Annotated in this window: 35 protein-coding genes (2 of these 35 cut by a window edge); 17 read left to right on the top strand and 18 right to left on the bottom strand. The window is 44.4% G+C overall.

Annotated elements, in window-relative coordinates; genetic code table 11:
• From J7I42_RS26105 to J7I42_RS26085, 5 genes are all read left to right on the top strand, one after another.
• Positions 1-99: the 3' portion of a glycosyl hydrolase gene (locus J7I42_RS26105; protein WP_209141829.1), read on the top strand. The gene continues 2,805 nt to the left of window position 1, outside the view; 99 of the gene's 2,904 nt are visible here — the last part of the coding sequence; its start codon lies beyond the left edge, outside the window; it ends in the stop codon at positions 97-99.
• An 18-nt stretch (positions 100-117) separates the two neighbouring features.
• The gene (locus tag J7I42_RS26100) at positions 118-552 is read left to right on the top strand and encodes a nuclear transport factor 2 family protein (RefSeq protein WP_209141828.1); all 435 of its coding nucleotides are present in this window, start codon (positions 118-120) and stop codon (positions 550-552) included.
• 207 nt (positions 553-759) lie between these two features.
• A complete protein-coding gene (locus tag J7I42_RS26095) occupies positions 760-2,883 on the top strand; it encodes a glycoside hydrolase family 65 (RefSeq protein ID WP_209141827.1) in 2,124 nt (707 codons plus the stop codon).
• Positions 2,884-3,159: 276 nt separating this feature from the next.
• Positions 3,160-6,864, top strand: coding sequence for a DUF4450 domain-containing protein (locus J7I42_RS26090; RefSeq protein WP_209141826.1), 3,705 nt, complete (start codon positions 3,160-3,162; stop codon positions 6,862-6,864).
• Positions 6,865-6,991: 127 nt separating this feature from the next.
• Positions 6,992-9,823: a TonB-dependent receptor domain-containing protein gene (locus tag J7I42_RS26085; protein WP_209141825.1), complete on the top strand. Its 2,832-nt coding sequence runs from the start codon at positions 6,992-6,994 to the stop codon at positions 9,821-9,823.
• Between the two features lie 59 nt (positions 9,824-9,882).
• On the opposite strand, the gene J7I42_RS26080 is transcribed toward J7I42_RS26085, so the two are convergent.
• From J7I42_RS26080 to J7I42_RS26050, 7 genes are all read right to left on the bottom strand, one after another.
• Positions 9,883-10,953 (bottom strand): T9SS type A sorting domain-containing protein, encoded by a 1,071-nt coding sequence (locus tag J7I42_RS26080; RefSeq protein ID WP_209141824.1) that lies wholly within the window; start codon positions 10,951-10,953, stop codon positions 9,883-9,885.
• Between the two features lie 466 nt (positions 10,954-11,419).
• On the bottom strand, positions 11,420-12,550 hold the full coding sequence (locus J7I42_RS26075; RefSeq protein WP_209141823.1) for a redoxin family protein: 1,131 nt from the start codon (positions 12,548-12,550) through the stop codon (positions 11,420-11,422).
• A gap of 116 nt (positions 12,551-12,666) precedes the next feature.
• Positions 12,667-13,731: an endo-1,4-beta-xylanase gene (locus J7I42_RS26070; RefSeq protein WP_209141822.1), complete on the bottom strand. Its 1,065-nt coding sequence runs from the start codon at positions 13,729-13,731 to the stop codon at positions 12,667-12,669.
• A 181-nt stretch (positions 13,732-13,912) separates the two neighbouring features.
• The gene (locus J7I42_RS26065) at positions 13,913-16,753 is read right to left on the bottom strand and encodes a glycosyl hydrolase 115 family protein (protein WP_209141821.1); all 2,841 of its coding nucleotides are present in this window, start codon (positions 16,751-16,753) and stop codon (positions 13,913-13,915) included.
• A 96-nt stretch (positions 16,754-16,849) separates the two neighbouring features.
• Complete coding sequence (locus J7I42_RS26060; protein ID WP_209141820.1) at positions 16,850-17,599, bottom strand: SDR family NAD(P)-dependent oxidoreductase; 750 nt, start codon at positions 17,597-17,599, stop codon at positions 16,850-16,852.
• 73 nt (positions 17,600-17,672) lie between these two features.
• On the bottom strand, positions 17,673-19,817 hold the full coding sequence (locus J7I42_RS26055) for an alpha-glucuronidase family glycosyl hydrolase (protein WP_209141819.1): 2,145 nt from the start codon (positions 19,815-19,817) through the stop codon (positions 17,673-17,675).
• Between the two features lie 18 nt (positions 19,818-19,835).
• Positions 19,836-20,876: a LacI family DNA-binding transcriptional regulator gene (locus J7I42_RS26050; protein ID WP_209141818.1), complete on the bottom strand. Its 1,041-nt coding sequence runs from the start codon at positions 20,874-20,876 to the stop codon at positions 19,836-19,838.
• Positions 20,877-21,259: 383 nt separating this feature from the next.
• Between J7I42_RS26050 and J7I42_RS26045 the strand changes: the two genes are divergently transcribed.
• On the top strand, positions 21,260-23,188 hold the full coding sequence (locus J7I42_RS26045) for a sialate O-acetylesterase (protein ID WP_209141817.1): 1,929 nt from the start codon (positions 21,260-21,262) through the stop codon (positions 23,186-23,188).
• A 72-nt stretch (positions 23,189-23,260) separates the two neighbouring features.
• Positions 23,261-24,421, top strand: a complete 1,161-nt coding sequence (gene uxuA / locus J7I42_RS26040; RefSeq protein WP_209141816.1) for a mannonate dehydratase — start codon at positions 23,261-23,263, stop codon at positions 24,419-24,421.
• A gap of 188 nt (positions 24,422-24,609) precedes the next feature.
• Here uxuA and J7I42_RS26035 read toward each other — a convergent pair whose 3' ends face one another.
• Positions 24,610-26,277 (bottom strand): LTA synthase family protein, encoded by a 1,668-nt coding sequence (locus J7I42_RS26035; protein ID WP_317196264.1) that lies wholly within the window; start codon positions 26,275-26,277, stop codon positions 24,610-24,612.
• 391 nt (positions 26,278-26,668) lie between these two features.
• Between J7I42_RS26035 and J7I42_RS26030 the strand changes: the two genes are divergently transcribed.
• The 4 genes from J7I42_RS26030 to J7I42_RS26015 all read left to right on the top strand — a co-directional run bounded on the left by J7I42_RS26030 (position 26,669) and on the right by J7I42_RS26015 (position 31,987).
• Complete coding sequence (locus tag J7I42_RS26030) at positions 26,669-27,346, top strand: response regulator transcription factor (protein WP_209141814.1); 678 nt, start codon at positions 26,669-26,671, stop codon at positions 27,344-27,346.
• Positions 27,343-28,599: a sensor histidine kinase gene (locus J7I42_RS26025; RefSeq protein WP_209141813.1), complete on the top strand. Its 1,257-nt coding sequence runs from the start codon at positions 27,343-27,345 to the stop codon at positions 28,597-28,599. The genes J7I42_RS26030 and J7I42_RS26025 overlap by 4 nt, the downstream gene beginning before the upstream one ends.
• A gap of 71 nt (positions 28,600-28,670) precedes the next feature.
• Complete coding sequence (locus J7I42_RS26020; RefSeq protein WP_209141812.1) at positions 28,671-30,845, top strand: TonB-dependent receptor; 2,175 nt, start codon at positions 28,671-28,673, stop codon at positions 30,843-30,845.
• 146 nt (positions 30,846-30,991) lie between these two features.
• Positions 30,992-31,987 (top strand): phosphatase PAP2 family protein, encoded by a 996-nt coding sequence (locus J7I42_RS26015; RefSeq protein ID WP_209141811.1) that lies wholly within the window; start codon positions 30,992-30,994, stop codon positions 31,985-31,987.
• A 256-nt stretch (positions 31,988-32,243) separates the two neighbouring features.
• Here the strand turns inward: J7I42_RS26015 and J7I42_RS26010 are convergent, their stop codons facing one another.
• Complete coding sequence (locus J7I42_RS26010) at positions 32,244-34,457, bottom strand: alpha-N-acetylglucosaminidase (protein ID WP_209141810.1); 2,214 nt, start codon at positions 34,455-34,457, stop codon at positions 32,244-32,246.
• Between the two features lie 208 nt (positions 34,458-34,665).
• On the opposite strand from J7I42_RS26010, the gene J7I42_RS26005 reads away from it, so the two are divergent.
• Positions 34,666-35,367, top strand: coding sequence for a hypothetical protein (locus J7I42_RS26005; protein ID WP_209141809.1), 702 nt, complete (start codon positions 34,666-34,668; stop codon positions 35,365-35,367).
• Positions 35,368-35,517: 150 nt separating this feature from the next.
• Here J7I42_RS26005 and J7I42_RS26000 read toward each other — a convergent pair whose 3' ends face one another.
• Positions 35,518-35,799 carry a hypothetical protein gene (locus tag J7I42_RS26000; protein WP_209141808.1) on the bottom strand — a complete coding sequence of 94 codons (282 nt, stop codon included), beginning with the start codon at positions 35,797-35,799 and terminating at the stop codon, positions 35,518-35,520.
• Between the two features lie 369 nt (positions 35,800-36,168).
• Between J7I42_RS26000 and J7I42_RS25995 the strand changes: the two genes are divergently transcribed.
• Positions 36,169-36,900 (top strand): DUF6250 domain-containing protein, encoded by a 732-nt coding sequence (locus tag J7I42_RS25995; protein ID WP_209141807.1) that lies wholly within the window; start codon positions 36,169-36,171, stop codon positions 36,898-36,900.
• Positions 36,901-37,071: 171 nt separating this feature from the next.
• Here J7I42_RS25995 and J7I42_RS25990 read toward each other — a convergent pair whose 3' ends face one another.
• The 4 genes from J7I42_RS25990 to J7I42_RS25975 all read right to left on the bottom strand — a co-directional run bounded on the left by J7I42_RS25990 (position 37,072) and on the right by J7I42_RS25975 (position 44,958).
• Positions 37,072-38,142, bottom strand: a complete 1,071-nt coding sequence (locus J7I42_RS25990; RefSeq protein WP_209141806.1) for a sterol desaturase family protein — start codon at positions 38,140-38,142, stop codon at positions 37,072-37,074.
• A gap of 457 nt (positions 38,143-38,599) precedes the next feature.
• Positions 38,600-39,901 (bottom strand): NCS2 family permease, encoded by a 1,302-nt coding sequence (locus J7I42_RS25985; RefSeq protein ID WP_209141805.1) that lies wholly within the window; start codon positions 39,899-39,901, stop codon positions 38,600-38,602.
• Between the two features lie 362 nt (positions 39,902-40,263).
• Entirely contained in the window at positions 40,264-41,901 is a 1,638-nt protein-coding gene (locus J7I42_RS25980) for a RagB/SusD family nutrient uptake outer membrane protein (protein WP_209141804.1), read from the bottom strand.
• 66 nt (positions 41,902-41,967) lie between these two features.
• A complete protein-coding gene (locus J7I42_RS25975; RefSeq protein WP_209141803.1) occupies positions 41,968-44,958 on the bottom strand; it encodes a SusC/RagA family TonB-linked outer membrane protein in 2,991 nt (996 codons plus the stop codon).
• A 268-nt stretch (positions 44,959-45,226) separates the two neighbouring features.
• Between J7I42_RS25975 and J7I42_RS25970 the strand changes: the two genes are divergently transcribed.
• Complete coding sequence (locus tag J7I42_RS25970) at positions 45,227-45,829, top strand: CDP-alcohol phosphatidyltransferase family protein (RefSeq protein WP_209141802.1); 603 nt, start codon at positions 45,227-45,229, stop codon at positions 45,827-45,829.
• 272 nt (positions 45,830-46,101) lie between these two features.
• Positions 46,102-46,650, top strand: coding sequence for a Crp/Fnr family transcriptional regulator (locus tag J7I42_RS25965; RefSeq protein WP_209141801.1), 549 nt, complete (start codon positions 46,102-46,104; stop codon positions 46,648-46,650).
• A 93-nt stretch (positions 46,651-46,743) separates the two neighbouring features.
• Here J7I42_RS25965 and J7I42_RS25960 read toward each other — a convergent pair whose 3' ends face one another.
• The 4 genes from J7I42_RS25960 to J7I42_RS25945 form a co-directional block, all read right to left on the bottom strand.
• Complete coding sequence (locus tag J7I42_RS25960) at positions 46,744-47,319, bottom strand: SHOCT domain-containing protein (protein WP_209141800.1); 576 nt, start codon at positions 47,317-47,319, stop codon at positions 46,744-46,746.
• A gap of 577 nt (positions 47,320-47,896) precedes the next feature.
• On the bottom strand, positions 47,897-50,509 hold the full coding sequence (locus J7I42_RS25955; protein WP_209141799.1) for an Ig-like domain-containing protein: 2,613 nt from the start codon (positions 50,507-50,509) through the stop codon (positions 47,897-47,899).
• Between the two features lie 141 nt (positions 50,510-50,650).
• Positions 50,651-52,663 (bottom strand): glycosyl hydrolase family 18 protein, encoded by a 2,013-nt coding sequence (locus tag J7I42_RS25950; RefSeq protein ID WP_209141798.1) that lies wholly within the window; start codon positions 52,661-52,663, stop codon positions 50,651-50,653.
• 36 nt (positions 52,664-52,699) lie between these two features.
• Positions 52,700-54,154 carry a carbohydrate-binding protein gene (locus J7I42_RS25945; protein WP_209141797.1) on the bottom strand — a complete coding sequence of 485 codons (1,455 nt, stop codon included), beginning with the start codon at positions 54,152-54,154 and terminating at the stop codon, positions 52,700-52,702.
• Between the two features lie 282 nt (positions 54,155-54,436).
• Here J7I42_RS25945 and J7I42_RS25940 point away from each other — a divergent pair, with 282 nt between their 5' ends.
• Positions 54,437-54,676, top strand: coding sequence for a hypothetical protein (locus J7I42_RS25940; RefSeq protein WP_209141796.1), 240 nt, complete (start codon positions 54,437-54,439; stop codon positions 54,674-54,676).
• A 687-nt stretch (positions 54,677-55,363) separates the two neighbouring features.
• Positions 55,364-57,671, top strand: the 5' portion of a protein-coding gene (locus J7I42_RS25935; protein ID WP_209141795.1) for an Ig-like domain-containing protein. It continues 2,063 nt past the right edge of the window; only the first 2,308 of its 4,371 coding nucleotides appear in the window; its start codon is at positions 55,364-55,366; its stop codon lies off the right edge, out of view.

Genomic DNA, 57,671 nt, shown 5'->3' with positions numbered 1-57,671 from the left:
AAAGAGAACCGAGGCGCCAATGGTTTGTTCTCTGCTGCGAAATGGCAACCGGAAACATCAGGATTGTTAGGTCCGGTAACTATTGCACCTTTAAAATAACCTTCAAATACTATTTATATGATTAAACGATTCATTTACCTTCTTGTATTGACCGGCATTATGAATGTTGCCATGGCGCAAAGTAAAGAAGAAGTTGCCGTGACCGCAGCTGTAGAGAATCTACGTAAAGCCATGGTCGATGGCGATAAGACAGGCTTGCAAAATATTACCGCCGAGCAGTTGAGTTATGGGCACAGCAGTGGTAAAGTTGAAGACAAAGCCACTTTCGTTGATAACATTGTTTCAGGAAAATCAGATTTTGTAACTATTGAGCTTACCAATCAAACTATAGCAATATCCGGCGATGCAGCTATTGTACGCCACACTTTATCAGCCACCACAAATGACAGTGGTAATCCTGGTAGTGTTAAACTGAATATTTTACTGATCTGGCAAAAACAAAAAGGCAAATGGAAACTGTTGGCCAGACAAGCTGTTAAAGTTGCTTCTTAGTAATAAGTTCAACTTTCCGGTTGAAGATGCTTAGTTCTTAAGTTAGTAGGTTATTAAGTTGTTGAGTTTACAGGTTTCGGGATAAAGAAACTTCAGAACTTACGGACTTAATAACCTACAACTTTTTACCGCTTTGTTAACTGAAGATTCATCATAGTAGTATTCATCCTTGTTCATTCACTTTTCACGTTCTACGATTTCCCGATTATGAAAAAATGGATTTTAATAGTAGCCGGTAGTATAGTTGTAAATAGCTGTATAGCCCAACAAGCCATCGACCGCCATGCCGTGGTGGCCAGGAATGATCCGCATAATGAAAAGGCCGATCCTCTGTCGTCGCTGTCATTAGGAAATGGACATTTTGCCTTTACGGTAGATGTAACCGGATTACAAAGTTTTCCCGCTTATTATGAAAAAGGTGTTCCCCTGGGCACGCAATCGGAATGGGGCTGGCACAGCTTTCCCAATACAGAAAATTACAAGCGCGAAGAAACGTTGAAAGAGTATGAGCTGAACGGAAAAAAGATCACCTATTGTGTTCAGGTAAAAGAACCCGAGCGCAGCCGCAAAGCAGTAGATTACTTCCGTGTAAATCCACATCGTTTACAGTTAGGTAATATAGGGTTCGAGATCACCAAAAAGGATGGTACGCTGGCTACTATTGATGATATCAAAGACATAGATCAGCATTTATACCTGGATATCGGCCAAATGGTAAGCAAATTTACCGTAGAAGGTATGGGTGTTAGAATAGTAACGTATGCGCATCAACAACAGGATGGCATAAGCATACATGTTACTTCACCTTTGCTGAAAGAAAAACGCCTTTCCATCAAATTGAATTTTCCTTATCCTACGGGTGATTTTAAAGATGTGGGAACTTTTGAAGGGGATAGCAACAGGCATCAAACAGCATTGATCAAATCAACTGAAATGACCGGCGCTGTTCGCCATACGCTGGATACTACTAATTATTTTGTTCAATACAGATTTAACAGGACTGTTTCAATAACCGAACGGCGGAAACATGATTACATCATTCAACCCGATGATAATTTTGAAGCATCCTTCTTTTTTACTCCGGTATTAAAAAAGGAACCCATTCCTTCAATGGATCAAACGTTTTCCAGTAGCAAGCATATGTGGCAGGAATTCTGGAGAAGCGGTGGCGCTATTGATTTCTCAGGCAGCACTGATATACGAGCTAAAGAACTGGAAAGAAGGATTGTATTATCACAATATCTTACCAGAATACAATGTGCTTCTGATTTTCCACCACAGGAAACCGGATTAACCTACAACAGCTGGTATGGCAAACCACACCTGGAAATGCATTGGTGGCATGCCGTGCATTATGCATTATGGGGAAGACCTGAGTTAATGGAGAAAAGCCTGGACTGGTATTTCAACGTGGCCAATGGCGCCCGTGACATTGCCAAACGTCAGGGTTTTGAAGGCTTGCGCTGGCAAAAAATGACTGATCATGACGGTAAGGAAGCGCCTTCTTCAGTGGGAGCATTCCTCATTTGGCAGGAACCGCATTTGATCTATATGGCGGAACTCGCGTACCGGGCTAAGAAAGATAAAAAGATCCTACAGAAATATAAGGACCTTGTATTCGGCACCGCTACTTTTATGGCTTCCTTTCCCACCTGGGATTCAGTAAATAAACGATACAACCTGGGCAAGGGCCTGATACCTGCACAGGAATGTTTTGACGCGGTTAAAACTTTCAACCCAACGTATGAGCTGGCCTATTGGCAATGGGCCTTAACGGTGGCGCAGCAATGGCGTGAACGCCTGGGGATGCCGCGTGAAAAGAAATGGGATAACATTATAAAGAACCTGGCGAAATGGCCCCAGGCCAATGGCGTATACCTCGCTACCGAAAGTACGCCTGATTGTTATACGAATGAACGATACATTACTGATCACCCCGCCGTATTGGGCGCCTATAGCACGCTGCCTGCGTGTAATCGCCTCGATACAACTGTAATGAAAAATACTTATAACACGATCCTGAAAGTATGGAAATGGGAAACTACCTGGGGCTGGGATTTCCCATTGATGGCGATGACGGCTACCCGCCTGCATATGCCCGACAAAGCCCTTGATGCTTTGTTTATGCCCGTGAAAACCAATACTTATCTGCCTAATGGCCATAACTACCAGGATGACCGGTTGACTATTTATCTGCCGGGTAATGGTGGTTTGTTAAGCGCCATTGCCATGATGTGTGCGGGATATGATAATAATAAAACGGATAATCCAGGCTTCCCTAAAGATGGGACCTGGAAGGTGAAGTGGGAGGGGCTTAAGCCGATGTTCTAGTCGGACAGTTGATAGAGTTGATAATGTTGATAGGGTTGATGGGGAAGTAGGTTGACGAGTTGATCAGTTAACAAGTTAACAGGTTGACAAGTTAACATGTTGATAGAGTTGATAATGTTGATAGGATTGATAATGACTTAAGTTGAGCCTCAGGCGACGGGTGATTTATGTATTCACTACTGCCCATTGCCTATTGCCCATTGCCCTTTCACGATTGCAGCTTTCTTATGACCAGGACTGTCTTTTAATAGCATTGATACACCAGTATACCCAAGCATGTTCTACAAGTCTTTATACTTTATTGCATTTCTATCTATTGTTACACAGGTTAAGGCACAATTGGCAAAACCAACCGGCGCCATGCCTGCTGTTGTTAAGGGAATACAAACCAACCGGGAGCGGAGTTTACACTACCAGGCTGAAGGAACAGACTTTGTAACAGTAAATGGGAAAATGCGGTTTAACCGCGCATTGTATGGGACCAATACCGGCTTTAGAATTGAAGCCGGTGATCTGCCGGAGTTTGCTTTATACATGCCGGGTATGGGCGGCAATTTTAAACTGGGATTGATCTCAGGCAATAAAAGCATCTGGTTAACAGCCGCGAAATCAATAAAAGCCATCTATCGTCCAGGCTCCATGCTGTATGAGGTAAAAGACCCTTTACTGGGCAATGGTACTATGCAGATTGCTGTACTGGCATTGGCCGATGGGGAAGGCATGATCATTAAAACACAATTTGTAAATGTAAATACCAAAGCCGCCTTGTGTTGGGTATTTGGTGGTGCTTCCGGTAAAAAGTTCTCCCGTGATGGTGATATTGGCGCTGATCCGGAGTCGTCGTTCTACCTGCAACCAGACTATTGTAAAGACAATACCTATTCAATTTCAAAAAACAGTTTTCATTTATTATATGGGACCGGCCGCGTATTGACAGAAGATGAACGGTATGAAATTCAATACAAGCCAAAGACGGAGTTATCCGGGACTATTAATAAAAATCTTAAACAGTTATCAGCGATTGCTCCAACTGCTTCTATTATAAAGCTAACGGATGCTACCCAACAGCAAACGCCATTGGCATTGTATCAAAGCAATGTTTCGACTACCCCGGCCATTGCTGGTAAACTGCGGGTTGTTAATGGCGCGCATTATTTTTTGATACAGGCTGTTGATACTATGCCACTCGGCTATAATCAACTGGCGCAAACTTTTATAACTGCAGAAGCTGCGCGTAAAAAGCTGGCTGGTCGGGTTAAGGTGGTAACACCTGATCCCTGGATCAATACCCTGGGCGGTGCTTTAAGCGTTGCTGCCGATGGTATTTGGGAATCACCCACTTATCTGCATGGCGCTGTTGCCTGGCGGATGCGATTGCCAGCCTGGCGGGGAGCATATGTAGCTGATGCACTTGGCTGGCACGATCGTGCACGAACCCATTTCAGCAGTTATGCTTTATCACAGGTTACCACCCCTGCAACCGGACCAGTAGTATTTGATACTGCTTTACACCTGGCGCGTCAACTGGAAAAAATGGGCACTTCCATGTTCAGCAGCGGGTACATCTGCCGAAATCCAAATGGCGATTTTCGCCCACATCACTACGATATGAACCTGGTGTTTATCGATCAGCTGTTAACTCATTTTTATTACACCGGCGATTCCTCGTATATAAAACAACAATGGCCTTTGCTGCAACGCCACCTGGCCTGGGAAAAAAGAAACTTCGACGCTGATAACGATGGACTGTATGATGCCTATTGCTGCATTTGGGCAAGTGATGCCTTGCAATACAGTGGCGGCGGTGTTACCCATTCATCGGCATATAATTACCGCTCCAATGCTGTAGCGGCTCAACTGGCGGCTATAGTGGGTGAAGACCCTGCTCCTTATCAAAATGAAGCCAACAGAATATTTGATGCTGTAAATAATCAACTGTGGATGCCTGAACTGGGTTGGTATGCGGAATATAAAGACGGGTTAGGTGATAGATTGTTACATCCTGCTGCTGGCCTATGGACCATTTATCATGCCATCGATGAAAAGCTGCCAGACGGGTTTAAAGCTTACCAGGCCCTACGATATGTAGATAAATCCATTCCACACATCCCTGTGCGGGCAAAAGGATTACGGGATACAACAAATTACGTGCTGACCACTACCAACTGGCAACCCTATGACTGGTCGCTGAACAATGTGGTACTGGCCGAAAACCTGCATACTGCATTGGCGTACTGGCAGGGCAACCGTTCTGAAGATGCCTATCGTTTATGGAAAAGCGCCCTGGTTGAAAGTATGTATCTCTCTTCCAGCCCGGGCGGATTTGAACAGCTTTCTTTTTATGATGCTATACGCGGGGAGTTATACCGTGATTTTGCTGATCCTATCGGTATGGCCGGCCGTTCCCTGGTGGAGGGCTTGTTTGGTATAACGCCCGATGCATTAAAGGATACATTGGCCATAAAACCAGGCTGGCCCGCTGGTTGGAATACAGCGGCTTTACAAACCCCGGATATTGCTCTCGATTTTAAAAGAACAGGTAACTCAGATCAATATATTCTAAAACCTGCTTACCCACATGCTATGAACCTGCAATTACGGGTAAGGGCCTTTAAAGACGCTATTGAATCAATTACCGTGAACAATCAACCGGTAAGCTGGCGTGGCGTTACAGATGCGGTAGGTGAGCCTGTGATAGAGATTGGAACAGGTAAAGCCAAACAATATACGATAGTCATTAAATGGGCCGGTACACCGGTTCAACCTATGCGGTACGACAGCGTGTTGGCGGTGGGTACGCAACTAATGGCCGTGACCACTTCGGGCTTTATTCAATCAATTTTCGATCCGCAGCAGGTATTACAGAACATCATGTTAACCAGCAACCAGGTACAGGCAACTATACAGGGTGCACCAGGAAATAAAACTGCCTTTATTCAATTGCGGCAGGGAGAAATGGTCTGGTGGTTCCCGCTTTGTTTTGAAGTAAAAAAGCCCATTGAAATAATTGCAAACTATACAGAGAACGATCAGAACAGTCATTTCTATATAAAAAATAATGGCGAGGCTGTTGTTGCTAAGGTTATCGTAAATTCCTTTGTACAAACAAAACAGTTACCGGCTAATACCACAACAGATGCCATCGAGGTAGTAACTACAGCATTGGTGCCAGGCAGTAACCGTGTTCGGGTTGAATGGGGTGATGGCCAGCATCTTGATACCACTATCCTGAACTGGCAAGTGACTGCTACTGTTGCCAGCCGTTTTGAAAAAGTAGATCTAACCAGGTTCTATAACGATAAGGTGACCAATATATTCAATCAGGCGTATTTGTCGCCACGACCTCAATCAACTACTTTACAATTGCCGGTACAGGGAATAGGTAACTGGTGTTATCCGTTGGTACAACCTGTAATTGATGATGCTGGATTGCGTAAAGCAGCTATGAACGATGAGTTTGTGTTACCGCAACGTATTCCGCTGGCAACACCGGCTGGTGAGGTGTCAAAGAATATTGTATTCACGTCAAAATGGGATAATTATCCAGATTCTATAGTGGTGCCATTATCAGGCAGTGCCAGTCATGCGTATTATTTACTGGCCGGTTCAACCAACCCTATGCAAACGCGGCTGGTAAATGGTGAATTGCGTATACATTACAAAGATGGAACAACCGATACGCTGGCATTGGTGAACCCACAGAACTGGTGGCCCATTGAGCAGGACTATTACATTGATGGCGTTGGGTTTACAACTGATGCCCCGCGTCCGCTCAGGATACAATTAAAAACTGGTAAGCTCTACACTACCGCACAGGAATACACAACGCTTAAAGGCTTTTCCAATATGGCTATCGATGGCGGCGCTGCCACCATACTCGATATGCCGCTTGACCCCAATAAAGAACTCCAATCTGTAAGTCTTCATACATGCGCCAATGATGTGGTTATTGGCCTGATGAGTGTGACCCTTACACGCTGATTCTAATATTTTTTTAATGTCATGCCACTTTTTTAAATAAACTTCCGTCTTGAACCCACGGCACGCCCCGGTTTTGGGGAGTGCTGCGTTAAAGAGTCACGAGAGTTAACTAAAAAAGCTGCTTTGCATGCGGATTGTTACCCTATTTATTCTACTCATTTTCACTGCTCAATTTGTTACTGCTCAAAATAAAATAAGCGGTAAGGTAGTTGATGGTATGAACCGGCTGCCACTGCCCGACGCAACGGTTACAATTATTAATCCTGTTGATTCTGCTGCTATTGGTTTTGCCGTAGCCGATAAAACCGGTTTGTTTGAAATAAAGAACCTGGTCAAAGGGAACTTTGTATTGGGAATTACTTTCACCGGGTATGCGCCATATACAAAACATTTGAATATTACCCAGTCGCAATTTGTAATGGACCTGGACACCATATTCATGAAATTGGATACCTCATTGATGATGGGGGCCGTTATAGTGCAGGCGCCGCCCATACAGATTAAGAAGGATACCATTGAATTCAAAGCCAGTGCCTTTAAGACAAAACCAAACGCTACCGTAGAAGACCTGCTGAAAAAACTACCAGGTGTGGAAGTGGATAAAGAAGGTAACATTACTTCACAGGGAGAAGAGATCACCAAAGTATATGTAGATGGAAAAGAGTTTTTCCTGAATGATCCCAAACTGGCCACGAAGAACCTGTCATCGGATATGGTGGAAGCGGTGCAGGTGTTTGATGATATGAGTGAGCAGGCCAAGTTCACCAAGATCGATGATGGCAGCCGCAAACGTACTATCAATATCAAACTAAAGAAAGATAAAAAGAAAGGTATTTTTGGCCGTACCAGCGCTTCTGCTGGCACTGAGGGCCGGTACGAAGCCAGTGGATCGTTCAATACATTTAATAATGCCCGACAGATATCCATACTGGGTGGTGCCAATAATATCAATAAATTAGGTTTCACCGATAATGACCTGGTGAGTTCGATGGGAGGCATGGGCAGCGTTCGCCGGAATAATGGGGGCCGCGGTGGCGGTGGAGGAAACGGCGGTGCAAATGCTGCTGGTAATGGTAATACCAAATCCTGGAGTACAGGTATTAATTTCCGTGATGAATGGGGACCTAAGGTAAATTTCAGCGGCAGTTATTTTGTTGCCAGGTCCAACAACAGCAACTACAGCGAGAGTTACCGGCAAAATATGTTTGGTGGCGACTCTGCTTCTTTTGTAAACTCCACCAGCAACAGCGGCAATAACAACATCAATCACAAGTTGGGGTTCAGGTTGGAGTATACAATTGACAGTATGAACTCTGTATTGTTAACGCCTTCTCTCAATTATCAACAGGGTACCTCAAACAGCGATGGCACCTCTACTACCAGGGCCACTAATGCCAGGCTGGATTATAAAGCCATTGACGGCGAAAGCCACAACTCCAATGACCGAGACGGAGGAAGCTTTACCAACGACCTGTTGTTTCGTCACCGTTTTCATAAGCCAGGCCGCACGTTTACAATGGGGTGGACTTCAGCCCTGAACAAAACCAATGGCAATGGGTTCAATTTCTCGCCTTACCATTTTTTTGATTCTACTACTAAGGAATACCGTTTCGATAACCGCCAGCAAATTAACAATCAGGCTACCCGTTCTTTTAATAACACCCTGAGTACGTCGGTTACCGAGATGATAGATTCAAACATGGTGTGGGAATTGAACTATGCGTATACGATGAATCGTAGTAACAGTGATCGTGATACCTACGATTATGATTCTACCACGCAACAGTTCGACAGCGTTGATCTGCCACAAACCAATTATTTTGAGAACCTGTTTACTGCTAGCAGGCTGGGTTCCAATTTAAGGGTAAAAAAGCAAAAGTTCGATTACCAGTTTGGCGGTGCAGTGAACTTTGCTTCATTACAAAACCTGAGCAACCGGGCCGCTACCGGTAAGGATAGTACCATGCGGCAGAACTATACCAACTTTTTCCCGAATGCTTCATTTAATTTTAATCCGGCACCCCGCAAGAACCTCCGGTTTAATTACCGCGGTAATACCCGCGCCCCAAGCATCAGCCAGTTACAGGATGTAAGGGATGAAAGCAACCGGTTGAATATTCGTACCGGTAACCCTGATCTGAAACAGGAGTTTACTCATACGTTCAATCTTACTTACAGCACATTCAATCTTACCAATTTTTTGTATTTGAATATGAATGCCGGGGCCAGTATCATAAACAATAAGATCGTTAACAGTACAAGCAAAATTGCAGATGGGGTATTGTTAACGCGGCCCGATAACCTGAATGGAGCCCAGAGCTTTAATTTTTCAGGAACGGTTGGCATTCCACTTAAAAAAGTAACAACCGGCCGTCGCAGCCCGGTAAACCTGAACCTGACCACCTCGGCCCGGTATGGCCGGGATGTGAGCAAGATCATGGACACCATGCGTTTCAATTATACAAGCGGGTTGGGGCAGCGTGTATCCTTTAATTATTTTATCCAGGATAAGTTAGACCTGCAGGCAAATGCCAACTTTAATTATAACAATGCGAATTACACAGCACAAGGCGCCCAGGACTATAAATATTTCGATCAGCATTATTCCATAGATGTTACCTATACCATCTTCAAACGAATAATGTTCAACAACGATTTTGATTATTATGTAAATACAGGTCGTGCGCAGGGCTTTAACCAGGCCATTCCTAAGTGGAATGCCTATATTTCCTGCCTGCTGTTTAAAAAGCTAAATGGAGAATTACGCATCAGCGGTATAGACCTGTTGAATCAGAATAAAAGCATTAACCGTACAGTGAATGAGTTGTATGTTGAAGATACTTATACCCGCGTGTTGCAACGTTTCTTCCTGGTAAGCTTTATGTATAACTTCAAGAATTTTGGAAAGGATATGTTCTCGAGCCGGGGCAACCGCCAACGTACTGGTAGAACTTATTAGTAATGCGCCATTGTAAGCAAGACCTGTCAGCAATTGCTCGACAGGTCTTTTTATTTATATTAATCTTTTGCTAAACGCAAGGTAGTTGCGGATTCATTTCCGGTAAGCTGAACAAAATAGATACCGGGTGGCAATTGTGCTGGCAGGTCATACCGGGTGGGGGAACTGCCTGCTTTTACCGTTGTTTGATACACTAACTGTGCGGCCTGTGAAAATATTGACAGATGTGTATACGTATATTTTTTGGGTAATTGCAGGTATAGGTATTTTTTAGCCGGGTTTGGATAAATAGCCAACTTATTGGTGTTATCATCCTGTGAGCGAATAGCAGGCTTATCATCAGGGGAGAAAAGCACCTGGTTATACAAGGCATTGGCTGCCGAACCACAAGTAGAATTGGTACCTGTAGGCGCCAGGTTATAATTGCCGCAGAATAAACAGGTATAGGCCGTGGGGTGATTGTAATTGGCCGCCGGTCCCTCTGCCGTCCAATTTATTTTGGAGGAATTACCCATTGATGACAACCACCCACTCGCCATCAGGGAGGAGTGAGTTATCAGGTAGGATGCAGCTGTACTGGTTTCCGTAAAAAAGCCATCTTTATTCAAGCTGAAAGATGCGCATAATTCAATTACCGCGCCTCTTCCGATCTTCACGGTAGAGCTGGGTGCGCCGGCCGTCCAGGCGCCTGTAACCTGCAGGGATCCAAAATCATTAACGGCAATGTTTATCTGTCCTTGCGAGAAAGAACCGGTCATATTCAGTAGCCCACCATTGCAAATGATCAGGTTGTCGATGGTGGAGACCGGTGCGGTACTATTGCCATTAAATATGCCCGTTATGATCAATTTGGCGGCGTTCTTTACGAGTATTACCCCTGTCTTCTCAAGCGTTATATTACCCAGCGTAACGGTACCGGCCTGTATTACAAGGGTACCATTAATCGTATAGGAATTGCCGCTTAAATTGGTGGTGGTAGAAATGCAGTAGGTAGAACCGGCTGCCAGTGTTGCTGAACTGGTTGGCATGGATAAACTGCCCGATGGGCAATTACCAGTACATTGAGCAGCTGCGCTGGTGTAAACACAGGTAGCTATGATAAGCAGGTTGAGGGCTTGAACAAGTTTCATAGAAAACGGATCGTTAAAGGGTATTTGATGGAAACGAAAATAACCTTCTCATTTAAGCCGACAAATAGCAAAAGTCCGAATTTGACAATATAGTAATATGATGTCAGTTGAAGATTACTGTTATATTGTAAGGCTGGTGTGTTGGATTGTTTTATAAGTTATTTGAAATGTTAATGGGAGACTGATTGACCAGTTGATCGGTTGACCTGTTGATAAAGTTGATAATGTTGATAAGGAGATCAAGGTAGGAGGCAAGAAGCAGCAAGTTGGCGAGGAAGGCAAGTTGATAATAAGAGTGTTGAGCCGAAGGCGAAGTAGTAAGTAGTGAGTAACCTGCGAAAATAACAGACATCCGAAAAATCGGAAATCCTTTCACGTTTCACGTTTGACAGCCTGTCCCGACTTGTCGGGATTTCACGCTTCGGCATTGCCGACTACCGATTCATCCGCCAGCTGGCGGACCGTTTCAATAATACCGCCCAATAAGCTTATTATCCACAATTAACTTCTTTATCTCAGCCGCATCAATAGTTCCCTGTTTGCCGTAAACGATCTTTCCGCCGGGTTCAACCAGGATGGTGTAAGGAAGGGCGCCCTGCCATTGGGGATCTACTGCCTCAATAAGTTTATATTTATCATCAATTGAAAAAAGGTAGTTGGTATTGGATGCCTGCTGTTGCTGAAGGAATTTCAATACTTTTTCTTTTTTGACAGGATCATCGGCACTGATACTGATGAATTCAAAATCGCGCCGTCTGTACATGCGGTTGATGGAAACGAATTCAGGGAATTCGTTGCAGCAGGGGCCGCACCAGGTTGCCCAGATATTGATCAACCGCAGTTTGTCGGAATTGTTTTTAATAAGGTCTTTCAACCCTGCTTCATCGATCGTATTTACCGATACGGGTTCTTTGGCCCATTCATCAAACCCCTGTTTTACCAGTGACGTTTTCTCGGCCCACTTGATGGAACAACCAAAGACCTTGGTAGTTTCAACAGCTACTGGCTTAGCTTGCAGTAAGGCGTCGATGGCGTCGCGAGTATTTAATTCGGTAGGAGTTTTGGCAGGATTTTCAATATTGTCTATACGGCCCTGGTAACGAAGAGTACGTGACTTGTCAAATATAAATACATGCGGCGTAGCAGCCGGGCCATAGGCTTTGGCGGTTGCCTGTGCATCACCATCGTACAAATAGGGAAAGTTGAAATGCTTCTGTTTGGCCCTGCGTTTCATTTCATCAAAATGGTCGCTCAAATCCGTATACCCCAGTTCATCGAGCCGTATTGATTTAGGGTCGTTGGGCATTATGGCAACCACGGCTACGTTTTTGGTGCTATAGTCTTTGGAGAGTTGAATGATCCGGTCTTCATAAGCCTGTGCTGTAGGGCAATGATTGCAGGTAAAAACGATGACAAGTACCTGGGCATTTTTAAAAGAGGACAGCGTATAGGTTTTGCCATCAACACCAGGCAATTTGAAATCGGGGGCCTTGGCGCCAATGGCGAGTGTTTTATGTTCGTCATGTATACTGCTTATTGGTGCAGCTATGGAATAAGTAACAGGAAGTAATAATAGATAGAAAAGCGCGCTTTTCATAAAATGGTTATTTATTATAAGGTACGATTTTCTATCAAGAAGGAGGTAAGAAGAAGGAGGAACTTGTATTTCTTACCTCTTACCTCTTACTTCGTATACTTAAGAAACGCAATGGGTCAAAATGATACGACTGCATCAAAAGCTCTTTTGGGTTGTCCATTCTTATCGAACAGCATGGGATAGTTTTTACGACCAGGTACCGGATATTCATCAAGCCAGGTGTATCGGTCAGAAATGCCCCAACAGGTAACACCGGAGACCACATTTTTGTATTCCCTGAATATGCGGAATACCTTTTTGTATTGTTCCAGTTGTTGCTGTTCGCGTTCGGCTGTAAAAGTATCATTGTCATCAGTCCGTTTGGCGCGGCGGTTCTTTTCCCAGGGATACACAGAAATGTCGAGTTCTGTGAACTGTATTTTCAGTCCTAATGAAGACAGCTTTTCAATAGTATTACGCAGCTGCTGTTCTGTTGGTTCGAAAGTTGACCAGTGTGCCTGAAGGCCAACACCCATTACTGGAACCTTGGCATCGACCAGTTTTTTCAGCAACTGGTAAACCCGTGCTGTTTTTTCGGGGCGTTCGGTATTGTAATCGTTATAAAATAAAATGGCATTGGGGTCGGCCGCATGGGCGTATTCAAATGCTTTGGCAATAAAATCTTCTCCGCAGATCTGGTACCAAAGTGAATTGCGGTATATATGGTTGCTGTCATCAGCTACGGCTTCATTTACTACATCCCAGGCGTATACCCTGCCTTTGTACCTGTTTACCACCGTGGTAATATGATCTTTCAGTCGTTGCAATAATACCTCTTTGGTAACGGTATTACCAGCTGCATCTTTAAACAACCAGTTGGGTGTTTGTTCGTGCCAGCATAAGGCATGCCCACGCACCTTCATGCCATGGCGTTGTGCAAAGTTTACGATGGAATCGGCCCGCGTCCAGTTATACCGGTTCTCTTCGGGATGAATAGGTCCCATCTTCATATCGTTCTCTGGCGTAATACTGTTGAACTGTTGAACGATCAGTTGCGCATCTGGGCCGCTTAGGGAGCGCAAACTAACTGCTACCCCAATGGGGAAGTAGTTAGAATAATAATCTTTCAGGCCTTTTGTTTCCTGACCGTAAAAGGTTGATGATACGATCAATGCAATACAGACTAGCGTAATTTTTTTCATATATGCGAGGTTCGTAAGTTCTTAAGTTATTAAGTTCCAAGTTCAGAGTTTAGCGAAGCGCAATAGCGCGTAGTTCTTCTCCTGCCGCGAACAGGTGTATTAGCTTGCAGCTTGCGGCTTGTAGCTTGCAGCGGTTTTCAATCTCTGCCTTCTGCCTTTGCCATTGCCCATTGCCCACTGCCTACTGCCTTCCAAACGCCGGGGGTCCTAAATAACTCTGTTTAACACCGCCCCAGTCAATTACAATCTTCTGAAATACAATACCGGGATCAACAGCCCAGATCTTCAGGGTATGCCGGCCGGATTTCGACAGATTATGCAAAGACGTAATGATACGGATATTGTCGCTTACCGATTGAGCCCAGGCTTTTTCTGAATTGTCGGTATGCAGGTTCACCATTTGGGGCGCTTCATTATCGAATGAAAACGCATAGCGTAACCCGGTTGATTCATTGAATGGAAGGGTAGGAGAGCAATAGACCATTACTTTGGTTGCCGCGGTATCGGTTGTATACAGGTCATATTCAAGGTGTGCGGAAGTTGGTTGGAAGCTGGTCACCCCAGGCAACGGAGGAAAGATGGTTAGTCCATTGCCGGTTCTGCCAATGTTTGCAATGTGTTGCCAATAGGCGTTCTTTTCGTTAACCTGTTTAGCCACCTGGTCTGCTTCCATGGAAATATACCCATCGCATGCTACCTGCGTTTCTTTGCTGCGTTTGGGGAGATCTAATTTTTCCAGAGCGGCATAAACGGTCACGGTGCTATTATCTGGTCCGGTAATGGTGATAGGTACGCGATGTTTTCCAAATGGCACAGCCGACCATTCCACAAAAAATGATATCCGTTCTTCTTTTGTAATCTGGCCACTGGTAGCCGTTAAATGTAACCAGCTGTTTGTTTGAATGGAATAGGTAAATGGCATGGTGCCCCGGTTAAACAGATCGATGGTCCGTACGCCTTCTTGTATATTGTTTATAGCCGGCAGGGTAGCTGTTGTTGAGTCATTGGGCCATACTGCTTCGGCCCCCTCTATGGCAACACCCATGCTGGCACGTATTTGAGGTGTAATGGTTTTTACTTCCGGCATTTTATTAACCGATGGCTGTTGCCAGTAGGTGTAACCAATATGTGTTTGGTCCATCATATGGTCCCATTTACCATTGGCCATTACCTTGTTATACTGAAGGGTGAGCAGGGAATCGGTGACATATAATTTACGAACGCTGTCGGCCAGGTCATTGGTGGCTGCCCGGTTTTGTTTGGCATACAAATAATTTTTACCGGTTGCTGCATATAATGCGTTCAAATTAGCACTGGCTTTTATAGGAAATAATACCAGTTGATAATAGGCGTCCTGGTAGTTGGCAGGTAATGTTTTTCCAATGGAGTCGGCCAGATTGACCAGCTTGTTGTATTCATTTACCACGTTGTCCGCTTCGTGATAATTTACCTGGCTGTAAGTATCTGGTGATAACAACTCTGGTTTGCGCCGGCTGTTGAATTGCGTATATTTTGTAAGCAGGTAACCAATACTACTGGCATTTGCGCTACCAAATTGTTGCTGCGCCCATTTTTTATGATATTCTGGCGTACGATCGGTTTTATATTTTGAAGGGGCCCAGGCATAATCCAAAAAGAATGATATGGGCAGTTCCATGGGTTTCAGGTCACCCACATTTACGATCCAGATACGGTTCACGCCATATTCATAAGCCAGGTGCATTTGTTCCCAGGTGCGGGCAATGGTATTCGTGTTGATCCATTTATAATTGCGCGGGCCGCCTACATAATCAAAGTGATAATAAATGCCATAGCCGCCGGTACGTTTGGGGGCATTCCATTTTGGGAGCTTGCGAATGTTGCCCCAGTTGTCATCACACAACAACAGCGTAATGTCATCGGGTACCCGCATGCCTTTGTCGTAATAGTCCTGTACTTCTTTATAAAGGGCCCATAACTGCGGAGTGGCAGTGGCATCTTTGCCGGTAACGTTTGAAATGATCTTTCGTTGGTCGGCTACAATTCTTTCCAGCAGGGCGATATTGCTTTTTTCGCTCATAGGCTCATCGCCATCGCCCCGCATACCAACGGTAACTATACTTTCATAATTACGATTGCGGCGTATACCTTCCGCCCAGAATTTTTTCAAACGCACTTCATTGCTATCGTAATTCCATTTACCGGTCCCATACCGCCGCCATTCATCGTGCGCACGCAGCATGGGTTCGTGGTGACTGGTCCCAATTACAATACCGTATTGATCGGCCACCACGGGGTTCAGCGTGTCATCATCGTAAAAAGCATTGCCCCACATGGCCGGCCACAGGTAATTGGCCTTAAGTCGGAGCAACAGTTCAAATACTTTCTCATAAAACAAGTGGTTGAACCCGCCAAAGGTGGCTTTGCTCCAGTCTGATAAGGCGGGGGCTTCATCGTTAAGGAAAATACCTCTGTAAGTTACACCGGGCGACTGGTATTGTTTGATAGCACTATTATACCATAATTCAGGTTTGGTTTTCACAGGTACATCTGCCCACCAGTACCAGGGTGATATCCCAAGTTGTTTTGATAGTTCAAAAACCCCAAATGCAGTACCTCGTCTATCGCTGCCAGCGATCACCAGGGCTTTGTCGACCCCGGGCCAGGGTTTGTTAACAACCTGTAGCTGAAATGCTTCCCATTTGCCTCTTATGCTGTCTACCTGTAATTTTTTGGTCTGAACCAGTTGATTGATGAGGAGAGATTGATCGAGCGAACCGATGACGATAATATTTTTAGCTGATTGTGGAACGACCTGCGAAGTATCAGGTTTTGAACCAGTCACTTTTTCTACATCGGTTTGCAGCAATGCGGCTGCTTTTTGCACCAGCCAGTGATCATGAGCATTTACATATATGCTGGTTGCTTTTTTACCGGCAACAATGGGAAAAGCGTTGGGATCATTTTGGGTAATGATGGCATCCTGTGCAAACAGGCAAACCGTATGCAACCAGGCAAGCAATATCAGAGGGATCTTTTTCATATGATGACGTGAGGGCAGGCAAGGGCAGTTGTAAACCGTGTTACGGTGGTTTGTCCGTAACACGGTTGTGTATGATCTTTCAGTTTATCAAATAACTTAAAATCCAATTGAGTTACCGCCATCAACCGGTAATACCACGCCGGTGATGTAGCGCGATGAATCGGTAGCCAGGAACAGTGCGGCATCGCCGATATCGCCGGGGGTACCCATAACACCCATTGGTGTGCGGCCCATCGCTTTGTTCTTACGTTCTACATCCGCATTGAATGCCTTTGACGTCATGTCGGTTGCAATAAACCCGGGTGCAATGCAATTGATGCGAATACCCTGGGGGGAAAGTTCCACCGCCATGGCGCGTGTCATGCCTTCAATTGCCGTTTTAGAGGCTGAATAAGCAATTACTTTGGGGATACCGTATTGTGCTGCCATGGAGCTGATGTTGACGATGCTGCCCTTTTTATTGGGCAACATGGTCTTTACTACTTCACGGGTCAGCGCAAAAACAGCCACTAAATTGGTTTGTATTACTTTTTGAAAATCTTCATTGGTTACATCGGTAAACTCTTTTTTCATATTGATACCGGCATTGTTCACCAGGATGTCGATATGTCCGAATTGTGTAATTACCTGTTTTACCAGTTCAGGAATAGCATCCAGATCGCTGAGATCGGCTACTATGGGTACACACAGGGAGCCCAGTTTTTGTTTAGCCTGGTGCAGTTTTTCAGGGTCACGACCTACGATGACCGTAGTAATATTGTGCTGCACAAATTTCTCTGTAATGGCCAGGCCAATACCTGAACCTCCTCCTGTTACGATCGCTACTGTTTGATTACTTGAGTTCATTTATTCTTAGTTTACAATCTTTAGTTTTTAATTATAGATTATGTGGTGCTGAAACGTCTAACGTGAAAGCCTTTTAATGCGGGGCGTAGGGAAATTCCAGCTCTTCATAATACGCCAGCGTATGGTCTGGTTTTTCATATTTCTCCGGAATAGGTTTGTTGGAAAAGGTTTGGAAGTACAACAAACAGGCATTGCGCCACCATACAGCTTCCTGTTCCTGAATGGCCAACAATTGCTTTATCTGGTTGAACCGCTCTGTATCGATGTAATTTTTTAGGTGGTCCCAGCTGCGTTGCATCCAGCGTACGGAATCAACGCCACTGTAATATTTATCGCATAATGTTTCCCACAGGGTTTTACCGGAATGCATTTTATAATCCCAGGGAACATGATGAAACCATAATAAAAATGCTTCCGGACAGGTACCCATATTCTCGAATTGTTGCCGCACAGCCGGCTGGTATTGCGCCAGTGCGTTGCTGCCGGTAGCCGTACGATTAAACCCAATACCAATTGAATCGGCCTTGTGAAAGTACACCGGGTTCCAGTCGGCCCGGGGCGCTTTGTTGTACCAGGGCGCCGGACCGTAGTGATGACCATATCCCATGATGTGGTGTAAACCAAGGGGTGTCATATAATTCACCTGTATTTCCCGTGAGGCCAGCATGAGTTGCTGTACGGTATCAACAAAGGCTTGTTTGTTGGTAAAGGTCTGTCGTATCCATTCGTTGGCAATTTGTGCCGGGGTGAGCGTATTGTCCCATGCGAGCCGGCCCAGCGTATACCAGTTGGCCTGCCCAAAAGGATGCCCCGTCCAGTTGATATCGCTTCCTATGTTCGAAACACCTGCCATCCCGGTAAGCGTATGCTCATCGGTAGTGCCATCTACTATTTGTGCAACCGGACTGTTCTCGTTTTTTGAATGGGTGTCAGCATTTAAAACTTCTTTAAACAGCGGCGCCAGGTATACCAGGTGGGTCGCAAAACCCAGGTACTCCTGGGTGAGCTGGTATTCCATCATCAGCGGTGTTTGTGGCATGGCGCCAAACAACGGATGAAATGGTTCGCGTGGTTGAAAATCTATCGGACCGTTCTTTACCTGTACCAATACGTTTTTTTTGAACTGTCCATCGAGGGGTTTAAATTCATTATAAGCCTGTTTGAACCGGTCTTCAGGTGTTTCGCTGCTATACACAAATGCACGCCACATTACAATGCCATCGTGCGGGGCTACTGCTTCGGCCAGCATGTTGGCGCCATCGGCATGGGTACGATTGTAATTCTGCGGACCTGGTTGTCCTTCTGAATTGGCTTTTACCAGAAAGCCACCGAAGTCAGGAATGTATTTATAGATCTCATCGGTTTTATCTTTCCACCATTTTCTTACTGCCGGGTCTAATGGATCGGCCGTTTTTAAATTTCCTATTTCCACAGGTGCGCTGAAGCGGGCCGTGAGATACACTTTTAAGTTATAAGGCCGGAAGGCATTGGCCAGAGCGGCCACTTTTTGTAACCAGTCTGCCGTTAAAATAACAGCATTGGCGTTTACATTAGTGAGTACGGTGCCATTGATGCCAATAGAGGCATTTGCCCGTGCATAATCAAGATATCGCTGATCTATATAGCCGGGTAACCGCTGCCAGTCCCAGATGGAATTACCGGCATAACCGCGTTCTACGGTACGATTCAGGTTATCCCAATGATTCAGTAACCGGAGTTTTATTTTAGGCGTGCTGCTTATCGACAACTGCCGGATGGATTGCTGGGTTTGCAACAGCCGCAAAAAGTGAAAGGCCCCATATAATAAACCGGCCTGTTTGTTTGCAGTGATAAGCGTAATGTTTTTCCCTTCGTACTTTATCGTACGAATAATAAACCCTTCATCACCTAAACGCGCCATTGCGGTATCGCCAATTTGCTTACGAATAAATGGTAAATGAGTTGGCAGGGCCAGCATAACGGTACCATTAATAACTGCTGTCTGCAAGGGGATCTTTTTGCCCAGTAACCCCGAAAGTCCTGTTTGCAGTTCCTGATTGGCTGAAACCAGCCTGGCATCATCAGAAGGGCAATTAATGCTGGTGACCTGTTGGCGATACTGTTGTAGTAAAGAAACATTGTCGATTGTGTTGTATCGTAACCACAAGCGATAGCCATCCTCTGCCAGTACCGTATTAAATATAAGAATACCGATAATTACAGTGCTCCATTTTTTCATATGCGCGTTAGTTCTTTCTTACTGACTATCTGACTTAGTTTGTAATGAAGAAGCTCTGATGATCAGCTCTGACCGTAACAAGATAGTATTGGTAGCGTCGATGCTGTTCACCCCATTCAGATGGTTGATAAGGCTGGCAGCTGCCATTTCTCCCATTTTATATCCGGGATAATTAATGGTGGTCAAATTGGGTTCCACCACAGTAGAAACGGGGTCGTTGTTAAAGCCCGCAAAAGCAATGTCCTGGGGAATGCGGATGCCTGCTTTTTTCAGTGCCAGCATACAACCAACGGCAACATTATCGTTTGCGGCAAAAACAGCATCGGGCAGCGGGTTCATTTGCAAAATAGCTGCAGCTGCCTGGTTGCCGGCTTCCTGGCTCAGGTTATTGATCAGGATATATTTTTCTTCGAAGGGAAGATGATGATCAGCCAGCGCCTGTTTGTAACCGGCTAATCTGTCAACATACACATTTCGTTTGGGAGTGGCTGTAATATGTACAATGCGCTTACACCCCTGTGCTATTAAATGGCTGGTAGATTCATAAGCGCCCCGGCGATTATCGATCAACACACTGGTGCAATCGGGATATTCGGCTACGCGATCGAAAAATATAAGGGGAACGTTCTTTTTTTTGAATTGGTCAAAGTGGGAGAGGTCATCCGTTTCATAGGCGAGGGATACCAGCAAGCCATCAACCCGGTTGTTGAACATGGTTTTGGCGCTGTCCACTTCTTTCCCTGCCGATTCAGACGATTGACTGATAATAAGGGTATACCCTTCATTGTTAGCCACACTTTCAATACCGGCAATCACCGTGCTCATGAAATAGCTGTTGAGCCGCGGAACGATCACCCCAATGGTATAGGTGCGTTGCTCCCGAAGATTACGGGCAAAGTGGTTATACCGGTAGCCCATTTCTTCGGCCAGGTCGAAGATCTTCTTTTTTGTTTTTTTACTTACGACAGGGTCATCTTTGAGGGCCCGACTTACCGTAGCTATTGAGACATTCAACTTACGGGCAAGGTCGTAAATCGTTACTTCTTTGGGTTTTGTCATACAATCGCTTACATATATGATAGTAAAGGTAGAATAAAATTATTTTTAAAAAAACAATGTAATCGGTTACATTGATTCATTTTTCTGGCTAAATTAGTGTCTTGAATTGTTTATCAATTGGTTGCCATGGTGATAAAAAGATTTGAATACCGGGCAGAAAGCCTAAAAATAATGTCACAATAAAGATGGAAAGTTCGTCAGGATGTTGCCAGAGAATGGGTTGGTGCATCCGTCGGACTTTTTATTTTGAAAGGCAATGGGCAATAGGAAATGGGCAATGTGCCCGCCTACTCCGCCAGCCGGCGGCTCGGCGGGTGACGCAACAGGCGAATCGCAACAATAACAAGAACTTAATAACTAACGAACTAAATAACGAGGTGCTTATGCTCCGATTGCTTTCCATATTTATACTTAGTCTTCTAAGTACAGCCGTTTTAGCTCAAGTAAAACTTCCCCGCCTTATCAGCGACAATATGGTGCTGCAACGGGATACGAAGCTGACCATCTGGGGCTGGGCGGCTGTTGGGGAAAAAGTGACCATTCGCTTTAAGGATAAAACCTATTCTGCAACCACGAGGGCTGACAGCACCTGGTCGGTAACTTTGCCTGCCAGCAAAGCCGGTGGACCCTATGATATGGAAATCAACGGTTCAAATCACCTGATAATAAAGAACATAGTAATAGGCGATGTGTGGGTTTGTTCTGGTCAATCGAATATGGAACTGCCCATGGAACGGGTAAAAGAGAAATATCCAACGGTGATTGCACAATCTGCCAATTCCGCCATCAGGCAATTTAATGTAGCCACTACCTATGATTTTGAAAAGGCACGTAAAGACTATGAATCAGGTAGCTGGCAAATGGTTGATCCCCAAACTATATTACAATTCACTGCCGTAGGCTTTTTCTTTGCAAAAACATTATATGAAAAATATCAGGTGCCCATTGGTTTGATAAAAGCCAGTGTGGGCGGCTCCCCAGCCGAGGCCTGGTTGACTGAAGATGCCCTCAAAGCTTTTCCTAAGCATTTTGAAACAGCCCAGAAATATAAGCACCCTGGCTTTATAGACAGCATCAGGAACAGGGACCGCCAGATCCGGGATAACTGGTATCAATCCATTTGGCAACAGGATAAAGGATTACATGATACCAAACCCTGGTTCGATCCCAGCTTAAACACTACTGATTGGAAAACCATGCCGGTTCCCGGTTTCTGGGATGAACATGGATTGAAAGGATTGAACGGTGTTGTGTGGTTTAGAAAAGATATTGACGTTCCAGCATCCATGACCGGGAAGCCGGCTAAATTATTGTTGGGAAGAATTGTTGACCAGGACTCTGTTTTTGTGAATGGCCGGTTTGCCGGTACTATTGGGTATCAGTATCCACCCAGAAGATATGAGTTACCAGCAGGAATGTTACAGCCAGGTAAGAACACGATTGTAGTTCGGGTTATTAATAATTCCGGCCGGGGTGGCTTTATTACTGACAAACCTTATAAGCTGACAGTAGGAGAAGAGACCATTGACCTAAAAGGCGACTGGCAATTCGCTTTGGGCACCACGGCGCCGCCTTTGCCTTCAGCCACCTTCTTTCAGTATATGCCAACGGGCTTATACAAAGCTATGGTGTCACCTATGTTGCCTTTTCGCATCAAAGGTGTTATCTGGTACCAGGGTGAATCCAATGCCGGGCGGGCGGTTGAATACCGGACATTATTTCCGGCGGTGATAAATACCTGGCGGCAGCATTGGCATGAAGGGAATTTCCCCTTCCTGTTTGTACAACTGGCCAATTATATGGAAACAAAAGACCAACCTGGTGAAAGTGACTGGGCCATGGCAAGAGAAGCCCAATTGAAGGCTTTATCTTTGCCCAACACCGGCATGGCTGTGATCACCGATATAGGAGAGTGGAATGATATCCATCCGCTGAACAAAGAAGATGTGGGTAAACGACTCGCTTTGTGGGCAGAGAAACAAGCGTATGGCGATCAACAGATAGTATACTCCGGCCCGTTATATCAGTCTATGAGCGTGCAGGGCGGCAAGATCATTGTACAGTTTACCAGCACGGGCAGTGGATTGATGGCCAAAGGTGGCAAGGAGTTAAAATACTTTGCTATAGCTGGCGCCGACAAAAAATTTGTCTGGGCCAATGCCGCTATTGAAGGAAATAAAGTAATAGTATGGAGCGATCAGGTGCCGCAGCCCGTTGCTGTTCGATATGCCTGGGCCGACAATCCTGAGGGCGCGAATTTGTATAACAAAGAGAATTTACCCGCTTCTCCATTTAGGACTGATAATTGGTAAGTTGTTTAGTTTGCTGGTTTTTGGGCTTTGAAGAAACTAATAATATAGAAAGCAAAAAGAATTAATAATACTATGGAGTATACAATGCGTTGGTTCGGGCCAAATGATCCCGTTCCATTACAACATATCAGACAGGCGGGATGTACCGGCGTAGTAACCGCCTTACACCATATCGCTGTTGGCGATGTATGGACCATCGATGAGATCAACAAACGAAAGGCGATGATCGAAGCTGCCGGGATGAGCTGGACGGTCATAGAGAGTTTACCGGTTCATGAAGACATCAAAAAACAAACCGGTAATTACCAGCAGTATATTCAAAACTACAAAGAGAGCCTGCGTAATGTAGCCGCCTGTGGTTTAAAAGTAGTCACCTATAACTTTATGCCCATCCTTGATTGGGTAAGGACCGATATTAACTACGAAATGCCGGATGGCAGTAAAGCCCTGTTCTTTGAACGGCTGGCTTTTATAGCCTTTGACGTATTTATGCTGGAAAGGCCAGGAGCAGAAAAAGAGTATACAAAGGACGAACTCAATGACGCAAGGAATTATCTGGATAGTATAACACCTCAGAAAAAAGAAACGTTGTACCGGAATGCCTTGTTGGGATTACCCGGCAGTGACGAACCTTTTACCAAGGAACAAGTGCTGGCTGCGTTGACCACCTATCATCACATAAATGCGCAGAAGCTAAAAGAACATTTGTTTTATTTTCTGCAACAGGTAGTTCCCGTGGCAGCCGAATGTGGATTGAAAATGGCTATTCATCCGGATGACCCGCCATATCCGGTATTGGGTTTGCCCCGCATTATGAGTACCGAACAGGATGTGAAAGATCTGTTGCAGGCAGTGCCCTCTCCGGCAAATGGGTTGTGTTTTTGCACGGGTTCATTGGGCGTACGGACCGACAATGATCTCCCCGGTATAGTACAACGCTATGGCGATCATATTCATTTTGTACATCTGCGCAGTACAAAACGAGATGGGGCTGGTAACTTTTTTGAAGCTGACCACCTTACCGGTGATGTAGATATGTATGCAGTGATAAAAGAACTGGTGCTGGTTATGCAACGAAGAAATATTGCATTACCCATGCGCCCCGATCATGGCCACCAAATGCTGGATGACCTGAAGAAAACGACTTACCCCGGTTATAGCGCTATTGGTCGTTTGCGGGGATTGGCTGAATTAAGGGGACTGGAGCTAGGCATTGTTAGAAGCTTGGGTTAGTTGAGATGGTTGACAAGGTTCACGTTTTACGACAAACGAGTTTCGAGTTATTGAACACATTGTCTACTGCAGTCTGCCGATTAACGGACCTGAGCGCAGCGAAGGTCCCGTCTGCCGTCTGCCGTCTGCCGTCTGCCGTCTGCCGTCTGCCGTCTGCCGTCTGCCTATTGCCCATTGCCCATTGCCTTTCATTCCTTCATTCCCCCATTCTTATACAAATAATAAGCACTTTGATACGCAGCTATAGCTTTTTGACTTAGCTGCGGATCATTTTTTATGGCCTGCTGTTCATCCGTTTTTGCGTTCCAGATGCTGGTGGCAATCTGTTGATTCGGGCTCAAGGTTACCAGGCTGTCGCGTTGTAAATAACCCAGCTTTTGATAGGTAGCAACATATGCCCTGGGTTGAAACGTTGGCGACAACACATTCTTACCATACCAGTTTGATCCATATTGCCAGTTTAGCAAGCCGAATAAAGTGGCGAACATGTCTATCTGTGAACATTGTTTTTCGATAACAGCCCGGGTATTGTTTTTCAAATTGTAAATAATACAGGGAATGTGATATTTTGAAACATTGATCTCGTTTTTACCGGCGCTGCTGGCACAATGGTCGGCAACAAAAATGATCACGGTATTATTGAACCAGGGTTTTGTGCGCACTTTTTTCAGAAATTCCCCAATGGCATAGTCAGTATATTTGACGGCACCTTCACGGCCTGAACCGGAAGGAATGTCGATCTTTTTTGCTGGATAGGTAAATGGCCGGTGATTACTGGTGGTCATTACAAAATCAAAAAAAGGTTGCTGTTTGGCGTAACGGGCATCTGCTTCCCGGATTACGGCATCGTACAGGTCTTCATCACAAATACCCCAGGCGTTGGCAAAATGAATGTCCTTGTCGTCAATGATGCTGCGTGCTCCGGTAAAATGGTCACCCGGTTCAAACCTGCCTCCCTTATCGGTTATATCAAAACCGTTGCTGCCAAAGAAATTATTCATGTTGTCGAAATACCCATCGCCCCCGTAAAAGAATGACCTGGAATAACCTGCATTTTTGAAAACGCTTCCCACTGTAAACAAACCCTGATTATCGCTTCGGCGAACAATACTATTGCCAGGTGTTGGCGGAACACACATGGTCAATGCTTCCATACCGCGTACAGTACGGGTACCCGTTGCATACATATTGGTAAACAGAACGGCAGAGTCAGCCAGTTCATCCAGGATGGGCGTAAGGTGTTGGGTATTGCCAAAATGGCCCATGAAGTCGGCGCTAAAGCTTTCAATGGTTACCAGTATCACGTTAGGTTTTTGTACCACACCCGCACTGTCTATCTGCCGCCTGATATTATAACCGTTATCGAGAAAGGCAGCATTCGGTTCCTGTAAATCAGCACGAACAGTGGAAAAGGTAGTGGCTTCTGGTTCCTTTGCATAAAAATCATAATAGTTCAACTCATTATTCCTGAACGCAGAAAAGAACGAATAGATCCCTGCCTTCGACAATTCATTCTGATACCTGTTATGTGGCCCATCTGCCCAGGAATTGGGTATGAACAAAACGCCCAGGAGTGCACCCAGTACCACAGTTCCGGTGATCAAAAGCCGGCTAGCAAAAGGAGTATCAGTTTTAAAACTCTGTTGAAATATTCTTTTTTTATAAAAAATAAAGGTCACTAATAAGGTCAGCAATACCATTCCGCTGATCAACCAGGGCAGGGGATACGACTGGTTTATATTATTGATCACTTCAAAGGTATACACCAGATAGTCTACAGCAATGAAATTGAACCGGCTTTCAAATTCATCCCAAAAAGCAAACTCGGCAAAGAAGGAGAACATAATGATAAGCACCGTCAAAAAGAATCCACTGCAGGTTAACACCCTGTTAACCAAAGAGGAGTTCCACCGCTGGGGCAGTATCAATAAATATATAGAATACACGACGCTAAAACAAAGCGCCACTATGGTATCAAAGATAAGTCCCTGGCCATAAATACGTAAGCAGGAAATAATACCTGGGTCGGCTTTGTGAAAAGACCATGCTAATAAAACAGTTCTTGTAATAAAGGATATTATCAGGAAGAACAGTATGAAGTGGAATAGTACAGAATACCGGGTTTTAGAAATCATAACGGCGTAAAAGGGTAAAAGAAACGCCTGAATTTGTAGGAATTTTGAAGTCTGAAATAGATTTGCCCGAATTTCTTCAGTTTTGGTATATTACTTTGCATAAAGAACCAATATGAAAGTCCTGATCATTGAGGATGAACCATCGTTGAACAAGGCTATGGTAGATTATCTGCATCACCAGCAGTATTTGTGTGAGTCTGTCAGTAACTTTCACGATGCATTGGAAAAAACAGAGATCTACCAATACGACTGTATTGTACTGGACATTATGCTGCCTGGTGGCAGTGGGCTGGAGTTGTTACGCCAGTTAAAGGACAATCAAAAAAGCGAGGGGGTGATCATTATTTCAGCGCGCAATGAGCTGGACGATAAATTGACCGGATTGCAACTGGGCGCAGATGATTACCTTACCAAGCCATTCCACTTACCCGAATTAAGCGCCCGCATTGCGGCCATCATTCGCCGCAAGAACCTGCAGGGGAATAATATTATCCGGTTTGAAGAGCTGCAGATCGATGTACAGGCAAAAACGGTGAAAGTGCAGGATACGGAAATAAACCTCACCCGTAAGGAATATGAATTGCTGTTGTACTTTTTGGTGAACAGGAACCGGGTGCTTTCCAAAGACGCCATTGCCAGCCACCTGTGGGGCGATGATGCTGACCTCGCCGAAAATCTTGATTTTATTTACACCCATGTAAAGAACCTGCGCAAAAAACTATTACAGCATGGTGCAGGAGATTATATCCGCAGTATTTATGGGATGGGGTATAAATTCTCTCTGAAATGAAACTGTTCACCCAATATAACCGTATCAATATTGCCGCTTCCATTATTGTATTTGTGGTAGGGAGTGTTGTTTTCTATTTTGTATTGCGTGCCGTATTGCTTAAGCAGCTGGATGAATCCCTGCATACTGAACAAACGGAAATAGTCTCCTATGTACAAATGCATAATAAACTGCCAGAGGTGGTGAATGCGTATAACCAGCAGATCACCTACGTGGTTACCCATGAGCCGGTTTCCGGAACAAATTATTACAGTGATAAAACCAGGGAAGGGGACGGCATTGAAATGGAATGGATGCGCAAATTGGTTTTTGGTATTACTGTAGCCGGTAAAAATTACCGCGTAACAGTAACCAAATCGCAGGTAGAAACGGAAGACCTGTTACAAATGGTTATCATTGTTGGCGCCGGGATGATAGCCCTGATCTTGCTGGCTGGTTATGTCATAAACCGAATGGTGATTAAACGCTTATGGAAACCTTTTTACAAAACTGTAGCAGAAGTAGAACAATACCAGCTGGCCAAACAACAGGCCTTGCAATTGTCTGTTAGTGGTGTTAGCGAATTTGATCTGTTGAACCAACAACTGACCAAAATGACCGACCGGGCGCAACAGGATTATCTGGTTGTAAAAGAATTCAGTGCCAATGCGGCCCACGAAATGCAAACCCCGCTTGCGGTGATCAGAACGAATACCGAAGCTTTAATGCAGGACGAATATGTTTTGCAACAGCATGATAAATCAATTCAAACCATTTGCCAGTCTGTAAACCGGTTAACCCGCCTGAACCACGACCTGTTATTACTGGCGCGAATAGAAAATAATCAATTCCCAAGACAGCAGAAAATAGAGCTGGATAAAATAATTCAACAAAAGACAACCGAACTGGCAGAGCTGCTGGCTTCGAAAAAGTTACGCTACCAGGGATATCTGGAGCCCGTACAAATTTCCTGTAATCCTCACCTTGCCGAAGTGATCGTAAATAACCTGTTGAGCAATGCCATCCGGTATAACAAGGAAGATGGGATAATTAAAATAGCGCTTACCCCCCAACAAATGATCGTTTCCAACACCTCGTTATTACCTGCCCTGGAAAAAGATAAGATCAGTCAGCGTTTTTACCGCCATCCCGATACAAAGGCAGATGGAAATGGACTGGGGCTTTCTATAGTTAAACAGGTCTGTACGGTTACAGGGTTTACCTTACAATATGATTACCAGCAGGGATTACATATTTTTTCTATTACTTTCTAAGGCTTCAAATTGCTCACAGATTCAGCCAATAAGTTGCATCCGTTATTATTCGTATCGTCAAAAACCAGCGCATGAAAATCTGGATGTTGCTTATTGCATGTTTGTTCTACACTTTTTCTGTTTCTGCCCAGGATATCTTCCGTGTAACTGTCAGGAGTAGGTCAACTACACAAGCTTTACCTGGTGTGTCTGTAACGCCAACAGGCGGCAGAGGAGTTGTTACCAACGACAGCGGCCAGGCTGTAATAAGTGAGCTGTCTGCCGGTAAGCATACCATTCAATTTTCTTCCATAGGCTATGAGCCATTTACCCTCACCGTTACATTGCCCGATACCGGTTGGCATGAAGTGTTATTAACAGCTGTTCATAAAGAAATGGAAGAGGTAACGGTACTGGCCAGTACCCGTAATAACCAGCGTATAGAGAATTCACCGCTGAAAGTGGAAGTCTTGGGAAAGGAAGAAATGAACGAAGAGAACGCTATAAAGCCAGGCAATATTGCCAGTATACTGGGCGATGTAAGCGGGATACAAATTCAGCAATCCTCAGCGGTGTCTGGCAATTCAAATGTACGCATCCAGGGGTTGGATGGCCGCTATACACAAATATTACGCGATGGGATGCCATTGTTTGATGGTTTCAGTGGCGGCTTTGGCATTATGCAAATACCGCCTCTCGATCTGAAACAGGTGGAGCTGATCAAAGGTTCAGCCTCTACCTTATATGGCGGTGGTGCCATCGGCGGTCTTATCAATCTCATCTCTAAACGACCCGGTTATGAACAGGAAGGCATGTTTACGCTTAACCAAAGCACTTTAAAAGAAAGTAACTTCAATGCGTATGTGGCAAAGCGGAACAAAAAAGTTGGCTATAATTTCTTTGGGGGCGTAACGCATCAGGGTGCTGTTGATGTAAATGATGATTCATTTTCCGACGTTCCTAAAACGGATGCGGTGGTGCTGCATCCCCGGTTCTTTATATATCCGGATAGTAAAACAACCATTGCACTGGGGTATACTGGTACTTTTGAAACCCGTAATGGTGGCGATATGCAGGTAATAAAAGGAAACAAGGATGCCGTACACCAGTTTTTTGAAAAGAATAAAACCGACAGACATACCGGTGATCTACTGGTTGATCGTACAATAGGGAATGGTAACAGGCTGGAGCTGAAAGCCAGTGTGACTTCATTTGACCGGGAGATCAACACCAACGTGCATCATTTCAAAGGGAACCAGTTGAATTATTTTACTGAAGCATCCATCTTAATCCCCAGAGAGAAATATAGTTTTGTTGCTGGCGTAAATGCAACCGGCGACCGGTTTAAGGTATTGCCTTCCGATCCCGTGTTGTTAACCAATTTCGATAATAATACGGTTGGTGCTTTTGCACAGGGTACCTTTAATTTACCGGTGAACACAACCCTGGAAGCGGGCATCAGGACCGATCATCACAATAACTATGGCAACTTTGTTTTGCCCCGGATCGCTTTGTTTCATCGGTTCAATGAACAGTGGGCTACCCGGCTAGGGGTTGGCTTTGGTTATAAAGCGCCCAATCCGCTGGCTGTACAAACAGTTGATTATCCTATTCAGGAGATACAACCATTGCCCGCTGGTATACAGGCGGAAAAATCTATAGGGTATAATGCGGAGGTGAATTTCAAAACGGAATTGAGCAATGAAAGTACTTTGTTCATCAATCATGCTTTCTTTTTAACGCAGATCAATAATCCTGTTATTGCAACGGAGGAAGCTGCAGGGCCGGTAACGTTTAATAACGCCGGCAGCCATATACTCACCCGTGGTTTCGATACTTATGCGCAATTAAAACTGGGTGCATGGGAATTGTATGCGGGCTATACCTACACCATTGCCGAAAGAAAATATTTAAAAGATAACCAGTTTATGCCCCTCACGCCCCGTAACCGCATGGCGTTTGTATTGGTTTATGAAATAGAAGGCACCTGGCGGTTTGGACTGGAAGGCTCTTATACAGGTACTCAATACCGTGATGGCGATTCCAAAACACCTGATTATTTGTTTACGGCCCTCATGGTGGAAAGAAAGCTGGGTAAAAAGATCAGTCTGGTAGCGAATTGTGAAAACCTGCTCGATTACCGGCAAAGCAGACACGAAACATTATATACAGGCTCAATATCAGATCCAACGTTTAAACCTTTATGGGCACCGATCGATGGCCGCGTAATAAATTGCTCACTACGTTGGAACTGGGGTGCTAAATAGCCCCCATAGTTGCACTTCAAAATTTCTTCAGATTTAATCAATTAAATTAAGAAAACAACAAGTAAGTTGGATGGCATAATATTTTAATGTATTGGCCAGAACACTGCATACATATTTGACGTGGGTAGATAAAAATGTCTTTCAACATGGGACACAAGCTACGATATGGTATTTTCTTACTAATGCTATTACCCTTTACAGCATTGGCACAGAATGATACAATACCAAAAAAACTTGATAGTTTAAACAAACTGCCACCTGAGTTAAAGAGAAGTAATAAAGACAGTATCAGGCGGGAGTTCTACAATCAAAAAACAAAGATCACCTTCCCTGTTTATTTTACATTACTGGGCGATGACATCAAGCAACAGGTTACGGCGCCCTTTCATGCCAAACCGCGGGACTGGTTTAGAGCAGCTGCGGTAGTAGGTATTACCGCGGGCGTGTTGGCTTTAGATAAGCCCATTAGCCGTAGAGCTGTTGAATGGCGTAAAGAAAGTCCTGCATTAGTGAATACCAGTAAATATGTTACGCGTTTTGGTGGTCCTTATGAAGTGTATACGCTGGCTGCCCTGGGTACCTATGGTTTTCTTTTTAAGAATGAAAAGATAAAGACTACCACCTTGCTGGCTACGCAGGCTTATATTTCCTCGGCAGTGATCTTTGAAGCGCTCAAGTTTTTGTCGGGGCGGCAACGACCCTATTATTATGATCCTGAAATTAATTCAAATAAAACGCTGTGGCATGGACCATTTTATCAATTTAAGAAAGATGCCAATGGGAACAAACCTAACAGTTACTCCTATACTTCATTTCCATCGGGACATACTACGCTGGCTTTTGCTGCCGCAACCGTATATGCCATGGAATACAGCGACCGGCCTGCGATTAAGTTTCTTGCTTACGGTGCCGCCTCTGTCATTGGTTTAAGCCGTATTACAGAAAATAAACACTGGGCCTCTGACGTGCTCATTGGCGGGATCCTGGGGCACCTTATAGGGCGTCAGGTAGTGAACAACTATCACCGGTATGCCAAACTGAAATCAGAACAGGCTGCCGCTAAAAAGAAAGGCACTATTTCTTTTGCGCCAAGCTATCAGTTTGGCAAGGTGCTTCCCGGAGTGGTGTATACTTTTAAATAAGGAGCAGTGAATCGGCAATAGGCAATAGGCTCATTAAGTTTGAGTCTCGCTTAATCGGGAAATCCCGATAAGTCGGGACAGGCTGTGAAACGTGAAAGAATACAAGGCAGTTGGCAATAGGCAAAGGGGAAAACCGCTATTTCGCCTACGGCTCAACATAATTTTCAGAAATCTCTTATTTTCGAGAACCCACTCACAACTCACCATTCACAATTCACCATTGCAACTCATTAACCAACTTTCTCTATCACCCCTATCAACTGGTCAACTTCCCTCTATACTTCTTATATAACATCTGCGCCACTTGTAAACTATTGCCTGTAGGCATCGCCGGATATGCGTTTTGCGTATTTACCCATTTCCATTCCCATTTACGAATGCTTTCCTCAAATTGTTTCAGATCGGGTGCTGAACCGGTACGTAATGATTGGTGCAATAATGTAAAAAATTGTTGCCAGCGTGGTTTGTAAAAATCATTCAATAAGCCGCTCCATTGCCGGTTTGAGTACTCGTGAAGCGGACTGTTGGCATCACCCCAAAGGGTGATCAGATCACGGGCATTTTGTTCATACAAAGCCTTTTCACCTGGGGTAGTACCATTGCTACGTGCAGCAGCTAACCAGGGCCCCAGCATAAAATCTTTTCGGGTAGCCAGCAATTGATCCATATCGCTGATCAATTGTAAAAAGGCAAGACTGTATTTATTAAAAGCAAGGCTGTCCTTTTCGTTAAACGCAGCCACCCATTTCTTTTGTAACGGGGCGGCATAATTGGCAAGCACTTGCCGGGTAACATCCACCAGGTCATATTGAAAGCCATCACTGTTAACACCTTTTGCTGCGGACTGTATAAACAGGTCCCAGGCGGGCAACAGATCATTGGGTGCGTAATTGAGTTTGGTGCGTGTCCAAACCGTGGTAGAATCAAACGTAGGCCTGCCGGTAATGATCGATTCGGCCCCATCGCGTATCACGGCGCCATTGTACACGGTTTGCCTTAATATTTGCCAGGCATTCACCAGGTCTTTGTTTGCTGTTCTATAGCGATTCAGGACATATTGTGGTATCCAGGTGTTCAGTTCAATGGGGGTTGTTTGCCAGGTATGTTGGGTCATCAGTTCATACATCACCGGGTTTTGTTCTATGGCTTCCATGGTTAACCCAATGCCCCATAACTTACCCGATGTATTGTCGTTCAATGCCTGCGCAGGTCCGGCTGCTACGCCGTTCATCCGGCCAAACAGGTTTACATTGCCGCCAAAATTGTGCAACATATTCCATATCCAGGGTTTCCCGTAAAAGGCATCAGTGCGTTTCCAAACCGGTTCTATTTCCGCAGCAAGGTCAAGCAGGATCATTTTATTGTCTGGGACTGCTTTTAACAGGGCTTCAATTTGCGGGGCTTTCCAGAATTTTCGATCGCTATAGAACAACCAGCCCTGCATAACCCAGGTAGCGGCCGTATCGGCCTGTTTCATTCCTTCATATATACGGGCGCTCAATGCTGAAAGAAAGGCTGGATCATCAGACGGTGGTTCATTTTCATTGAAAGTGTCTGCGGAATACAGGTGATCGGTACCAAACAGGGTTGTTTGTTTTTGAAGAAAGCGTTTTCCAATTTCTGCAAACAACGGATCTTCTGAATCCAGGATATAAGTATCTGAAAAACCATTCGTCCAGTTGGTGGCTTTTAGTTTGGCATTGGGATATTTCTTTTTGAATGCGGATGGCACATGTCCGGTAAAGGCAGGTAATACTGGTTTCATACCCAGTTCCCGTTCCCGTTGCAATATTTTTTCCTGCAATACTTTATGACTTTTCATCCAGCTTAGGGGCAGCGGACCACCCCAGGCATCCAGGTTGCCCATCCAGAACCAGCCAAAGTAGGCCGGGCCACAAAAAAAGTTTTTCAGGTCCTCATCAGTAAACCCCATCTCTTTATACACTTCATACCAGGTATATTCTTCGCCGGTAATGGCCAGCGGCATATTGATGCCATGCAGGGCCATCCAATCAATTTCCTTTTGCCAGCGGTCCCAGTTCCACCAGCTCATACTGTAATTGAACGTGCAATAATTAAGATAATAGCGATAGGTATAGGGAGTAGCCTTATGTACTTTTTCTTTCACCACAGGCAGGGAGGAGGGGAACTGCAGGTTGGTACCATTCCAGGTTATCTGACAATGACAATAGTCAGTAAGGTAATGGTATAGGGCAGACGCGATGGAAGTACCATTATTCCCACGAAGCACAATGTTTTTACCACGACTTTCCACTTCGAAGATATCTTTACCGTTTTCGGCCGGAATGTCTTCTACAATAAATGAAGCCGCGTAGTTGGGTATAACCCGTTTTATTAATTCGTAAGAAGCTTTGGTATTTAACTGGGCGGCAATCGTTACAGGCAGCATGATTACCAGGATCAACACGATAAAGTTGCTGGCCCTGGGTATTCGTATTTGTTTAAACATAGTTAGTAACTGGTTATCCAATTGGTTACGCAAACAATATAAACCCAATTTTTTACTTTCTGTCAAAACCTCCTTTATATAGTCACGAAAACCTTTTCGTAAACTTCAATTCATACCCTCATTTTCTCAGTTTATAAAGGATACTGTTTATCAGCGGGTCTCCCTATAATAAGTTTGTGGTGATTTATCACTATTTAAAAATGCCTGTATGTACAAATTACCATTGATCATCTGGATGATGTTATTGGCGTATACCGCAGAAAGCCAGTCAACTCCTTTTGATATTTTAAAATACGTAGATCAGTTGCCGCCGATAGCTGCCAGCGCCAGTGATGCTTATCAGCAGTCTTATCCCAAGGGAAAGCGTACGCCTTATCAGCAATATGAAGCCGTGCTGGACGCGCAGATCAATGAATTGACTGATTTGTCGAAACACCAAAGCGGATTATTATCCTATTTGTCTGGCCGCAGTGACCGGGAAAGCAGGATATATGATTTTGGCAAAATGGTTAAAGCGGAGGACCTGGAATTGAAAAAGAAACAGGAAGAGCAGATCCATGTTTTCTTTAATTATATTGACGATTACAACCGGGCAACGTCCTGGACCATTGACTCTATCAGGAAAAACGAAGAGAATTATGGTGTACAGGCAGCGAAAATGGTCAGGGTATATCAACAAGCAGCTCCTGTATTCGTTAAAAAACTTAGACTGCTAACCAAGGAAATGAACGATCTGTTGAATAAGAAAGGGTATAATACAATACTCAATAACCAGGTACAAACACATAAATATTATATCCAGTTACTGGAAGTAAGAGGACTGCTGCTGGACAGGATCAGACAGGTGTGCAGGATGATCGGCGGATCGAGTGATTATGTAGCTGTTATCCAGGCAGAAGCGTTGAAGTAAGAAATTTTGGGATTGCGGGATTTCTAGATTTTGAGATTTGTCGACAATTTCGAATTTTCACAAATCTCAAAATTCCGAAATCTCAAAATCAGAAATTGCAATATAGAAAAGGGATGCTCTTGTTTTGAAAGACATCCCTTCTTACTATTATTAATGTTGCAAATGATAACGCATTCTGCTTTCCAGTTTATCCAGGTTTTTATCTTTCATTACAGTAAAAGAAAATTTCTTACCTGTTTTAGAAGCAGCACGCACCACCGCATCTATTACTTCATTGATCGATGATCTATCCTTGCATTTAAATTCTATGTTACCACTTTCTGCTTTTGGCCCTGCTGCCACAAGCGATTCATTTTGCATTTCTGTATACAACTTTGTGTAATCATTCGGGTTCGCACTATGTAATTCAACGCGGGCAGTGAATGTGTTCATATAGACTATTTAAAGGTTTGAAATAAATGAATTATTTGATCCCAGATTGTTAATAGGTGATTATGATATTATTAATAATTACCATGAAAAGCTAATCCAATTTGTTTGAATTACGCTGTTTTGTTTAATGGCCACTATTATTAAAAAAGCGTGCCAGGATGTTACTTTGGGGATATAATAACAAAGAGCTTACAATTGTTAATGATCTTAATACCCTACAAATTTAGTAGGATATACAATATAGTCAAAGCATTAAGCCATTAAATACTAATAAATATTGCTCAATAATCTCAGGGTAGTACAGGATGGCGTTTTCGTATAGTAAGCTAATTTTCTTGTAGAAATTAACTATCAAACGCTTGCTGTGTTATGAAAAAAAGAAATATATCCCTGGCCATTACATTTATTGGCTTGTTTGTCTTTTTAACAACAATAACAATTGCGCAACAGCCACAACAAGCAACTATCAGTTTACTAACGGGCGGCACCTTGTTATATTCAGATAATTTCTCAAATCCAATCGACGTCCACCGCTGGTTCGTAGAGATGGCCCCAGAAGAAAATTCATCTGTGCATACACAAAACGGGAAGTTGGTGTTAAATACCAAAGGTGGCGTAACAGTTTGGTTAAATGAATTGCTGAAAAAGAACATTCGAATTGAGTATGACCGGGAAGTAGTGGTAGCCGGGGGGGTAAATGACCGCTTATCTGATCTCAACAATTTCTGGATGGCTAAAGACCCGCGGAATGAAAAGCTGTTTACCCGTAATGGGATCCTGGAGTCATACGATTCGTTGCAAATGTACTATGTGGGTATGGGTGGTAATACGAACCGCACAACCCGGTTCAGGAAATATAAAGGCAATGGAGAAAGAAAACTGTTGCAGGAGTATTCTGATTCAGTCCATTTATTACAAGCCAATAAAATTTATCACATTGCAATTGTAGTAAAGAATGGGAACATTTCGTATTGGGTAGATGGGCAATGTTATTTCTCGTATAATGACCCTGAGCCTTTAGAAGAAGGTTATTTTGGCTTCCGTAGCACTAAATCGCATCAGGAAATAAGTAAGTTTAAAGTATTTCAACTGGAAGAATAAAGATGCAATCGGCAATTGATTTTTGGAGACGCAAGATAGTTATTAATCTAAATAAACGCGAGCCCACTCACTACTCACCATCTGGAACCGCCCAAAGACCCCCACCTGAACTTTGCTAAACAGGCAGGGGAGGGGACGGTCACAACGGAACTTAGAAACGAGAAACGGACTTTATACTTTAAGGGGAGAACCAAGAATATTCGGTGCTATGCTTTCAGGAAGTTCGTCACCAACGGCTGGTCCATTAGCCGCCAATTCACTCCCTTCTTTCTTCGATTTAAAAAATGGCCATAGGAATTGCGCATACCATTCTTCCTGTTTATAATGTTTCAATCCGTATGATTGGGGATACTGACGCGTGATGATCCCGGTTTTAAAGATCACATCCCACAAAAAGAACATGTTGCCAAAATTCCCTTTGTAATGACCAATGCCATCATCATTGCTATCGGCATGATGCGCATGGTGGGTAGCCGGAGTAGAGATAAGTCGTTCCAGCACCCAACCAACTGGCTTTAACCATTTGATGGTATAGAAAGGTTTATCCCAGGGAATGCTGGAATGCGCACCTGTAGTGATCAACGACTTTATTCCTGTTACAAACAGGGCGGAGTAACCGAGTCCTAAATAGGTGAGGGACGTGGTTAAATAGATCTGCGAAAAGAAAATGGTATAGATCACGTTTTGCCGGCTTGCCATTGCCATACCCATATAAGGCGCAGAATGGTGCGTACGATGGAATCGCCACAAGAACGGCAACTGGTGATGCAGGCGATGATACCAGTATTGAGTTAGGTCATCTGCTATGGCAATAATAAAAAAGCCCCACCAAAAAGGGATCCAGGCAAATGCATCTTTACTACCGGGTAATAGGATGGGCAGCACCTTCAAGCCAAAATAAGCAATGAGCGGACGGATGACCAATTTGGGCGCAATGAAACACACGATGTCCAGTATGCGTTCATTCTTTGTCCATTTGTTTTCATATAGTCCTGCCGCAAACTCAACAATGCCCAGTATGATCATAATTACGGGTAGTCCCCAGGTGGTGAGGTTTTTAAATATTGCTTCCAGGAAGTGTGGCGCTTTAAATGGCAATACGGCCGTACCATGTTGTTCCCAGGGGCGGGAGCCGATTGCATAAAAGGTAAGGAACATCAATACAATGGGTAGTGCATATATTAATATGCTGATCAACCCATCGCGGGTTATTTTTTGTGATAACGTGTAAGTTGGTTTCATTGTATAATAGTTTGGTTATCGATTAATGAGAAAAGTGTTAGCGAGCCAGAGACCGCCGGCAATAATTGTTAGTGGTATAAGAAAGATGAGGATGCCAACGGCAATCTTTTTTGAAAGAATAATTACATCTGTTGTGGTCATGGTTAATAGTTTATGGTTTTGAAAAATGTTCTACGAAAGGTGGTAGCTGTCAGAAAGTGTCGAATAGCAAGAAAGATGCAGCAATCGTGGAGATCAGCAGCAGTTGTTACAACAACAACCAAAATTGATATGCCCTGCTATATACATTATAAAATATTTCGTGCTGACAAAAGCAGCTTACCGGGTTAGGGTTCCGGTTATGTAAATAGGTGTTATTTGACAGTACAAGTTTACTGTTTTTTTATAAGTCCACCAAAATAATGGACTATTGTTTTTTAAGTAGCTTGTGAGGTGGGTTGTAATGTAACACAGTAAGCTATTCTAGGACCAATGCCAGTATTGCAAACGCATCAATCACCAACAACGCAACACTTAAATCCTGTGTCTTTCCCATAATAAGTTTAATGGCAGTCCAGCTAAGAAAACCCCAAATGATGCCTTGCGTTATACTGTAGGAGAAGGGGATGATGACCATAGCGAGAAAGGCAGGTATGGCTTCATCTAAATGTGTCCAGTTTATTTTTGTAACCGGTTGCACCATAAACACCCCTACTAACACCAATGCGGGCGCGGTGGCAATAGCCGGCACAACCGATAGTAAAGGGGCTAAAAATAGAAAAGGCAGGAATAACAACGCGCCGGTAATGGCGGTAAGCCCGGTTCTCCCTCCTTCTTTTATCCCAACGGCAGATTCAATATAAGCGGTGCCCGGACTGCTGCCCACCAGTCCTGCAATGGTAGTGGCCATGGCATCAGTTACCAATGCGCGTTTTATGTTGCGGGGTTCGCCATTTTCATCTAACAGGTTGGCTGCTTCGGATAAACCCACGAGGGTGGAAAGGCTGTCGAACATATCGGTAAATACAAAAGCAAAGATCACCGGCACAACCGACCATTGCAGCGAATGAATAAGGTCAAGTTTCAACAGTAAACTAAAGTCTGGCGCAGCAAAAAGTCCTTTCCAGGAAATGAGGGGTGGTGTACCCATTGCCCACCAACGGCCCAATGGGAACGCGGCCAATGTGGTGAAAACAATTCCAATCAAAATAGCGCCTTTTACCTGTCGCGTTACCAGGATGGCGGTGAATAATAGCCCCGCGAGAAAAGTAAGCAGGGCCGGATGCAATTTCCCAATACCTACAATAGTAGCGGGATTGTGTACAATGAATCCGGCATTTACAAATCCAATAAGCGTTATAAATAGACCAATGCCTGCGGCAATGGCATAACGCAATGGCCGGGGTATGGCGCGTACAATATAAGTGCGGACATTAAAAGCGGAAAGCAATAAAAATAGAACCCCACTCCAAAACACCGCGCCTAAAGCTACCTGCCAGGGGACCTTCATCCCTATTACCGCCGAGAAAGTAAAAAAGGCATTAAGCCCCATGCCTGGCGCTACCAGTACCGGGTTTTTGGCATACCAACCCATCATCAGGCTACTGAAAAACGACACCAGTACAGTAGCCGTAAGCACACCGCTAAAGGGCATCCCTGCCTGACTGAGCACCGAAGGGTTCACTACAATAATATAGGAGGTGGCCAGAAAGGAGGAGATCCCCGCAATGATCTCGGTGCTGCGGTTGCTGTTGTTTTTAGTGAGGTCGGTGGCAGTCATTTACTGAAGATAAGGAAGAATGCAGCAAATACCAAGCTCATAATCAGGATATTATGAAGCTTTCCAGCTTGTAAAGACATTGTGGTCCCATGGTGGGAAAGGGAAGGGCTAATTTATGGTCTTTTTATGACCTCACAGGGACCTAACAGGGACCTCACAAGGACCTCACAGGGACCTCACAGGGAGATAGTCCCTGTGAAGTCCCTGTAATCTCCCTGATTGGTCTTTGGTTGTTGAGATATAGACATTATTTGGTTTCTGAGGCCTTATCGACTGTTCGTACTTGCCGGAAACAAAAATCCCGCTCCGGTGTAACCGGGGCGGGATTCACTAAATGCTTACTTTATAAGCGGTTGTAATTATTAATACCCATCGTTCTGGGCCAGATTGGTGTTCAGCTTTCTTTCCGAGTTTGGAATAGGGAAGAGCTGTCTGCGGAGATCCTGGCTCATATGCGGGTTATCGTACCCGGGAGTGGCCACATCACCGGGGATGGCATATTCTGTTTCATATTTACCAAAACGGATCAGGTCGTTACGGCGCCAGTTCTCCCAGTACAATTCACGGGCACGCTCATCGAGCAGCTCGTCAAGGGTAACAGTGGTAACTGTGGGCGCTTTAGCGCGGGCACGCACTTTACTTACCAATGTTGCCGCGTCCTGCATTTCACCATTTACGGTGGTAGCAGCAGCGCCATTCAAAATGGCTTCCGCTTTCATTAAATAAATATCTGCCAGGCGGAAGATCGGCATATCATTACCACTCATGCGGGTAAGCGCGGTAGTAGCCCTGTCGGGATAATACTTGATAGAACGGATACCCATACAACGGGCCAGGTAATCATTACCCACATCGAAAGGCTTTTTGCCAGTCATTTTGATGGTTTTGGTGATCTCCAATTGCCAGATTGTATCGCCAGCAGGGCCAGAATAGCTGGCATTCAGGTCTTTCTTCGTGATCTTAATGGTAAAGGGGGTTCCATCCTTGTAAGTCTGTTTACCTACCAGCCAGGTGTTGGTACGCTCATCACCAGGCAGGTTGAACTTGTCGTAAAAGCCGGGTGTGGTGCTCATAGAGATACTCAGGTTGTTGGGCACGCCATATACCGGGTACATATAAGCCATAAAGCCATGGCGGGTAAACTGGTTGCCATCCAACAGTAAGGGATCGTAAGGTATAGCGAAAATAGTCTCTGTGGTATTGGGACCATTATCCGGTGCAAAAACAGCCGCATAGCTGGGATCGAGCGAGTATTTTTTAGAGGCAATAACGCTGTCGCACATGGCCACTGTTTCAGCATATCTTGTAGTACCGGTGTATATTTTAGCGTTGAGATACATTTTTGCCAGCAGGGCATATACCATTCCTTTAGTAGGGTGGGCATATGTTGGAATGGGGTTGTTGGGGTCTTTTACCGGTAACTTGCCAACGACCGCTTTCAGTTCTTTTTCAATGAATTGAAATACTTCCACTCTTTTTTTAGTAGCTGGTAAATCGTTCACCGGGAAAGTATCAACGATAGGAACGTTGCCATAAATGTCCATCATAAAGAAATAGAACAAGGCGCGCATGGCTTTTACTTCTGCAGTGGAAGAGATGCGGGCTGGGTCATTTTCCGCCATAGATGAATTGGCAATGTTGCTTAATACGCGGTTGCAGGTATTGATGGCGCCAAATCCCCATGACCATACATCTTTTACGTTTGCGTGATCGGGGGTATACTGATGGTGATGGTGTTGGCGGTACTGTCCACCGTCATCATAGTTACCATCGCGGCCGGGAATAATGACCTCATCGGTGGTAAGTTCCTGCATACGGAAATATTCAATGGCATACTTGCTGGCCAGCTGCGTATAAATGGGGCCTATTAAAGCCGTATAATCGAGTGACGTTTTGGGAAAGTTGCCAAGGGTATATTGTGACTCCGGTGTAACATCCAGTTTGGAACACGCACTCGCTACAAAAACGATAGCTGTTAATGCGATCAATATTTTTTTCATACTGGTAATTATTTATGATAGTGTGATCTCGTATTTTTTTATTCAGTTATAATAACGCACATGACATTAGAACACGATGTTGGCGCCAAAGATGATCGATCTTGTTTTGGGATAGAAGTTTTTAGAATCTATACCCGGCGTTAAACCAGCGATATTGATCTCAGGATCAATACCACGATAGCCAGTGATCGTGAACAGGTTGTTGCCGGAAACATACACGCGCAGTTTGCTGATAGCTTTAACCTTAGTCTTAATAGAATAACCCAGCGTTGCATTATCCATGCGGATATAATCGCCCTTTTCCAGGAAGCGATCTGATGTGAGGTAAGCAAAGGCGTCAATAAATGCTTCACCCAGCGTGAACTTGGGTACGTTGTTATTTTTTGAATCAGCAGGACTGTTCAATTGTGCCAGGGTATTGTTCAGGATCTTGTTGCCGGTTACCCCTCTTAAGAAGAAATTCAGATCGAAATTCTTATAAGTAAAGGTGTTGTTCCAGCCAAACAGCATTTTCGGCTGGGCATTTCCTGCAATCATAAGATCGGTTGTCAATGGTTGACTGGCAATGGTTTTTCCATCGGCGGTCAGGAAGGTACTGGTACCTGCATCGTTCTTGCCCATATAATGCCACAGGCTGAATGTTCCCAAAGGCTGGCCCTGAACAAGCACCTGGCTCCAGTTACCTGATTGACCTTTTCCACCCAGGTAAGCAAGGGGGTAATAATCAGGAGCCTGGAATCTGCCATTTGATAAGGAAACCACTTCATTCTTGTTATGTGAAGCATTCAACGTGGTGTTCCAGGTAAACGCTTTGGTTTGAACCGGGGTAGCATTTATGTTCACCTCAACACCGGTATTTTTTACTTTACCCACATTCGCGGTCATGGTGCTTGTAAAATATACGGTGTTTGGCACCTGGTAACCGAAGATCAGGTCAGACGTATTTTTGATATAATAATCGATAGAACCGCTGATCCGGTTTTTAAGCACCGAGAAATCAAGACCGATGTTGGTCATGGCAGTGCTTTCCCATTTCAGATCAGGGTTCTCGTTTGTTACGGGTAACAGGCCATTCAGGTACAATCCATTGTTATAAAATCTTCCGCTCGCATCGTAACGGGTAATAGCGGTAAACGCATCAAAGCCCAGGGAGTTACCCGAAACGCCATAACCAGCTCTCAGTTTCAGGTCATCAAATATTTTTTGATCGGCCATGAATGATTCCTGGGTAATGCGCCAGCCTGCAGACACGGTAGGGAAGTAACCCCAGCGGTTGTTATTACCAAATGCAGAAGAACCATCTTTACGTAAAGAGGCCTGGAATAAATACCGGTCCCTGAACTGATAGTTAACACGGGCATAGTAAGAGATCAGACGGAGGGTAGAAATGATGTTATTATCAAATTTAATAGTACCTGTTACCACGCCATTACTTACTGCCAGGTTATTGTAGTTGAGCAGGTCATTGGTGTAATATTGGGTATTGGCTCCAAAACCATCGCCGGTGCGATCTTGTTGCCAGGAGTAACCAGCCAGTAATTTAAAGTTATGGTCGCCATACGTTTTGTCGTAATTGAAGTATGATTCAATTACCTGTTTGGTGTTCTCATAGCTTCCACGATGCGCTCTGCCGTTTGCGCCTACCGCCTGTCCTGAATATGCGTTGTTATAGAAGCTGGAGTCGAGCCGTTGTTTTTGTTGAGAAAGGCTCAGGGTATATGTCAGCCCTTTCAGGATCCTCACCTCGGCCAGGCCATTCAGTAAAGTGTTCTCTTCTTTATAATCAAAAAGGTTGTTGGTGATAATGCCAACGGGGTTCAGGTAACCACCCCGGCTGAAATCTTCAGTAAATGATCCGTCGGGGCGGCGCACTTTTACGGTGGGCATATAGGTAAGCATATTACCGAACAGCGCGCCCTGGTCAACGTCGTGGTGTTTGGCAGTGCTGTTAGTGGCTGAGAACGCCAGTCTGAGGCGTTCATCAAAGAACTTTGTTTCAATATTACCTCTGGCTACCACCCGCTTCAGGTTGGTGGTCTTTACAATACCCTGGTTGTCGAAATAGTTGATGCTGGCGCCATACAGGGTATTGCCCTGTGCGCCATTAAAAGCCAGGTTGTGGTTGTGCGATACACCAGTGCGCATCACTTCATCCTGCCAGTTGGTATTGGCGCCGCTGTCGTTGTATTGAGAAACCAGGCTTTGTCCGTTTTTACCCAGATAATCCCTTAACTCATCGCCACTCAGCATATCAATTTTATTGGAGATGGTCTCAATGGCAACGTATGGGTTGTATGACAGCATGGTTTGTCCTTGTTTTGCCCGGCGGGTAGTGATCATGATAACGCCGTTAGCAGCACGGGCCCCGTAAATGGCGGTTGAGGAAGCGTCTTTCAATACGTCGATGGAAACGATATCTGTAGGCGCTACCAGTTCCAGGTTTGCACCAGGAACACCATCTATAACATAAAAAGGTTCATTGGCGCCATCGCGCAGGGTAGAAGGGCCACGCAGGATAACAGAAGGTGTTTTGTTGGGGTCACCACTGCGGGCGATGTTCAAGCCCGCTACTTTACCTTGTAATAACTGGGTAGGAGAACCGGTTACTACCTGGTTAAAGTTTTCGTTATTGATACTGGTTATTGAACCGGTGATATTTCTTTTGCTCGATTTACCATAACCAACCACCACTACATCACTTAATTGTTTCGATTGCAGTGTAAGCTTTGTATTGATGGAAGTTTGATTACCAACAGAAATGTCTTTGGTTACATAGCTAACCGCAGAAAACTGCAAAAAAGCTTTGCCTGAAGGAACCGTAATTTCAAAATTTCCACTCTCATCCGTAGTAACTGATTTGTTGGTTCCACGAACTGTAACGCTTACACTGGGAAGCGGTGCATTGTTCTCATCTGTGACTTTTCCTTTAATTGTACGGTCTTGTTGTTGAAAGGCTAAGGCTGGCAAAGCCATAAGCAGCATCAGCGCTGCCAGCATTGGCAAGGTTGTTTTTCTGACAAGCGGGAAACAAAAAAAACGCATGATTTTTTTTCTCATTGTAAATGTTTGGTGTTACGAGATTGTGATCAGTGAACCCTCACTAAATTTAATTTAAAAATGCAGGCATAGCTCCGTTAGCGATAGTAAAAGGATAAGTCGTCGATTTTTTGGAGAAAGCGCAAAGGGAAACTTTCGATGTTACTAAAATGTAAACCGTGTATTAAGTTATTGCTTCACAGTAGCAAAACTTTTTTAGCTATTTTCGTGGCGGGTGCAATTCTTTACTTTTCAAAATCCCTAAACGGCACCTTTCCTGATATATATCATGAAAAAAAATCCGGTTGTCCTTATTTATTCAAGATTACTCATGGGGGTGGTTATCCTGCTTTTAAGTGTTTTACAGGTTGAGTATTATAATGTTATAGCCATAATTCTTTTTACAACCGGTCTGCTGACTGATATTTTTGATGGTATTATTGCCAGGCGTTTGAATATCTCAACGGAGCGATTGCGAAGACTGGATTCCTCTATTGACCAGGTATTTTTTATATCAGTAACTATAGCAACCTATTTACAATGCAAAGCATTTTTTTATAGTAACTACATTATGTTGGCAATATTACTGGGAACAGAAGCATTAACCTATGTAATAAGTTTTATAAAGCTTAAAAAGGAAGTAGCTACACACGCTATTTCTTCAAAAATCTGGACTTTGTTCTTATTTGCTACCCTGATACATATAATGGTTGATTGCAATGCCGGTATTTTGTTTCAATGGTGTTTTTATGTGGGGATGATCTCAAGATTGGAAATTGTAGCTATTTTGCTTCTTTTGCCTAAATGGACAAACGATGTCCCTTCGGTTTACCATGCTATTTTATTAAGAAAAGGAAAAGAAATAAGAAGGCACAAACTGTTTAACGGATAACTATTGAGGTGCATTTACTGCCTTGTGCCAGGCGGAATCCCCGGGATCTACCTGGGGCTCCGCTGGACTTGTAATGTTTGCGTAGGTACAAACATAGGTGTAAAAAACAACCCGGTGTTACGAATCAGGGAAAACAAATTATTAATTCCGAAATAGTATTTCCACTTATGTGTACCAGCTATTATTAATCATACCTTTGAAATACCGGTTTTGGTCCTGTTGATTTGTGCATTCCCGCCTGTTGCACCATCCCGTCTATAATTAATATTGAAATGAAAACGCTGAAAGACCATATTAAACGTACCATTTCCGTTACGGAAAATGAGTTGGAGCATATGGTGCAATTATTTCAGCCAATGACGCTGGAGAAGGAGACCCATCTGATAAAAGCCGGGCAGTACTGTGAGAATTATTATTTTGTTGAAACCGGTTCGCTGCGTGTATATACCATGGTTGATAACCTTGTTGTGACCAACTGGTTTGCTTTTGAAGGTAATTTCTTTACCGACCTTGAAAGTTATACCTATCAATGCCAGGCAAAGTTTAATATCCAGGCTATTGAGAACTGCTCGTTGTTATATATTTCCAGAAATAATATGAATGTGTTGCTGAAACAATACCCGGCGTGGGGTGAACTGGTGCGCAAAACCTGGGAGCAGGCCTTTCTCCGCTTATCGCAAATTGTTTTGTCGGTGCAAACCATTTCGGCCAAGGGGCGGTATGAGCAATTATTCAATCATCAGGAGCTGATCCAAAAGACCCCACCCCGGGACCTGGTTTCGCTGTTAAGTATTACCGATTCTCCTCTTAGTAAGAAGTAAAAAGAAAGAAGGTTCGATGATTTGAATGTTTGATAGTTGACCTCCGGACCTCAACCATCTGCAACCAAACCATCAAACCTTTTTATTGGTTTTTCATATTAGTTTTGTCTTCATGTCATTGTACTCTGCTTCTGTCATTCTACCCTGTTTTTTTAATTCGATCAGCTTTTCCAATTCTTCCATTCTATTATTGGTTATTGTACTTGTATGAGTTGGGTGGCGGGGATGTGGCATTTTAAATTTCAAACTATTGAAACCGTTGTCAAGGGTATCGGCAGGTTTTTTTAATAACCAGGCCGAGATGATCACTGCCAAAGAGGCGGCCAGGGTGATCCACAACCCATAACCTGCTGAAACAATACTGATCCCGCTACCAGCTATCTGACCAAATCTTATGATGGCAAACAGCAGGGCAATGGAGGCTGCCACCATGGTTATCATCCACATGGTTTTTCCTTCTGCTTTCTTTTGATCACCCATTAATGTAATGAGCAGTACTGCTACAAGCGCCCCGAATACTACTATGCCAATACCGCTAAACCCGTTGGCATTAAGTTGGTGGCGGAAAACGCCCCCTATGGTAACCCAGGGAAGAAAAACGGAAATAATGCCAATGGCAGATAGTAGTAAAATGAATCGGCGTTGTTTATGCATGAACAGAATGCTCATAAACATAAATTTTATGGTGAAGAAATAATGGTATATAGACTAGTTCATTGGGAAGGAAGGGAGCAATAAGGTATAATTCTATAAAGCAGGCGTTTGGGCAGCCGGAAGTTTTCAGGAGATAGGGATGACATACCTAAGATACGGGAAAATTTAAATATAGACAAAAAGACATAAAACAGATAAAGTTGGCAAGTTGAAAAGTTGACCAGTTAACCAGTTAATTGGTCAACTTAAGAGTAAATATTAAGGTCACTGTCGTTTTTGTTGCGTTTATTATTAAGAAAGTAAGATAATATAAGACCAATTATAATAATGCCGGTGATAATGGGAAAAGCTATTGGATTCATAAAGCCGTCTTTTATATGTTTGATTAGACGGTTAACTGCGGCTAATATTGTTAATGGCTTGTAAGTTTTTGGTTAACGGGGAAAAAGGGAACAAGACAACAAGACAACAGGCCGACCAGGGTATAAGGGACCAGGGGACAAGGCATAAGGTATATGCAAAAGGCAACGAGGCGCCAATTGGATCCTTCAATCCTGGGGCCTCGTTGCCTTTATGCCTCATTGCCTTTTTATCAGCGTTTGATGAATTTCCTTGTTATAGTTTCTTTACCGGTATTTATTTTAACGAAGTACATACCTGGCCGCAGATTAACAATATTTATATGTTGCCCGCTAAGGATGGCTGGTGCCGTGTATGCTACCCCCCCGTTCATATTCATGATGGTAACATCGAACCGATCCCCCATATTACCATACCGGATCACCATTTCATTACTCGCCGGGTTTGGTAAGATCTGCACCGATGGTGTATACTCAGTATAAGGTACTACAGTGTTTCCTGCATTTGCTGCCTGGGTGGTCATAGCGCCTGTTTGACGTATTACCACAGAGCTGGCCCAGTCGTTTAAGTTTACGGTAGAACCGCCCGATAAACCTACACTTACCAGACAAGTTGCATTGCTTTTGAACAAATAAGCAGGGCCTGCAAAATTATTATCCTGGTACAGGATAGCCTCATATCCGCTGTTCACTTTTAGCGATGAAATATCATCGTTAACAGCGCCCAACGCCATTAACTGGCTAAGCGTGTACGAACCAATTGGCAGATTGATGGCATAACCACCAAAATCGCAATGTTTGTACACGGTCACACCTGGTGGATTGTTAACACCCACTGTGATCTGGGCAGAAGACTGGCCGCCACGGTCGTCTGTAGCTACTGCTTTTATTGCATAAGTGCCAGCTGTGCCAATTGACCAGGTATAGGAATAAGGGGCCGTAACGTCTTCACCGAGTTTGGTTGTTCCATTAAAGAACTCCACTTTGGCTATAAGCCCATCGGCATCTGTGGCGTTGGCATTGATGGTAATGCTTGCCGGGGCGGTAAAGGTGCTGCCATTGGTGGGTGATGTTATGCTCACAACCGGCAGGGTGTTACTGATTGAACGGATACGCAAAGAAGTGGTAGAATCATTCCAGCCGCTGCTTACCAGACAGGAAACATCGGCAGTATAACCTGCAGACGCGCCGCCAAAATTATCGCTCTTATACAGCACCACTTCATAACCGGTTGTTATTTTGATTGACGAAAGGTCTTTGTCTGAAATGCCTTTAGCCAGGAGTTGCGCTTTGGTATAGCTGCCCTCATTCAGGCCAATAGCATAGGTACCGGTATAATTACAATCTTTATAAAAGATGGCAATACCGGTTGGGGTAGAACCACCGGCAACGGTACCTGTAATGGTATAAGTGCCCAGCGATCCATAATTGGAATAACCAGTGGTAGCCGGGCTGCCTGAACCCGTACCTGTAACCGAAACAAAATATTTACCGGCAGCTAAGGTGCTGCTGATACTGGCATTTAAACCCGTGGGGTTCGACGTGGTAATTGCGGTACCATTCGCGTCATGTAAAGTAGCCAGGATGTCCAGATCGGGATAAGCAGCATTGGAGGTGAAGGTCAGACTGAGATTGCCACCTGTAGTATTAAAGGCGAACATATCTACATCGCCCGTGCGTTCAATAAGCCCTGCATTGCTAACAGCGCCAGCCGTATTAACGGTGAGGGGCGCTGCTGCTGTAATGGTATTGCCATAATCATCAGTGCGGTAACCTATCCCATAGGTTGAGCTGGTAATAATGGCCAGGTCATCCTGTGTTTGACTGGCATTGGCATACTCGCCTTTACTCCATTGTACCAGTGATACGTAATAGCCAACGCCCATAATGGGAGCCCAGTTGCCCTGTCCCTGGTAATATTCTTCATCAGGAGTTGTTCTTCCATCGTGTGCAAGGCCCAGGGTATGGCCTACTTCATGCGAACCGGCTTCACCGGCTGCTCTTGCCCCGCTGTTGAACACCCAGCAAGGGGTTTCATCATTCCATTTAAAAGAGCCCAAATAAGCTACCCCGCCGGCTCCCGGGGCAGCCGTATTGGTAGGTGTAAAAATGCAGCGCATTCTTTTTGTTTTCGGATACGTATTAAAAACGGCCTCACTGGTGGTGATGTTTATATGAAACGGGCGGTAATCTTCGCTGATCAGTTGCCATACTTTTTCTTTGTCGGCATCTGTTAAATTGGCCGGGGCTGCATTAATGGGATTACCGTTGTTCCAGCCAGTGCCTGAAACTAATTGTCCATCGAAGTCGAGCAATACACAACCATTGCCACCGGGAAAGCTTTGCAGGTCGGTAACGGCAGCTGCAGCATTCGCCGTAGCAGGGTCTGTAGTACTGGCGTCGGGTTTTTCGATGTTTACCTGTTGGTAGTTTATACAAACTACTTTATTAATATCTTCTTCTTCTACAAAGACTGCTCCGTTGTTATCGGAATAATATTTATACGCTTTTTTAGTGTTATGCAACAAAATGTGACCGTTCACTGATTTGCCTTCAAACATCAGGTAGAACGATGAGTTGGGCATATTCTCAATAGTACCCGCCAGTTGTTCGGAGCCTGCATTCTGCGACCTGCGAAAATTAACAGCAGCTGGTAAAGAAAGGGAAGGGGAGAGTTGTAACGTCAAACGACTGAGCCTGTTTGGTTTTTGTGTGGCAGTGATCTGCTTTCTAAAACTGTTCAATACATTGTTGCTACTGCCGATAGGAAAACGTTTGTCCTGTGCATAGGTTGCGGAACCAAACGCTATCAGGCCTGCCAGCAGGTACAGATTTAATTTTTGCATGGTGCGTGATTGAAATGAGGAATGATATAAAATAAAAAAAACTGTCAGGTCAAAACCATGGTATTATGCATAGTATTAGTATGCACACTACGGTTTAAACCTGACAGGGATTATTAACTAATTAACAGAATACAGAACCTACTACTTGATAAACTGGCGGGTGATCTTTTTATCACCTTTGGTGAACAGCAGGGTGTATACACCTTTACTCAAAGAAGATACATCGATCTTGTTTGAAGCTGCCCGTGCAGCCATTACCACTTTACCGCTGATATCGAAAATTCTGATGATACCACCGTCCAGTGTTTCGCTGCTCTGGATGTTCAGTTGTTGATGTACAGGGTTAGGGTAAAGGTTGAACGCTTTACCATTTTCCATGGTAGCATCGATCAAAGTGCCGGCTACTGCAGAACGGGTACCTGATGTTAAAGGTGTGATGCGGATCCAGTTCAGGTTCCAGCCACCAGCTTGTGCGTATACGCCAAAGTTGTAAGTACCAGCAGTCACCGTAACGTTGTGAGAAATGGTTGTCCAGTTCTGCCATCCGCCTGTGCTGGGCACATCTAACTGACCCAGTTGGATAGCGCCAGCGTTCAGATCGCAAGATACACGGCCACCACCGCTCAGGCTGGCAACCCGGTATTCCACTTTGTAAGTTCCGGTAACAGGGAAGTTGATGTTGTAATAAGCCATCCAGTCGCCCTGATCGATATAACCTACGTTCTGACCACCATCTGTGTCAGTGGTTGTTTCTGTTTGAACGCCAGACATACTGTTATAGCTTTCAGCCTGGATCAACACCCCACCGGTTGGAGGAGGCGTAGTTCCTTCTGTGCCGTATACTTCAAATTCATACAGCGAATAACCCCATTCCGTACCACGTGCAGTACCAGTCATCCGAACATATCTGCCGGTAGCAGTTAAACCTGTATAGTCATTGGTGAGTGAAGTATTACCAGTAACGTTCTTAACTGATGTCCAGCTGGCATTGTCTGCAGAAACTTCCAGTACGAAATTTTTTCCGTAAGCAGCTTCCCACAGCAATCTGATCTCAGAGATGCTATACTGTTTACCTAAGTCAACAGTGATAGACTGTGGATCAGCAGCCGCAGATGACCAGCGGGTAGTTGAATTACCATCCACTGCCAAATTACCTGGGAATTGGCTTTCTTCAACTGATGATACGGTTACGGTTTTGTTGAGGGCGATGTTGGTACCTGTAGGAGGAGGGTTTGTGCCGCCGCCTCTGGTCAATACTACATCATGAATAGCCGACAACAATGAGTTAGCGCCTGTAGCATCGTTGCTCAGTTCCCACATCATGATACCATTGCCATTATCAAACGCCAGATTGGTTTTGTTTTTGATGGTAGTGATACCATTGTAACCAACGCCATTATAAGTATCAGAATAAGGGTTAGCGCCACGGGCAATCAGCTGAGCGAAAGACTCCCAGCTGGGTCTGCCGTAGAAGGGAACGCCTAAAACGCATTTTTCTTTAGGTAAGCCACGGCCTCTCCAGTAATTCATTGATTGTTGAGCGAGCGCATAAGTTGAGTGTTGGTAATCGTTGTAGTCATAAGCCATCAGGTTCAAAAAGTCAACTACACTGAATACTCCGTTCAGAATGCTTGCACCACCATCACCTACAACAGCAGCAGTCAACAGTTTGCCACGGCTGTGCATTTCGTTCGATAGTGAGGTCATCAGTGTCAGGTAGTTGTTGGCAGAAGTGCCATTGTCTGGGTATTCCCAGTCAATATCAACACCATCGAGGTTATACTGATTAACCAGGCTGATCAGGGCTTGTACAAAGGTATTGCGAGAGCCGCTGCTGGCAGCCAGTCCTTCGAAACCACTGTCGTTACCATCGTTCCAGCCACCTACGGAGATCATTACCTTAACACCATTGGCATGGGCCTTTGATACCAGGCTCGACAGTTTGCTGGGATTATCCAGTCCCTGTAAGGTACCATTGCTATTAGGTAAAATGAAAGCATAGTTAATGTGGGTAAGCTTACTGTATTGAACAGTGTTTACATCGCCAGCCCATGATGGCATATAGCCGATCACTTTGAACTGTGCTGATGCGCGCTGTACGCATGTGAACAACAGTAGTGCAAGGAAGATTCTTCCCGGTAGATTTTTCTTCATGATTTTAGATTTTTGATTTTACAGGTTCGGACGTGTTTATTTCACAAACTCTTTGGTGATCCTTGTTTGGTTTTTGGTGAATACCAGGGTATACACACCTGGCGCCAGTGCAGAAACATCGAGGTGATTAGTGGCGGGTCTTGCCGTCATAACCTGTTTGCCGCTGAGATCAAAGATGCGAACGAGACCGCCCGACAATGATTCGCTGCTGGTGATGTTCAATTGATGTTTAACCGGATTGGGATAAATAGTGAAGGATTTACCTGATTGTACAGCAGTTTCTGCTGGGGTATTTGCCACGGTTGTCTGTCTTGCACCGCTTAATGGGGTGATGCGGATCCAGTTCAGGTTCCAACCACCGGCAACGGCAAAAATACCAGGGGTATACGTGCCGGCATTAACATATACAGTATGTGAAATGGTTGTCCAGTTTTGCCAGCCACCAGTACTAGGTACGTCCAGTTGGCCCAGTACAATAGAACCGGCGTTCAGATCAGCTGACAAACGGCCACCGCCATTCAGGCTCGCTACACGGTATTCAATCTGGTAGTTGCCGGTAGTGGGGAATACGAGCGGAGAGTAAGCCATCCAGTCGTTGGCATCGATCCAACCTACGTTTTGGCCACCACCTGCATCGGTAGTTGCTTCCAGTTGCACGCCTGACATGTTGCTATAGCTTTCTGCCTGTATAGTTGTGCTGGTAGGAGGGTTTGGATTACCACCGGCATCCTGGTACACTCTTACATAATCAACATACATTTTTGCAGGGAAACCATTTAAGTCGATGTTGAAGCCGGGCCAGTTGCCACCAACAGCCATATTCAACAAAAGAAATTGATTGGCATGGAACTCACTGGTTCCGTTGATGCCGCCACCAATGTACATTTCATGATATTTAACACCATCGAGGAACCAACGGATGTAATTGGCATCCCACTCAATACTATAATCATGATAGTCAGTTACGGTGCAGGCTGTGTTGCCGCCATAAGAAGCATATTGGTTATTGTTATCCAGCCAGTGTGGTGTACCATATGTTCTGTTCTCGGCATTGATGTGTTCCATGATATCGATCTCGCCACAGGCAGGCCAGCCCGCGCCGCTATTAATATTATCGCCTAACATCCAGAAGGCAGGCCAGATCCCTGAAAACGCCGGCATCTTGATACGGGCTACCATTTTGCCGTATTTCCATGACTTCTTACCGGCAGTTTTCATGCGGGCTGAAGTATAGTTAAAACCGCCAAATGATTCGCGTTTGGCAGTGATCACCAGTTGTCCGTTTTCAATAGTGGCATTCTCCCGGCGGTAGTATTCCAGCTCATTGTTGCCCCAGCCGCCGCTGCCGTTACCGGTTTCAAAAACCCAATCAGCACTGATGCTGTTGGTAAATTCATCCTGCCACACAAGCTGCCAGTTCTGGGCCTGTGCGCTTTTTTGAAACGTTGTTAATGCACCCAATAATAAACAGGTAGGTAAAAACTTTTTCATAGTCAATAGCTTTGAGGTTTTTAAATTTTTAAATATTAAGCAATCTTAGATCGTGAATCATGAATCCACCTACGCCAAGGCTTCGGTGGACGAGTCGGCAATCGTCAATCGTCAATCGGCAGTCGGTAGTCTTCAATCATTAATCGTCAATCGGCGATTCGCCTTCGTTCTTCGGCTCCCATAGCGTCAAACTTCGGAACGCATAGACATAACATAGCGCCTGTAACAGGTAACCGGATACTGAGCCCGATAGTTATCGGGAGGTAACTGGCGTCATGAAATATGAAGCCTGTAACCTGTATCCTGCAACCTGGAACAAGTCAAAGTCCTTACGCAACCGCACGTCGCGTGTGGCTGATAACAAATATGGAAGGGGAAAAAATTATGGCTATTCTATACAGTACAAGGGAAGCAGGTGATCTACCCACTTTAGTGCTAAGGGATGTGCTGCTACAACATTATTACTACTTACGAACAAGTGATTTCTACAAAGAAGGTGAAGGCAAAAATCACTCCAATTAATTCAAATGGCTAAAACGTTTATAAATTTTCAAAGGCAAACTTATAAAGGTGATGAAAAAGAGTAAAATTACTCGTTAAATCCAGCACCGGGTCAGGACAAGGTAAAGGATAAGGTGTTAGGTTAGCAATGACCCTTCTATAACAATATAGTTAACTTAAATCTTAAGAATCCGGGATAATAAATTGTTTATATAGATGTATATGTGTTCTGATATGATTATCAGTCTATGTATAACGTAGATATATAATGTGGAAAAAAATAAAGCTGCTTTCATAGTTAAAGTGTTTTAAACAGTTTTTACTTTGCAGCTGCTTCTACAATAATATTACTGCAGTTACAAAATACCTTCTTCATAATGCGGAACGCTTAAAGCTGAACGCCTAAAGCTTAATGCACAGATAAAAGTGCTTTGTCTTTAGGGTTGTTGCTTAACTACAGGCCTTGCTTTGCCAATACTTCCCGGGCGCAATAGGCTGAGTTTTATGCGTGTTTGCATTCATTATCAATTCCTTTGTTTTCCCTTTATGTCTAACGTTTGTTACGCAAGCGAATGCGTTGTGTTTTTGTATGTTTCGTTATTTGCGTTCAATCTTCCCCGTTGAAGGTTCGGTCATTGCTTTGCATTAACTGATTTTAATTTTTTCTAATTATAGTATGTATTGTTAATCTAAAAAAAGCCTTACAGTATGAAAGCGTTGTCTACCCTGAGCAAATGGCGCCATTGGCGAAGTTTGCAGTATGTTCAACTGGCTATTTTGCTATGTTTTTTTTCTACTGCGCGCGCGCAGGTAAGTCCTTCAGTGCCGGCCACTACGGCACAACACACCAAACAGGTGATTGGTTATATTACACAATGGGATGCCTGGAAAGATGTGGCGAACCTGGTGCCAAAAGGTGGTTATAACCATTTGAACGTGGATTATTCCCAATACACCATTTTGAACTTTTCCTTTTTTGGCGTAGCCAAGGATGGTTCATTGCACAGTGGTGATTTTCGCAACAAGAACATTTATCAGGTGGGCGCCGTTCAGGAGCCTGCTGCCTTGTTGAACGAAGATATTTACAGCAGCTGGGACCTGTTCCTGCTGTATGGTGAACTGGAGACCCTGTATTACATTTCTGATGGAAGCTATGCTTACAACCAGGGCTATCGCAATGAAGGCGCCGGCTGGAAAAATGTGAATACCGGTAAAACCGGTTCTTTTCCTTTGGCCATACATAAACAAGGCGGTCAACCCGGTTTGTTAGAACTGGCACATTCAAAAGGGGTGAAAGTAAATGCCTCTATTGGTGGCTGGAGTATGTGTAAGCACTATCCTGAAGTAGCTGCCGATGCTGCTAAACGTGCCAAATTCGTAGCCAATTGTAAAGACCTGATCGCGATGGGTTTTGATGGTATCGATTTCGACTGGGAATATCCTAACGATCCTGGTATGAACATCGAACATTATAGCGCTGCTGATTACAACAACTTTGCTACGCTGGCTGAAGAAGTTCGTGCAGCTATTGGCAGCAGCAAATTGATCACTGCCTGTTTCGCCGCTTCACCTGCAAAGCTGGGTGGTTTTAACTGGACCCGTCTGAATGCCGTGCTCAACTATATGGACATGATGACGTATGATTATAATGGTGGTTGGAGCAACAAGGCTGGTCACAATGCGCCTTTGTATGATTATCCTGGTATGGAGTATCAGGGTTTTTCGTTGGATGGGACCGTAAGAGGATTAAAAAGCCTGGGTGTTAACCTGAGCAAGGTTACTTTAGGAGCTCCTTTCTATGGAAGAGGCGTTATTTGCAGCAGTACTGGTGCGGTGAACGCTGCTACCACCAAACGTCAGGAAACCGTTCAGCCCGATGGTCCTATTCAAACCTGCGCCGACTTTACCAACTGGCAAAGAGACCTGTGGGATGGAACTCCTCCTTACAGTTATATTTTGCAGGCAACTGGTAGCGGATCTGGCTGGACTGAATACTGGGATGACAATGCAAAAGTGCCTTATAAAGTAAAAGGAAACTATTTCCTGAGCTATGATAACGAGCGTTCCATCGAGGCAAAAGCACAATACATAAAGGATCAGGGGCTCGCTGGAGTTATTGTATGGCAGGTGTTTGGTGACATGACCGACATGACCAGCAGTACTTCAGGTACCAAACTGATCTTCTGTCCTAATACCAAATCAAAACTGGTAAACAAGATCAACCAGGTATTTGCCAGTGGCAGCACAGGCAACCAATTGCCAACTGTTTCCATTGCTTCTCCTGCCAACAACGCTACTTTCACTGCGCCTGCCAACATTGCGTTGACGGCCAATGCAGCCGATGCGGATGGCAGCATTTCAAAGGTTGAGTTCTTTAATGGTGCAACCAGCCTCGGTTCTGCAACGGCTTCACCCTATACTGTTAACTGGAGCAATGTGGCAGCCGGTACTTATACCGTCACTGCTATTGCTACTGATAACACTGGTGCTACTACTACTTCTACAGCCATTACAGTAAAAGTAAATGGTTCTACTGGTAACAACGCACCTACGGTATCAATTACAGCGCCAACCAGCGGCAGCAGCTTTACTGCACCGGCCAGCATTACATTAACTGCCAGTGCAGCTGATGCCGATGGCACCGTTTCAAAAGTAGAGTTCTTTAATGGTGCAACCAGCCTCGGTTCTGCAACTACTGCTCCTTATACTGTTACCTGGAGTAGTGTAGGAGCCGGCACTTATTCGGTCACTGCAAAAGCTACCGATAACAGCGGCGCTTCTACTACTTCCTCTCCTGTAACTTTAACTGTAAATACCAATACAGGTGGTAACACCAGCAAAGTGATCGTGGGTTACTGGCATAACTGGGGTACTACCTCAGGAACGCCGCCTTACATCCGTTTGCGCGATGTGAATCCTAAATACAACGTAATTCAAATTGCCTTTGGCGTTACCTCAGGCGATCAGTCTACAGTAACCTTCACTCCAGAAGGAACTACTGTTGCTGATTTCAAAG

This window comes from Niastella soli, from assembly GCF_017742245.1.
Classification (GTDB): Bacteria; Bacteroidota; Bacteroidia; order Chitinophagales; family Chitinophagaceae; genus Niastella; species Niastella soli.
Note: the sequence above shows the minus strand (reverse complement) of the source record. Positions and strands in the feature narration are given on the sequence as shown.

Bases quoted from the DNA above. Each gene is read 5' to 3' on its own strand.
- J7I42_RS26010 (WP_209141810.1), bottom strand. From the start codon at position 34,457: ATGTTTAAACAAATACGAATACCCAGGGCCAGCAACTTTATCGTGTTG.
- J7I42_RS26025 (WP_209141813.1), top strand. From the start codon at position 27,343: ATGAAACTGTTCACCCAATATAACCGTATCAATATTGCCGCTTCCATT.
- J7I42_RS26075 (WP_209141823.1), bottom strand. From the start codon at position 12,550: ATGAAAAGCGCGCTTTTCTATCTATTATTACTTCCTGTTACTTATTCC.
- J7I42_RS26085 (WP_209141825.1), top strand. From the start codon at position 6,992: ATGCGGATTGTTACCCTATTTATTCTACTCATTTTCACTGCTCAATTT.
- J7I42_RS26005 (WP_209141809.1), top strand. From the start codon at position 34,666: ATGTACAAATTACCATTGATCATCTGGATGATGTTATTGGCGTATACC.
- J7I42_RS26020 (WP_209141812.1), top strand. From the start codon at position 28,671: ATGAAAATCTGGATGTTGCTTATTGCATGTTTGTTCTACACTTTTTCT.
- J7I42_RS26000 (WP_209141808.1), bottom strand. From the start codon at position 35,799: ATGAACACATTCACTGCCCGCGTTGAATTACATAGTGCGAACCCGAAT.
- J7I42_RS26015 (WP_209141811.1), top strand. From the start codon at position 30,992: ATGGGACACAAGCTACGATATGGTATTTTCTTACTAATGCTATTACCC.
- J7I42_RS25995 (WP_209141807.1), top strand. From the start codon at position 36,169: ATGAAAAAAAGAAATATATCCCTGGCCATTACATTTATTGGCTTGTTT.
- J7I42_RS25975 (WP_209141803.1), bottom strand. From the start codon at position 44,958: ATGAGAAAAAAAATCATGCGTTTTTTTTGTTTCCCGCTTGTCAGAAAA.
- J7I42_RS26090 (WP_209141826.1), top strand. From the start codon at position 3,160: ATGTTCTACAAGTCTTTATACTTTATTGCATTTCTATCTATTGTTACA.
- J7I42_RS26080 (WP_209141824.1), bottom strand. From the start codon at position 10,953: ATGAAACTTGTTCAAGCCCTCAACCTGCTTATCATAGCTACCTGTGTT.
- J7I42_RS25945 (WP_209141797.1), bottom strand. From the start codon at position 54,154: ATGAAAAAGTTTTTACCTACCTGTTTATTATTGGGTGCATTAACAACG.
- J7I42_RS26060 (WP_209141820.1), bottom strand. From the start codon at position 17,599: ATGAACTCAAGTAATCAAACAGTAGCGATCGTAACAGGAGGAGGTTCA.
- J7I42_RS26055 (WP_209141819.1), bottom strand. From the start codon at position 19,817: ATGAAAAAATGGAGCACTGTAATTATCGGTATTCTTATATTTAATACG.
- J7I42_RS26050 (WP_209141818.1), bottom strand. From the start codon at position 20,876: ATGACAAAACCCAAAGAAGTAACGATTTACGACCTTGCCCGTAAGTTG.
- uxuA (WP_209141816.1), top strand. From the start codon at position 23,261: ATGGAGTATACAATGCGTTGGTTCGGGCCAAATGATCCCGTTCCATTA.
- J7I42_RS25950 (WP_209141798.1), bottom strand. From the start codon at position 52,663: ATGAAGAAAAATCTACCGGGAAGAATCTTCCTTGCACTACTGTTGTTC.
- J7I42_RS25955 (WP_209141799.1), bottom strand. From the start codon at position 50,509: ATGCAAAAATTAAATCTGTACCTGCTGGCAGGCCTGATAGCGTTTGGT.
- J7I42_RS25965 (WP_209141801.1), top strand. From the start codon at position 46,102: ATGAAAACGCTGAAAGACCATATTAAACGTACCATTTCCGTTACGGAA.
- J7I42_RS25960 (WP_209141800.1), bottom strand. From the start codon at position 47,319: ATGAGCATTCTGTTCATGCATAAACAACGCCGATTCATTTTACTACTA.
- J7I42_RS25970 (WP_209141802.1), top strand. From the start codon at position 45,227: ATGAAAAAAAATCCGGTTGTCCTTATTTATTCAAGATTACTCATGGGG.
- J7I42_RS26045 (WP_209141817.1), top strand. From the start codon at position 21,260: ATGCTCCGATTGCTTTCCATATTTATACTTAGTCTTCTAAGTACAGCC.
- J7I42_RS26095 (WP_209141827.1), top strand. From the start codon at position 760: ATGAAAAAATGGATTTTAATAGTAGCCGGTAGTATAGTTGTAAATAGC.
- J7I42_RS25980 (WP_209141804.1), bottom strand. From the start codon at position 41,901: ATGAAAAAAATATTGATCGCATTAACAGCTATCGTTTTTGTAGCGAGT.
- J7I42_RS26065 (WP_209141821.1), bottom strand. From the start codon at position 16,753: ATGAAAAAGATCCCTCTGATATTGCTTGCCTGGTTGCATACGGTTTGC.
- J7I42_RS25985 (WP_209141805.1), bottom strand. From the start codon at position 39,901: ATGACTGCCACCGACCTCACTAAAAACAACAGCAACCGCAGCACCGAG.
- J7I42_RS26100 (WP_209141828.1), top strand. From the start codon at position 118: ATGATTAAACGATTCATTTACCTTCTTGTATTGACCGGCATTATGAAT.
- J7I42_RS25990 (WP_209141806.1), bottom strand. From the start codon at position 38,142: ATGAAACCAACTTACACGTTATCACAAAAAATAACCCGCGATGGGTTG.
- J7I42_RS26030 (WP_209141814.1), top strand. From the start codon at position 26,669: ATGAAAGTCCTGATCATTGAGGATGAACCATCGTTGAACAAGGCTATG.
- J7I42_RS26070 (WP_209141822.1), bottom strand. From the start codon at position 13,731: ATGAAAAAAATTACGCTAGTCTGTATTGCATTGATCGTATCATCAACC.
- J7I42_RS25940 (WP_209141796.1), top strand. From the start codon at position 54,437: ATGAAGCCTGTAACCTGTATCCTGCAACCTGGAACAAGTCAAAGTCCT.